A 54,065-nucleotide genomic window follows, 5' to 3' on the forward strand; every position below is an offset into this window, starting at 1 on the left:
GACTCCATCCGTCAGATAACTAAATCCAAATTGAACTCCCATCACGATTATCATCAAAATAACAAAGTCTGTACTGTAGGCTAGAAATCGATAACCTAATAGGCGCTTCGTAGATATTTTTTGTTTTTTCATATGTCTTCAGTATGGCATAGCTATAATGGTCTGCCTAGCATGCACCTCTGCATATTTTGCTAAACATCACTGCTACCCTAGAGAAATATCAGCTTGCTATCAAAAAGTTTCATGAATCGGTTGTTTTTGATGATAAAAAGTTAGATTCAATAAGGCTTTAAGGCTACGAAGCTATCCCGTTGTTTTCGTGAATCTATCAATAACGCTCTGGGCTACTACGTCAGGTTCTGGCTCAGCATCAATACTAACTCCACCAGCCGACAGTCAGTCTGCTTCCACTCTATGTTTCCAGCTCAGTACCCAATTTCTAACATCGTCTGTACCACCAAATTCATGAGCTTGACGAGTAGATAGCCTGGCAAGAGTCGTTTCATCAGAAACCTGCAATACGGCCGTATGATCAAATATTGCCATCATTTCTTCCGTACGGCTTGTGCCTCCACAATAAAATGCTATTTCAGATTGCTGCTTTGCAATAATCGACTTCAGTTTCTCTAGATCGCATACCCACTCACCGTCAGTATTACGGGCAAGATCTCCGATGTCTTTACCCGGAATTGGCTTTCCAGTCTCTTCATCTACTAATGTGAATAGACCTGGAATACTTTCAATATCGTATGCTTCATAGCCAAGGTCAACCAAAGCTTTACATACGGTAGACTTACCAGAGCCAGAAACGGCGGTGATCAATACTGATTTTTTCATTCTCTAATGGTAGCATCTTTTCGTCAGTTGCCTTGAAATGAAAAAAGCCGTCCAAACGAACGGCACTTTTCATGGTCGAGATGATCATCTACTCCTCAAACTATTGGATTATATAATCACCAGCCCGACCGTGGGTAGAGAATTAGTAAAGGAGTTGTGGCTAAATGATTCCAGTCAACAGCCTAAAGCATATAGTGTAATATTTTAAGATAGCAAACACCCCGCCTAGCACCGTGAGGCACTACGCGGGGTGTGCTCTCGAACAGGTAAGACGGGGTTTAACCTAAAACGTCATGGGAAATCACACGGTGGAGATGCGGTCGTGCGACCAAGACTTCCTCAGGAGGCCTTGAGCGTACGCACCACGATACCGTCGGAGTGGCTCTTCTGAACCTGCACACCGCGGGCGACGTCCACCCACTGGTCACTCAGGTGAACTAGGGTGGCCTCCGCCCAGTGCGTGTTGCAGGAGCAGTTCTCGCACCTGACATGCACCAGAATGTGGTTCGAGTTCGCGCAGCAGAAGTCGTAGCCCTCAGGGCGCTTCATCTGCACCTTGGGCACGGCGTTGTAAGCTGTGCCGTCGATGGTGTTCCAGAACTTGGTGGGCAGGAAGAACCGTCCCGAACCCCAGATGGGCTCCGCGAGCAGCGCCTTGGTAGCTTCCGCCACCTTGATCAGCAACTCGGGGTTGTCAAGCAACTTCTTCACGTCATCGCCGGTCAGACCCGCGTTGTTGAGACGGGTGACGAACTGCGTCATCTGTCCCCACGGGAGGTCGGCGATACGGGTGTTGGAGTTACGGAACTGGTTGAACCTGGTCATAATGACTGGGCTCCTCTCGAGGTTTACCGTTGGCTGGCCGGAGCGGCTGGCCTATAGGTGCGGCATTTTATCTCTAAGTTATTAGAAACAAGATGCCGTACCTATGTGTGATTTTCCATTTGTTAAAGAACATATATTATAATATACTAATATGTGAATAATGTCAATAGATAGGTTAGTCAATATATTAAAATAGTATGTAAAATACATACTATAACATAATAAATTCAATTGGTCGGGGTGAAAGGACTCAAACCTTCGACCTCTCGGTCCCAAACCGAGCGCGCTATCAACTGCGCCACACCCCGATAGGTGTTACTTAGGTGATTATAGACTAAACCGTGTAACATTTCCAGTAGTTTTCTACTGGTGGCTTTTTTAGTTCAAAGGCGCTACCATAAATCTATATGATACAAAAGATTCTTGAACGGGTTTTCCATGTCAGGCGTACTAGCTGGGCAGAGCGACATTTTACGGCAATACTTATAGTTGGAGCGGCTGTGGCTATGCTTGTCAGCTTAGCAATTGGTCTGGCGCAGAGTGTGTGGTTTGACGAAGCGTATTCAATTATGGTTGCTAAGCAGCCTATCGAACAGCTATTGCATTTAACAGCGGTAGATACTCATCCGCCACTTTATTATCTGCTGCTAAAAGGTTGGGCTGGACTATTCGGGTGGAGCGAATTTGCGCTTCGAAGCTTAAGCGTCCTTGCGCTTGGCGGGTCACTAGTTATTGGAGGCTTACTTGTGAAGCGAATGTTTGGCGTACGGACAGCGCTTATAACCCTTCCGTTCATTTTGTTTGCGCCATTTCTCCTCCGATACGGATTCGAGATTCGCATGTACGCGCTCGCATCGCTAATCGGTATTGCAGCCACATATGTGCTCGTGTCGGCAGTCGATGCTAAAACGAAAAGGCAGCTCTGGATTCGTTACGGACTATATGCCGTGCTGGTTGCTATCGGAGTCTATACGTTGTACTACACGGCACTGTTGTGGGTGGCTCATCTAGTGTGGCTAGGTTGGATTACGTACCGTGAAAAGAAGCCGGTCCTTAGAGCTCCTTGGTTATTCGCATTCGCTGGCAGTGTGATCTTGTTCTTGCCGTGGTTACCAACGTTCGTAAGGCAAATAAGTAACGGGGCATTAGCACCAATTTCACAGGCAATGACACTTGAAAACTTGCTGGGAATTATATCATTCAACTTTGTGTATCAGCCGGTTTGGCAGTTGAATGCGCTACTATCCCTTCTGGTGGTATTTGTCATTGGAACGCTTGGTTACGTCACCGTACAAGCGTTTAAGGTTGTGTCAAATGATAAAAAGAAGTACCTTTTGCTGCTGGCATTTTACGTTTTGATTCCCATTATTGTGCTGACGCTCGTATCACTTTTCCGACCGATGTATGTTGAGCGCTATCTAGCGCATATTGCAATTGGCGGGATGCTATTTGTGGGTGTCGCTGTAGCACTTGTAACGAAAAAAACGACGACCGTTACCGTTCAGGCCGCTGCGCTTTTGGTCGTAGTTCTTGTGGTTGGTGTTGCTCATTTGATACAAGTTGGAAACTACAACTTCCAGCGTTTGCAAAAACCTGATGTTGCCCGTGCGGCAGCCCTTTTAGAGCTATGCGAAACAGGTGCTACTATTATGGCTGCCGATCCGTATGTTGCTATTGAACTTGCCTACTACGTTCCAAAAGATTGTGATATTCATTTTTACAGTAAGGATGCAAAACTAGGCGGTGGGTATGCGCTACTTTCCGAAAGTCCCCTCCGTATTAGTGATCCAGCCAGCCAACTTGCAGATAAAAAGACCGTTTACTATGCTTACTACGATCAGCCTAGCCTGGAAATTCCACTGCTTCTCAACCAGACAGGCGATGAAAAGTTTGGTTCTCTTACGGTCGCAACCTTTAGCGCGGAATAAGCTTATTTATGTGGGGGATTTTCAAAAGTCCCCAAGTAAATAGTATACAACCGATACCGAGTAGGGTGTTTAGCCATATGTTATTAAACTGCACGAATAGTAGCTGGCATAGTACGAGCGGTATTGTATGAAGAATATATGCAGTCAGTGACCGCTCTCCAAAGGCAATCAACAACCAGCCAAGCCAGCGTTTTAGGAATGGCAATATCAGCTGAAAAAGACTAAGCAGCCCGATAAACCAAATGAATGATGTCAGTATGGTGGCGAGCGTGATGGGATCACGTCCGAATAATGAGCTCTCGTATTCGCCTGGTGACATCGGAAGAACTACTAATGCAGCTGCAAGAACTGTTACGGCCATCAGCCCTATAGTTCCGAAGCGAATGACCTGCTGCTGCTTTTTAGCCAGGCTGTAATATTTGGCAAAGATCGAATCAAGGTAAAATCCGGCGATTGCAGGCAGGAAGAAGAGAAGTTGCCACTGCATCCATTCAATAGAGTTGACGACGCCTAGAATCCACATGGCAGCTGAAATGCAGGCTACTATCCATGCTTTCTTGCGGCGCAAAAGCCAAATCGCAAGGGGCGAAAGAATGAGGAAGATGGCGTAAAGATACAAGAAGTGTGTGAGTGTGTGAACGTAATCGAACCGGAGCGCACTCATGACTAGTTCATTCCAGTGCCCGATAGGAATAGGAATATATGCCATGTCTCCCTTAAAATTAAGTGCCCACGAAGCTGCAACTAACGCAACGGTAGTGATAAGCATCCAAATATAAAGGAGTAGGCCGCGTTTGATGAGCTTCTGGCTGACCTCTAATAGGGGTTTGTTACGGTTCTTGTATCCTCTGACATACCCCACTAATAACCCAGAGATAATGACAAAACCTTCGGCCGCGGATGCCCATAGTTCCCCGCGTCCGCTCACGACTTCAAATAAACTTGGCCAGCGCCATAAATGATCAACGATAATCACTATAATAAAAAAACCGCGGAGGTAGTCGAGAGCCAGTATACGGGAAGGGGCTGTCTTTAACAGGCTGGATTTAGCAATCATTGTATCTAGTATATCAAAGCATTCGTGAAGGTTTCCTGAAAAGGTATACTAAATATATGACGATAAACACCACTCCCTATCCAGCACCAGAATTCTCACTTAAAGATGACGAAGGTGCTATGCATAACCTCACTGATTACAAAGGGAAGTGGTTGGTGCTCTATTTCTATCCTAAGGATGATACTCCTGGCTGTACGGTCGAGGCCTGTAGTCTTCGTGATGCACGCGATGACATTACCGCGCTTGATGCCGAGGTAGTTGGCGTTAGCAGCGACGATGCTACGAGCCACGAAAAGTTTAAAGCTAGACACACATTAAACTTTACGCTTTTAAGTGATCCTGACCGAACGGCAATGAATGCTTACGGCGCATGGGGTAAAAAGATGTTTGGTAAAGAAGGAATTCTTCGCAAGACATTTATTATTGATCCCAAAGGGATGGTTGTAAAAGTCTACGGACGAGTAACACCGCTTGGCCACGGCGAGCAGGTGGTTGAAGCGTTAAAATCTTTGCAAAAATAAATACACTTATCTTTATATAATAAACCTGATAAAATGCTGATATAAACCATATCTTAAGGGGGAACAATGGAAGCAGCAAATCAGCGCGGAGGAAAAAGTTTTCTAGTTACGTGGATTCTTAGCATTTTAGTAGGTGTATTTGGGGTTGATCGTTTCTATCTGGGCAAAGTGGGCACGGGGCTTTTAAAGTTATTTACGTTTGGCGGGCTTGGCATTTGGTGGTTCGTTGACCTGATCATTTTATTATGCGACGGAACACGGGACAAACAAGGTAATAAGTTAGCGGATTATGAAAAGAATAAGGTACTTGCAATCATACTTACTGTCGTCGTCCTTGCACTTAGTGGAGTATACGGCGCAACTCAGCGCGGGACTACTACGGTAATTGACAATACTAATACAAGCACAACTCCAGCTACGGATGAATCTTCAAGTGATGCTCCAAAAAGTGATGCCAAATGGGATGTCGAGGCTTCGTATGCCAAAATTGAAAATGGTATGACTAAAGCTCAAGTTGAAGACGCAACAGGTAAGAAAGCAGAAAATTGTACAGAAAGCCAAATCGAAGGGTACGGCAAGACCGAATCTTGTTCTTACGGTAATGTATTTACGGACAAAGCCTCGATAATGGTAATCTTCACGCAAGACGTCGTTAGTAGCAAAACGAAATCAACCTACTAATATTTTTCTAGATTTAGATAAAATCGCGCCTCGTAATGGGGCGTGTTTTTGTTTAACGGGGACGTTTTAGCGCAGCTTCCCTAGCCAGATCTGCAAAACGATCATCAATAACGGTTGGAATAAATTCACCATACTTTTTGATAATTGCTTTTTCAACGAGGAAATCTGCAAGATGAGGGTTTTTGGGCAAAAGTGACCCATGCAGATAGCTAGCCACGACATTTCGATAGCGTGCGCCCTCGGTGTCATCCTGTCCATTGTTACCCGCGCCTTTTATAACGTGACCAAGTGGCTGGACGCCCTGGCCAAGAAAAGTAAGTCCGCTATGGTTTTCATACCCGATAATTTCACCAAATTCACTACTTTTTGTCGTAATGTTCCCTATGAGCCGCTCTGGTCCGGCGTGCGTCTCAATATCTAAAAGGCCAATTCCTTCAATAGTGTGTCCATCGCTCGCCTTAAAGAATTTACCGAATAACTGGTATAGTCCGCAAATCATAAGCATGGGGACATCGTCGTTTGCTAGATCATGAAGCTTTGTACTGATTGAGAGTAAGTCCGTCTGGATATTATCTTGTCCCGAATCTTGACCGCCACCGCCAATAACTAAGTCGACATTATCAGGGAATTTGTCCCCTTGGTTGTATTCAAGCAGATTCACCGTATACCCATGCCATTCAAGACGTCGTTTTAGTACCAGGACATTTCCCCAGTCGCCATAAATATTCATGTCATGAGGATATAACTGCAAAATCGTAATCTGTTTTTCGTTCATGAAATAACCTCAACTTCTGTCATCTTGCTTAGCTCCCGCCGAAGGGCGAGCATAGAGGTGTAGGTACAGAAAATCCGTTTAGGGCTGTCAGCATTCGACGTAATAAAGTGACGAAGTGCTTCCGTGAGATCCGGCTCGACATGAGATATCAGTACTTCGTCGTATTGCAATCGAAGAGCCATATCGTATGCACGCATTCCGGTCACCTCGGCGACGCCGGCTTCTTTTAGACTGTCAAATTCAACATCCCAGAGCCATGACATGTCCCGTCCGTCGGCATAATTATCGTTAATAGCGATCATTGTGGCGTAGCCTTCGGGCTTGAACGACGAGAGACTTAGACGAAACCCACTCGGGTTTTTAACAAGCACTAATTCTAACGGCTGGCCGCCAATGACGACTGTTTCACCGCGTCCAAAAGCGGGGGTGATTTCTGCGAGCGCTGCAACGAGCTTTTCTTTGTCCATTGTTTCGCCGACAATTACCCCTGCAAGAGCAAGTGCGGCCGCTGCATTGTAAACGTTATAAATACCCTGTAGTTTGAGCGCTGTCGAAACGGAATGCCCGTCCATGGTAAAACTCGCGACGCCTTCTTTTAGCGATTCAAGAACGACGCCAGCCTGGAGCGTTTGACGTTTGCCCGTCTGTGCGGATTTACCACGCATTTCGTCGTCATTTGGAAAAAGATGGGCAAGTTTTGGGGATAGGCCAAAGTAATTAATCTTTTGATACGTAAGAACACCTGCAATTGCCGCTACCCGGGGATCTTCGCGGTTCAGCACCACCGTTTCAGTCGTGCTTTTAGCAATAATGGCGAGCATTTTAGCGGTTGCATCAATTTCGCCAAAACGATCTAGTTGGTCGCGCATAACGTTCAAAAGCAGACTGTAGCGAGGTGGGACATTTTTAACGAATGACACGGCATGTGCTTCGTCTAGTTCCAGAATGGCAATATCGGCGTCAATGACCCCTTTATTATCGACTTCGCCTAGAAGTGCTGCGGCAACACCACGAGTAAAGTTACTACCTGTGCGATTGGTAAAAACCTTTAGGCCCTGGCTTTCCAGTAATTCAACGACCATTTTCGTCGTGGTAGTTTTGCCGTTAGTGCCGCTAATAACCACAACCCCTTGTGGCAACGTGGAAAGCGTACGTTTAATAAAATCAGGATCAATCTTTTCGACAAACAGGCCGGGAAGGGCAGATCCGCCTCCGCGTAGACGAGTAATATAGCGGACAGCTTTGCCGAGCAGCGTCACATATGGTTTTGACATACATCTATTATAGCGTAACCGAAGGGTGTGCGTTACAATAAGATTATGTTTATAGTGGGGATTCTTTCATGGTGGTACGGCCCGGGGTGGCGCGAGCGTATTTCGATTATGCGTGAACATGTCGATTCAACTATGGATTTCTTTTCGATCGGACTTTTACTCAAAACACTATTCTCACCCTTTCGTCAGATTTCTGCTGGTAAAGTGAACGGGCCGCTAGCCGTACAGATGCGAGCGTTCTTTGACGGCCTTATTTCACGTATGATCGGCGGGATGATCCGCTCCTTCATGGTAATCATAGGTATCTGTGCCATTATCCTAACGGGACTTATCGGGTGTATTGGTTTGATTCTCTGGGCGTTCGTGCCGCTTCTGCCGATATTCGGCATCATATTGTGGTTGTCAGGATGGATGCCGTGGATACGGTAACATTTCAATACAGCAGCCCAAGAGCGCAAAAAGCGCGTATCGGCCATGCTCTTAGTGGAATTTGGCAGCAACTTCTACCTGTTTTTGTCGTTCTTTTGCTCATTTCAGGAGTCGCGCTTCTTGCCATTGGGATAGCGATTGGATGGCTGCTGGTCGGACTTGCGGCGCTTCCGTTTATTATTAGGGTTTGGTATACGCATGAATTAAAAGAACTGCCAGTCAAAAGTAAAGATCCAAAAACAATTGACGATCTTTTAGCGGGCGATGTTTTAGGCCAACTTCCGAATAATCCTACTCCTCATGACATTGCGCTTGCCGTCGGTCGAGTATCGGGCGGGCAGTTCTTTGGAGCAAGATTTGGTATTGGGGCTGGACTCTTGCAAAATATTGCGTCGAACGAGGTCAGCCAAACTGCAGCCGTATGGCAAGCTGCAATGCTCGTAAAAGAACAAACGGAAGCAAAGCAAATTTCAGGAAGCGTTCTTGTCGTTGCCCTTGTGCGATCCTTTCCGGATTACGAAGGGCTACTTGCTCGTCTGCAATTGGACGAGGATGATTTACTGCATGGCGTCCACTGGCAGCAGCATATCCATGATTTGTTTGCAAAACACTCAAGTCCTAAACGGACTGGCGGTCTTGCGCGTGACTGGTCATTCGGGTATATCCCCCTCCTGACGCGTTTTGGCCAAAATATTAGCGATCAAATTGCACGAGGCGGGCTTCTTTCGGTTGAGCTAGAGGCGCACACGCAGGCGCTTGACCAGCTTATTAATACATTTGGTAATGCTGGCCGACAAAATGTCGCCCTTGTAGGGCCTGCAGGCGTCGGTAAGACGACGCTTATCCATGCATTTGCCGAACGGCTTTTGGACGCAACAATGAAATTACCTGAAAGCCTTAAATTTCGTCAAGTCTTTATCCTCGATGCGTCCAGCCTGATTTCGGCGGCTCCAGGTCGTGGCGAGCTAGAGAATCTTATTATGCAGGTGCTGGGTGAGGCCTATAACGCTAAAAACATCATTATCTGCCTTGATAACGCGCAGTTGTTTTTCGAAGAAGGAGTTGGCTCGGTCGACCTTAGCAATGTCCTATTGCCTATTCTTGAAGCAGGACGCCTTCGTATGATCTTAACCATGGATGAACAGCGATTCCTGCAAATTGGCCAGCGTAATCCGGCACTCGTAAATGCGCTTAACCGTATCAGTATTAGCGCGGCAAACGAACAAGAAACACTTGCGGTAATGCAAGATCAGCTGATTATGACTGAATTCCAGCGTAAGGTAACCTATATGTATCAGGCGCTTGAAGAGGCCTATCGTTTAAGCGAACGCTACGTACATGACCTCGCAATGCCAGGCAGAGCTATCAAATTAATGGAATCGGCTGCGGGATATAGCGAAGACGGGCTGGTGACGGCCGCATCAGTTCAAAAAACGATCGAACAAACGATGGATATCAAAGTTGGCGTCGCAAGCGGTGAGGATGAACGTGATAAACTCCTTCACCTTGAAGATTTAATCCACAAACGAATGATCAACCAGACCAGGGCTGTGGGCGTGGTGAGTGATGCGCTTCGTAGGGCGAGGGCAGGGGTACGCAATCAAAATCGCCCAATCGGTACGTTCTTATTCTTAGGTCCGACCGGTGTTGGTAAAACAGAGTTAGCCAAAGCGCTAGCTGACGTGTACTTTGGCGGCGAAGCCCGCATGATACGGCTTGATCTTAACGAATATGTACGGCCAGAAGATGTCACGCGCCTTATTGCGGATGGTGCGGATGACCCAACCAGTCTTACCGCCCAGGCAATGAAGCAACCTTTTAGTGTCGTGCTGCTTGATGAAATTGAAAAAGCTCACCCGAATGTGTTAACGACACTTCTACAGCTGTTGGACGAAGGAATTCTGCGCGATATCAAAAACCGCGAGATTAGTTTTCGCGATACGATCGTCATCGCGACATCTAACGCAGGAGCCGATAGAATCCGCGAATATATCGAACGCGGTTACCAGCTGGAACAATTCGAAAGCCAGTTTATTGACGAACTAATCAGTAGTAATCAATTCAGACCTGAATTCTTGAACCGTTTTGACGAAATCGTTACCTTCCGTCCGCTTGGCAAAGAAGAATTATTGCAAGTGATCGATCTGATATTGGCTGGTATCAACAAGACCTTAGCTTTGCAAAAAGTGAAGGTAGCTGTTGCCCAGGACGCAAAACTATTCCTTGTAGATAAAGGATATGACCCTCGCCTGGGCGCTCGCCCAATGCGCCGTGTCGTTCAACGTGCAGTCGAAAACACCGTGGCCAAACAAATGCTTTCTGGGAATGTTGCCCCAGGCAGCACAGTCGAAATTAGCCTTGAGCAAGTTCAGCAAGTATTAGGAAGTGAACTGCAGGCGAATAAGATTGTCGCTGATAGTAGACCGCCAGAATCTCCTATTCCGACGGCGTAGGCCTTCACAATGCATATCTTGATATAATGATGACCATGCATCTCCCTACCTTTCAAGAAATAGAATCTCTTCATGAAAAGTATGCGCCTAGTGAGAAAGTATTTGACCTGATCTTTACTCACTGTAAGATAGTCGCGGATATAGCCGATCAGCTAATTGCGACAAATAACATTGTCATTGATGCAGATTTAGTAAGAGTCGGCTGTTTGCTGCACGACATTGGGGTTCACCCTATTCTTGACGAAGAAGGCAGGAGACGCGACGGCCTACATTTCATTACGCATGGAAATCGCGGCGAAGCAATTTTAAAAGCCGAAGGTTTTCCGGAAGTAATTCGGCGGTTTGCATCCCACCATACGGGTGTTGGGCTAACAAAAGCCGACATTATAGAGCAGAATTTCCCTTTGCCACAGCAAGATTACTTAGCTGAAACCAAAGAAGAGCGGCTTGTTATGTATGCGGACAAATTTCATTCAAAAATGCCCTCACCACCGCATTTTAACTCATACGAACAGTACAAAGAATTTATTAGGCAATTCGGTGAACATAAAACAGTCCAGTTTGAAAAAATGGGGCAAGAGTTCGGCATTCCGAATTTGTTACCCCTTAGTGAAACGTATGGCCATCCAATAGGAGCGTAAATGCTCTTACGCGTCGTGTAGAACAGAAAGAATATTGCCAGACGGGTCTTTGAACCAGGCAATATCTGGTCCCATATTCTGCGAAATACCTCGGGCGATACCCTTTTCGTCGGTCATGCCTTCGTATTTTTCAAAAGTAACACCTTTAGCAACAAGATCATCAACCGCTTTGTCAGTATCCTCGACAGGGAAGTTGAGTACCGTATAGGTTGCTGGTGTGTGGTCCTCCTTGGGGTAAATAAGGACTTCACCACCTGTTGCAAGATGAAGTGTCAACATATCCATTGGCGCCGGCTCTTGCTCGACGTTCAGACCTAGCACGTTACCATAAAATTCTTTTGCAGCAGCTAGATCGTTAACCGAAAAACCGCTGAATGCTGGTGTGTCTTTGAACATATTTCCTCCTTGATTATATCTTTATTGTACTCCTTTCGAGCGCCCTTATCACGCTTACGTTCTATCATAATATTGACAAATAAGCACTAATATGATAATATGAAAGATGAGAGTAATATTTGAGAGGTGTTTATGAACATTGTATTTAAGAGTTTTATCGCGTTAGCCGCTTTAACAGGAGTGCTTACATTTGTAGCTCCATCGGCAAACGCAACCAATACGTCAACATGTGTTGATGGTAGCGTACGAAGTAACCTCGTGGTTACCTGGAAAAGTAATAGTAATGTGACCGTAGCTACGGCAAATAACAAGCCGCTTTGTAACGACGTAACATTGTTCTTTTCGTCATATACGATGCCTGACAACTATAACGGTCAGCCATTCACGCATAACCCAACCGCATCACCACAAACAATTTTTGGTAACGCAACTGCCGTTTTGAAAAAAGGTGAAGCTAAAGCAACTACTATGGCAATTGAACTACCCGAAAGCTGTAAAAACATCCAGGTAGACGTTTATTATGCGCCGAAGATCGAAACCGTTGGTTCAAATGGCCACGGTAACCAATATATTAGTGGCAAGATCATCAAAAAGGCTCAGAACGAATGTACGCCTGTGACCCCACCTGTAACTCCAGAAGTTCCAACTCCTGAAGCTCAGACTCCGGAAACTCCAGCTCCTGTTGTGGTTCTTCCCGAAGAAGTACCAGCAGAATTGCCACACACTGGCTCTAGCCTAGCTGGTACAATGACCATCGGTACTGTTTTGTCTACGGCAACGTATGCTGGACTTTACTTCCGAAACAAACGTCGTTCATAATTAATTAAAACGATATAAAATAAGCCGCGAGATGCGGCTTATTTTATATGAGTTCGTCTTTTTTATTGTTGAGGAATATCGTCCACTGCCTGATAAGTTTTAGAACTGTCTTTAGTGGTAGCTCTACGACGATATCAAGAATTTGGGCAATAATATTCATTCGTGCGAATCGGTATGAGATCCTTTGGCCGACAAAAATAAATGGCGAGTACAAGAAGTCACGTATGAGAGCGATGATACCTTGGTTGGTGTTGACGATTTCTAGCTCCTTAATCTGAACGGTCAAACGATATCCCAAAAAGCTTGCTGTTGAAAGAAAGACAAAGAAAATAACGCCTTGGACGATATTAAACTCAAGTGCTGCAAGCCTTGATGCTACCAGGTAAAATGCGGCCAAAAACATGATGACATACACGGTATTGAAAACATAGTTCCTGCCCTGTGATGAGGCGTATCGGATTGGTGCCTGTACGGTATTTGATTCGTAGACCATCGTTTTAGCGTAGTCGAGGATCGCTGCTTTATTAACGTCGGACGGATGTTTGAATGTTAGTGCAGTAATCGCAATAAAGAGCGGTGGAAAAAGAAGGTTAATGATGAGCGGAAGAATAACAATAGACCCCGTAACAATAATGTCATATGGAATTTCAATAACTAGGCCGATGAGTGCTTTGGTGATCAGTAGGAAAAAGATACTCTTTATAACACCAGCTTTAATAGTTCTTTTGACCTGCTTGTAATCCTCGTCAACTTGAAAGTCAATCATGTTGAGTGTCTTTGACTCATTTTTGATATCAATACTGCTGAGGCTGCTTGGGGTGGTAAAGAATGTAGAACGAAGGATACGAAGTGGCGCGCCATTTTTACTAACTAGCCTTGAAACCCGTGCAGTTGTTTTTAGTTCGGCGAGTGCGTCATACTTCTTATTAAATTCTATGAACTCTGGAATGTTAGACGTTGATATCGAATATAGATCAAGAAGCGCATTACGAATATTCGCATCGTCAGATTTTAACAATGCTTTATGAAGGCTGATATAAAGTAGCATTTGATAGTCGGCTTTTTCAACCGACTCATCATCAACGATATTGTCACCAATATCAATCAATTTTACAAAATGTGCATGCGCTAAATGTGCAAATGATAATATTCGGATCGGATTATTGAATAATTGTTCCGATTTAACCGATAGTAGGTCTAATACCCATTTCTGGGCTGTTTCGTTTGGTATCTTGTATTCATTTTTTAGCGTCCAGTAGGCAGCATATAGTTCTTGAATAAGTTTATCTAGCTCTTCGGCGGTTGACGTAGGTATGCTGTTGTTTTTAAGATATTCGGCTTGGGTTAGTTCAATAACAAGTTCGTGTCCAAGTCGTGTAGGCAATTTATTAACGCCAAAAGGTAGGTTTCGCTTATAAAAACGTAAGATAGCTCGTTGGAACAAAAGGTGATCTTGTATGTTTTCGGATGCATTGCGTAGCTGCTCGTAGGCAAATAATAGCGTATTTCCTACGTTTGGAACATGAATAGTAGGAGTGTGCGCGGCATCCTCCTGATGCTGATCGTATTGCTTGATGTTGCTGGTCGCTTGTTCAAGCATCACCCCTAGATCAGTTAATTTCTGGCTGTTCATAACTAGCTTATTATACACCTATCAGACAAGTTATTCTTAGAGATAAGGCTAATACCCAAGCTCAAGGTATTGTTTGTCGCCTAAAATTGATTCTTCAATGGCATGACGAAAGTCATCAATGATGTCATCCGGTAGATTGTGGATATCAACCCAGACTAATTCGCTGCACTTTTCCGGTTCGGCATTTTGAAAGTCGTATTCTTTATCTTTTATGATAAATTCGCAGGCAAAATATTCATAAGGATCATCGTTACGGGCATAGGCGCATAAAAACTCTAGATCATCTGGCTTTACGTCAACACCTAACTCCTCTTTGATTTCCCGAAGTATAGCGACAGAAGGCGTTTCACCTTTTTCGACATGGCCACCAGGAGCACAAAGCCAGCCGTCTTTCCACCCAGTATTAATTCGTCGTCCTAAAAGGACTTTTGAATCCTTTATGATAAAAACGTTCGTAGATGGTTTTATGAGATGAGTCATAGATCAGAAGGCGAATTAGCAATTGCTACGTAATCAGTCCATCGATGAGCCTCTGTACCCAGACGAGTGTCGTCCATTCCCATGCCAACAAACCATTCTTCCGACTTGACACTAATGCAATAAAAGTCAGCATCAAATCCGCGTGGTTTTTCAAGTTCACGCTGGACTAGGACGGCAAGATACACCTCGCTCGCACCTTTGTTTTCTAGATGTTTTTTGGTAAATAAATATGTGCCACCTTTATCGATCAGGTCGTCCAGAATGATAATAGTACGATCAGTCGTGGTAGATTTATGACTTAGATCCATAACGATTCTTGGTTCAGATGCTATTTGACTATTGCCATAGCGACTGACGGTTATGTAGTCAAGCTCTGGATTAAAGTAAGGATCTTGGCGTGCGATAGCAAACATCAGCTGGGTAGCAAACGGCATGCCTCCTCGGAGTAGGCACACGAAAAGCGGATCTTTATCTTTGAACTCACGAATGATTGTAGTGGCAAGTTCATCAATCTTATCATAGACTTCTTGTGGTGAGGCTACTATCTCTTTATATAAAGCAGGTTGGTCTTGGGTGTGATTTGACATTGGTACTATTGTACACGTTTATGGCAAGAGATATAGAGGGTGCACCTATGATATTATGACATCATGTTAGAACACAGCAAAAACCCAACATTTTTACTTAATAAAATAGCTATGGAATTTCCTGACCTTCCTTGGGGCGCATATAGATATATAGATGAAGGTTGGGATCACGAAGTTATTATTCTGGATGAGAAAATAGTTTTCCGTTTTCCGACTGACAAGGAATATACCGATATGCTGAAAGACGAAATAAAGATTTTAAAAGCTATTTCGCCAAATGTCAGCATCACTATTCCAAAATATACGTATATATCGAAGAATGGTGATTTTGCAGGGTATGATATTGTTCCGGGTGAATCAATCACGAAAACTTACTTTGACCAACTTGAACCAACTGAACGCACAAGTATTATTAAACAACTTGCAGATTTCCTCTCGACGATACACACACTTGATGTAAAGAAAGGGGATCTAAAGTTAGTGAATCCATCATTTCTTCCGGCTGATCAGGCCGAAATAAGGCAGCAAATGCCCCAGTTGCAAAAAATGCTAGATGGTGAAGATTATATAGTAGTGCAAAAGACTCTATCTGAGATCGATACCCTATTACAACAGTCACTCCCTAGTACATTTATTCATAATGACATTTATGACCGTCATTTGTTTTGGGATCAACACGACCAACGGGTAGGGTTAATAGATTTTAGTGATATGTCTATGGGTGATCCAGCGGCCGATTTTGGGCAGCTGTATGAATATGGCATAGATTTTATACATGAACTCTATAGGTACTATACAGGGCCAAAAGACGACACATTTTTAGATAGAGCGTGGTCATACCAAAAATGGACGGGCGTATATATGATGACAGACTACTTTGAAAATCATAAAACGTCGTTTGAGGTGGCACGCGAAACGTTTGACCGCGTTAAGGACAATATACCAAAGTAATTACCAGCCCACTTCAGAGAATCGCTTCCCTGATTTATAGGACATGATCACATCACGCACAAAAGGTATCATATTTTCAGGTAAATTGTCTAGAGAGAACCATTTTACCTCGTCACATTTGTCGGGCTCGTTCACTTTTGGTTCACCCTTCCATTCGCGCGCTACAAAAAAGGAATCAATATATTCATGCATTGTTTCCGGGTGCATACGGTGCATGACATGGACAAATTCTAGATCTTTTGGCCGAACAGTAACGTCAACTTCTTCTTTCGCTTCACGCGCTGCGGCGACGGTCAAAGATTCGTTACCATCAATATGACCCGAAGGTACCGTATAACTTCCGTCTGCCCAGCCGGTGTTAAATCGACGAATCAACAAAATGGAGTCGTCTTTAATAAGAAAAAGGAGTACTGCTGCGTATGGTTTAAATCGATCACTCATGAATTAACTATAACAAAAATTTACTTGTCGTTGTTTGGCATTAGGAGTCGTTTATCAAACCTGCCACGTTTGGCGCGTTTCTCAGCTTGGACAGGAAGATTAGTATCGGTGTGTTGATGTTTCATAATTTTACTCCTTTTTAAACTTTCCAAACTCATAATTAAATTTATTTACGTCAGTAATGACGCCATGTTTAATAGTTTCTACGTACCATTTATGCCATGTGATACCTAGTTTTATTCTGCCTGTTTTGTTAAGTCGTCTGGCGGATCCTCTGACGAGTGTACCAAATAGCATATAGTATCTTGCACCATTTTTATGTGCTCGCAGGCCATATTCTATATCTTCGGCTATGATGGCTTTTTCATTAAAGCCGCCCATATGGTTGTGAACTTGTTTGGTCGTGATGATGCACATACCCGTAAGGATCGGATTCTTATAACGTACAACGACAAAATAAAGAGTAGAAAGTATAAATAGAAATATATCCACAAACTTCCAGTCGTAAGGAAAGAGTGCTGGTATGGCAATGAAATTATCTTTGGTTTGAAAATGTCTTTCTAATTTTAACAATGTCTTTTTAGGAAGCTCCATATCACCATCTAAAAAAATAAGGCTGTCGTATTTGGCTTTTTTAGCGCCGTAGTTCCGCTGTTTGGAAATACCTGTGTCGCATTGATATATAGACAGGGTGGGGAGTATTTTTTGATATTCTTTAACAACTTCTGCGGTTTTGTCAGTAGAATGACCGTCAATCACGAGTACTTCATAGATACCTTTAAAATCCTGATTTACAAACGACCGTAGCAAACGAGGTAGGTAATGTTCTTCGTTGAGCGTTGGAATAATGATAGAAATTGGTTTCATAATTGTGACTAATATAACAATATACTGTCAACGAGTCGAATTAACGAGTAATATACAGACCGTACCCATTACTTTATCGGGTCGACGAATCATTGATGTTAACGCAGAGCACTCTTCAACTGATGGATGCAAACGTGCAAAAAGATCAAGCCATTCTTGGTGGGTGAAGCGAGTAATATGGGTAGGGTCTTGTTCGTAAGGTTTGAAAATAAATTCTCCTGTTTCATCTACGGTAGGGATGATAATGAGCAGCTTTCGTGCGACCCGCAAAAGTTCACGACTCAGGTCTGGAATTTCGGCTATAGGTACATGTTCAAGGACATCTTTTGCAACAGCCAAGTCGAAAGAACTATTTTCTAAATTGCTAAGGGTGTTGCTATTAAGAACTTCGACATACGGTCTTGCTTCTGGCACTGCATTGGCAATTGCCCATTCCGAAGGGTCCAATCCTTTTATCCTAAACCCCAAGTTATTGAAAGCAGCAGTCATGCCTCCTTGCGCACAGGCAAAATCAAGCACCGCAGCACCAGGCGTGATATCGGCAGCTTCGGCCATTGCCTGGGCTCGAGAGGGCGTCTGGTTAGGGTTAAAACTAAACGTTGTTTGCGGTGTTCCATCTGGATTAAGGTAATAGGACTCATTGTAATAAGCTTGGTTGACTATATTCGGTCCAGTAGATAATTTGGTCATAACTAGAAAAACTTCAAAATAAAACTAACACAGTCCAGACGAAAGGCTTTTACTATTGTTGTGATATTAACAAAAGGAAGATGGGTTTACAAGTTTTATTGGATCTGTCGCCATTTTATTAAATCCTCCTGAGCTTTTACCTGCCAATCCCATGCTAGCTCATCGGCTGTCGGTAAATTATCGAATGTACGCCAAACAGGATCTCCGCCGCTCATATCATCACCTGGCGTAATATCGCCACCTCGATACTCTGCAATAAATGTTATACAAAGCACGGGCTTGTGAATATTTGCATAATCTACCGCATACGATCCGAGATGGTCAATAAGGACAACATCGATTCCAAATTCTTCCCGAACTTCTCGAAGTGCAGCATCTTCGGCAGTCTCCCCGATATTAATAAAGCCACCAGCTGTATTTAAACCACCTTTGTTTGGCTCTATACTTCGGTATCCAAATAAGACTTTATTGTCATGAAGAATATATATGACCGCTGCTGGTGCTGGATCAAGGAAATTCTCGTGACCATTCTCGCATATAAAAAGATTATCTCTTTTTTGCATGGTAAGTTTGCCGCATTCTGTGCAATATCGGTCCATTGCTCTAATATACCATGTTGCTATTGACTCGACATGGTAGCAAATTCTTGGACGAGGTATCTTTATTGATGATTACGGTCTTTGAATATTTTCGAAACAGAACCATGGATCGCGATTTCAATAAGTGCCTCAGCAATAAGCGGTGCGCTTGAGAGCACATGTAATTTATCGCCAAGCGCTTCTCGCGCATCATCAAGCGGAACAGTGTCAGTAACGATTATTTCATCAATCGGTGCATCTTTTAGGCGATCTAGTGCGGGGTACGAAAATAAACCATGAGTTGCCGCTACGATAATACGCTTGGCACCCGATTTTTTTAGTGCTTCCGCTGCGGATACGAGTGTTCCTGCGGTATCGATCATATCGTCAACCAGTAGGCTGGTTCGTCCGTCTACACCATCTATACGGCTGGGACGGGTTATCTTGCTTGAATCGTGTCGATCTCTTGATTTTGGCATATGCACGACGTCAACTTCAAGCACCTCAGCATAATCTTCTGCGACTTTTGCCCTGCCTCCGTCTGGCGAGACAATGACGTATTCTTCGTTATTAGTCCCCACCTCTGACTTTAATGCAGCCTGTATGAGACCTTCTGCGGTAAGGTGATCAAACGGTCCGTTAAACGTTGCCTGTGTCTGTGGAGAGTGCATGTCTATGCTCACAAGTCGGTCAGCTCCAGCGCTTTGCAGCATCCTAATGACAGCCGCTGCAGATATAGGTTCACGTCCTCGGGCCTTTCTGTCTTGTCTTGAATAGGCCAGATAGGGCGCAACAACTGTTATGTCGGAAGCTGATGCGCGCTTTGCGGCATCGACCATTAAGACGAGCTCCATTAACGAGTCGTTTACGGAACGTCCGTCCATCGCTGCGAGGGTCTGAATGGCAAAGACATGATCACCTCGGACAGACTCCTCGTATCGTATATATAGTTCTGAATTAGGAAATCGTTTTCCTTCAACGGGCCCCAATTTAAGATTCATAAACTCTGCTATTTCGCTGGCTAATTCAGGGTGGGTGCTACCGCTTGCAATATATATATGGTTGCGTTGGTCGGGGCTTAGTTCGGGGTGTGCCATAAGTGTCTTGGTTTTCCGGAGATTATCTCCCTAGTCCTTAATGTAAGCCCGTCCGCTTGCTATCTAGGACTAACTATACATCCAGGAGACGAGAAACACAAAAACTCAGCTTTTAAAAGTCTGAACAAGTGCTACGAACTCATGTTTTAACGAATTTGTATCATTGCTAATCGAGGCTATGAAACCATTTTCCCGGGGGGCTGCAATGTCACGCACGATCTGAAACAAGAGTATGAATTTAGGCGTCTGAGCCGTTTCGGAAAGTCGCTGTAGTTTATCGACAAATGCTTTGGTTTGCTTTTTTTGAAGATGAGATAGGGATGGTCGAACGGATCTAATAATGAGTTTAACAATAACTAATACTCCAACGACTACCGAAACCACGATAATCAAGATGGCAACAAGCAGCCACCACCAGTCGCTGAATGTCGTAAGCCAGATACTTAGCCCCAAAAGGCCGGCCGAAATGATACCTGCAACTATCGCGACAATAAGATATACTCTATTTGCGAATTCGGCACCGATTGATCGTATTGCGAGTATTGATGGTTTCATAATCCCTACGATTCACTCTCTAGATAATATTTAGTAATAAACTTTGCCAGTGGCGCACCGAGTGTTTCACGCCATGAAGCAGCCTGTTCTTCCGGTGAAAGTTCTGTGATGTATTTACTACTTTGAGGGTCAATCTGTATTGATTCTAGTGGATAGCCAGGAAGTGTATTCGAATCTGGCGTGCCGACAAATTTACGATGAGTCTGCGATACAAAAGCATCTGATGTGCCATCGGGGCGACCTAATGCAAAACTGAATTCCCAATAACCGTCCAGACTACCCCCATGATCATTAATAAGATTTGTGTAATACGTAATCAGTTCATCATCAGTAGCTGAAGTATTACGTGGAATACGACGTACATATAACCCAGGCTGTAATGTTTTATCAAGGTCATTGAAATATAAGGCAGCGTCCATTGAAAGAACTGTCTTTTTGGTGGCCTGGGCATATTCAACGGCTTTTTTGCGTGCGTTCTCTTCTGGTGTCGCACCATCTTCTTCGACATCGACTTGAATGTCGCCCAGTCCTACGACATGGATATTAGTACCACGCAGAGCATCTTGCACTTGTGCAATTTTAGACGGGTTTCGAGTACCATATATTAATTCATGTGACATTACAGTAAGTATAGCAAATTATAACTGCCCAAACTCAACGAGGCTTTTATCGTAGAACTGGTGCTAAGGTATTACTTAACAACTTTGCGTGCTTGCCATAGAAGAATACCCGTAAGGAGTATAGCGAGTGCTATAACTATGCTGCTGAAGATATTTGTTGCTTCCTCCGATGCGTCTATTCGAAACTCCCATAAAACAGAAACAAACGTACTGTAAAGCACCCCTATAAGTGCGGCGAAGAAGAGCCGATCGAATCGTTTCTTTACGTTATTAAGAACTAGGTAAGATATGAATGCTATGACGAGAGGAATAACGAGGTAACTGACAATTATGAGCCATATAGATGTGTTTGGGCTGTATGTCGAAGTTCCTGTAATAAGAAAGTAGACCCCGCTAATGAGTGTATAAACCTCATAGACGACAAACGAGGATATCATTGCTACCTTGGCGAGAGTACTTACACCGGAACTGTTCGATTTGTTCTGTGAAAAGTAGGTGATGATCACGACGATAATAATAGACAGCAAGGGCAAGCCCATAAACAGAATTTTTCCCCACGGATAAGAAGGTTCTCCAAATAGGTTCTGAAGTCCTGAGCGTGCTGGAAAAAGCAGCCAGAATATCGCCATGGCAAGGACAGCGTAGAATACTCCTGCGAACAGTCGGCTGTAGCGTGTAGATTTTTTTCTAGCAAGCATATACCCTACGGCAAACCCACCACCAAGCAGGATGATGTAGCGCAAATAATATATATAATCGACTGGATCGTGAATAAAACGTTGGTTAGTGTACGCACTGTACAGATTAGCTATGCATCCTACTGTGATAACCGCGAGACCTGCTAATGTAACTATTTTTTCCAAGTGAGCACGGGTGTTTTTTTGCTTCATTGCATTCATATCAGTACTTTAGCACTAATATAGTGTAGCAACAATAAACATGAACATTATGGTACGGCACTATGTATGAAATTAGAACTGAGATATTATCTATGCCATAATCAAATAACAATGAAAGTTATTATTGGAACGAAGAATCAAAAAAAGATTGATGTCGTCTCTTCGATATTCAGAAGCGTATTTGATGTTAAAGATATTACCGTAATGGGTTTTCCTGCAGAATCGAAAGTGCCAGAAGCTCCTCATGATCGTGAGACATATGAAGGTGCATTTAATCGAGCAAAAGAGTGTTTTTGTCTAGGTTCGGCAGACTATTATGTTGGTATTGAAAGTGGACTTGTCGAAAGATACGACAATATGTTCGAGGAGGCATGGGCAATTGTTATTTCTAGTGACAAAACGAAGTACATAGGTTATTCAAGTGGATTACTACTTCCTGCCGTAGTAACTGATAGGATGAAAAAAGGCGAAAAGCATAATGAAATAATGGCCTACTTTGACAAAGAGTTTAATCTTCCGGACGACAATCGGGACACTTGGTCGCGCTATACAGACGGCAATATCAGCCGACAGGTCAGCTTAGAAGAAGCACTCAGAAATGCCCTCATACAAATTGGGATATCTGAGAAAAACTTATATAATTACAAATAATTTCTATGCACCACAGAAATGGTACAGCACTATGTATGAAATTAGAACTAAACTATCTTTTTCTGAGTAGTAGAGACTGAAAGTGAAGCTGAAGCCCACTTTCAGTCTCGCCTACGTCTAAAACATCCGCATTAATTATTTCGAACAAAGGCAACACTGCTTGTTGTAGCTTAGCATCGTCAAGAAACGAAAAAAAGCGAGGGAGGTTCATGCGTCTAGAATCAGTAAAAACAGTTTCTTTATTGATTCCACCGTAAACACCGTAGAAGAATATGCCATTTGGCGTAAGAGCCTCATGTATGGTTGCTAAAACTTGTCCCAAGTCTTTCTTTGGAACATGAAGCAATACGTTCATTGAGTATATTGCGTCAAATTGTCGTTGTAGCGTCCCAAGATCGTACAGATCAAGGGTGACTGCGTTCAACGCTTTATATTTACAAGTGTCTACCATTTTAGGTGAGATGTCGGTCGCTAGGATATCGAAGCCTCGATCTTGAAAATAGACTGAATCAAGGCCGGCTCCCGCTCCAATTTCGAGGACAGTTGTTTTATGTTCTGCTTGAATGAAGTCGGCGAAGTTCTTTCGGGTAGCGACTTTCCATGAGTTTCTTGAGTCGGCATTGTCATTACGTCGCTGGGCATCATTATCGTACGCGGCCACAAGCTCTACTTTAAGGTCTTTTTTATTCATCATTTTTTAATTGTAGCAAATAGATATGAATAATTTCTATGCACCATAGAAATAGTACGGCGTATTGTACGAAGTTAGAACTATAATTTGCTTAAGAACCGGATGACTGTCTCGTTAAAAAACTGAAAGTTATCTTGGTTTGCGTTATGGCCGGCGTCAGGGATGACGATCAATTCAGCGTTGGGTTCGTAAACTTTCCATCGCTGATTATTTTTCATAACGGTTCCGGTAGTGTCTTTCTCCCCGTAGGTTATAAGTAGAGGAACGGTAATGTGCATACCGACAATGCCTTTATTTGAAAGAGAATTAGTTACGCTATCCCATATGTTCAGAAAATCTTTCTTTGAGATGTTCTTTACTGTTCGCATAGCGTACACCTGTACATCCTTTTTGATGGCAGTTTTTAAAGCGAGAGCCTTCATGAAACTTTCATATGGCCATAACTTTATAATCTTTGTCGAGAATTTTAATAACCAAATATCAAATTTAGTGTAAGTAAGCATAATAGGGGAAGCACCAACCGTAATAATCGCTCTGACGCGATCTGGCTGTAGTCGGTATACTTCTTGAGCTATCATGCCTCCTTCTGATTGTCCTAGGAGTGTTGCTTGGGATGTTTGTAGGTCGTCCAATATATCGAGGCAATCCTTTGCAAGATCGTTTAAGCTAAAACTTCCTTTCACTGGACGAGATTCGCCATGTCCTCGCGCATCCCACGTGATAATGTGATAATCTTCGTTAAGCGCGGTATATTGACTATCAAACATCATATGATCCATTGCTGCTCCATGCAAGAAAAATATGGCAGGCTTGCCCGTATTCTTATTTGTCCAGTATTGAATTGTCGTACCGTTCGCTATAAGATTTTTTTGTATTAAGGCTGAATTATCCATACGACCATCATACCAAACAAAAAGACTTCTACAATGAAGTCCTTTAAGCATAAAGAACTATGGTACAGCGTTATATATAGAACTAAGTTGAGCAGTTTTGTGTGTCAGCTTACTGGAATATCTTTTAATCCTGCGATTTGAGCTGGCGTTAAGGCAATATTGTACATGCGTACATCATCTATTTGACCATCAAGCACGCCACCACCACCGCCTGCTCCGAGCAGCCAGTTATCGGTTGCATCCAAAGTCAGGATTCCGTCCGCTAGGCGTGATCCGGTCTGAATTCCATCCACATACAATGCCATGGTTACCCCATCATATGTTCCAGCTAAGTGATGCCATCCAGTTGCAAGTACTGTTTGGTTAGGTTGTAGCACGAGGCTGTTTGTGTTGGTCGTTGTGATCACAACCATTGGACCTGCGCTGCTTCCACGGGAAGCGCCTAATATGAAACCCTCATCCACATGACCAGGCGCCCATATGCCGACGGCACGCTTATTGGTCTGTCCCCAGTTTGTACGAAAGACCCATGCCATAACGGTTATCGCCGTTGTCGGCAACCACCCTGCCGAAGGAACAGAAGCACTGGTAGAGAGGGCGACATTGCTCAAACAGTTACCGGTATGCCCACTGGCTGACCATAAGCTGGTGCTCCCGAGTGTCGCCGTATGGCCATTACCCGAGTTATCAATAGTCGTCGTACCACTTCCTTCGGTAAAACTATAGCTTGCAATGGGGTTGGGATAAGTAATAGCAGTACCCTTGACCATTAACGCCGAACGAACAGAACCGAGCATGCATTCTCCTAAATATTAATAATAGCCGTTAGCTTTATAGTAAGCTTTCGCCAGGAGACGAGTCAAGTTTTTAGATGCTCCATGGTCTGTATTATTGGTTATTTTTAACTACATCGTGAACCATATGCATGTACGTATCGTTAGCTCCAAGAGCTTGTTTCAAGAATTCTTCACGGTCTACCCAAGCAAAAGATGCGTGTTCCCAACTAATTGTTACGGTTGGACGTTCTGTCGTGTGAGCTACGTAAAGGCTATACTCTGTCCCATGTGTAGAATATTCGCTGCCGGTATATGTCGGTTTGACATCCGTGGGATTGAGCGATATGTTAGCTTCTTCTATTACCTCACGGAGTGCGGCTTCGAGTGCTTCCTCGCCTTTTTCAATTGTTCCTCCAGGCAAATCCGGGTCATTTAAGAAAGTTGGATGATTAGCCCTTTCCATTAAGAGATAATAGCCGTCATTATCAATAATTAATACTTTTGCAACTTGTTTCATATTGTGACTATAACAGGAAAAAATAATTTCTATATATCAAATAAATAGATGCCGTAATCTCGTCGTAAAGATCATAGGTGAGTATAGTTCTGTTTGTTATAATTATGACCAATGGGTGACGAATTAAATTCTTTACAACCCAAGCGCGGTAGAATACTACTCGTTGCTCTTGTCGTGATTGCAATTGTTGCCGGCCTATCGGTAACGGCTTGGTTTGTCTGGTTTAATCCCCAAAAGCAATCTCCTTCAACCACGCCAATTACCACACTGAATACCCCACTGATCCAGCCAGAACTAATAACAACAGGATTAAAGTCTCCAACGAGTATTTTAGCAACGCCTGATTCGATAGATTCACGATTATTTATAGTCGAACAAGATGGTCTTATACGTATTATTGATAAGTCGAGAAAACTAAACGAAAAACCGTTTCTCGATATATCTTCTAAGATTCTTCAAGGAGGTGAAATGGGACTCCTTGGAATGGCATTTCATCCTCCGTATAAGCAGAACGGATATTTCTATATTAACTATATTGATAAAAACCAAAACACTGTCATTGCTCGGTACGCTGTGACGCCCAACGCGGATACCGCCGATCCTACGAGCGAAAAAATCCTCTTCACACTCAAGCAACCCTACACGAATCATAATGGCGGTGCTCTTGTATTTGGGCCTGATAGCTACTTATATATAGCACTGGGTGATGGCGGCAGCGCGGGAGATCCAGAAAATCGTGCCCAAAACAAGGCCGAGTATTTCGGTAAGATTTTACGAATAGACGTTGATCACGGTGATCCTTATGTAATTCCGCCTAATAATCCATTTGTTAACGAAGCGAATAGTAAGCCGGAAATTTGGGCATACGGCCTACGCAATCCTTGGCGAATCAGTTTTGATAAAGAGACGGGTGATCTCTACATTGCGGATGTTGGACAAGGCGAATTGGAGGAAGTAAACATTCAAAAATCATCCAGTAAAGGCGGCGAGAATTATGGCTGGCGTTGCTACGAAGGTAAACAGGCGTACAAATTAGACGGCTGTGGAGACAGTAGTAAGTATGTCATGCCGGTATTGGAATATGATCACAAAGGAGACCGCTGTTCTATTACCGGAGGGTACGTCTATCGCGGAGAGAGGTATCCAGCATTAAGCGGCAAGTATTTCTATGGTGATTACTGCAACGGTCAGTTATTCTATGCTGGAAATGAAAATAACACTTGGACAAATGTTCTTGCCGCCCAAACTCCTTATTCGATCAGCACCTTTGGGCAAGATAGCAACGGCGAGCTTTACTTTGCCGATTTTAAAACGGGTAGTATTTACCATATACAAGACAGAGCGAATGAGCAGTGATAGCAAACTTTTACGTCTTTGGTTAGCATCAAAAGCAGTTTCTAGCCCCCTATAGTCTGCACATTAGTGAGATTTCTGATGTGTAACTTGCTTAAAAGGATAGGTTTGAATATGGCACAGCTTGTCGTACGAAATTAGAACGACCTTGAATACGGGATGAGAGCGTATTATTTGTGAAATTCTTCTTGATAGAGTAGGCGAGCTTTATCGGAAATTCGTTGTGCACCTTCTCGTTCTCCTGTGGCTTGCTTTCCGAACGCTTCGCCGATACTTCCGAGTAATCTTGTACGTATGATGAGCTTTTGTTCAGGTAACACCATGCCCATGTCACGTGCTGCTAGTGCCGCCATTACTCTTTTTAATGAAAATGTGTCTGGCCGCATAAGAGCCACTTTTACTATGTCGTGGGTGTCGTCCGGCATCTGATTAATTATTTGTCCGAAGCCTTTATACCAAGGTAAGTCCGCGTCTCCGCCTGTCGGAAAGATGGTAACGGAGCCGGTCTGCGCTATTTCAGAAGCATGTGTAAGCGCGGCGCTATTGACGACTCTTAACGTCTCTCTAGGAAGTTTTAAAGCCTGAGGATGACGGTTACGTCGCATGAAATCACGAGGGTGTCGCAGTGACGGTTTATTCTCTGCAGCGTAGCTGCCTGGGATAACAGGTATGACCAATTCTTTTCCAGCATCTCCCGAAGCCTGCATTAATCGCCCGGCAAATGAGGTGGGCATCGCAAGTACATATGAAGCATTGCGGTCTGATAGAGACATGGCGGCCTGTACTAGTAGAGGCTCTATTCTTTGTCGATGATCACTGGCAATTATAAGACCTTCCCCTTCTTCGGGTAAGTCGTCTCCTTCGATCTCTATTTCGATTCCGGCTGAGCTAAATGTATCAATGGTTGCACTTGCAAAACCAGTTTCCACTGCTAATGCGCCCATTCTATGGACAAACCTCGGAACTATGGGTAAGGAGAGGTGTGGAATGTCAAATGATTGCTGCAGCTTACTATGATTTTCAAGTGAACGTGGCATAATTTATGTTATAATAGCATAATATGTTTAAATATGCAAATTTAATGATATGTCAATTACCATAGCAAACAAGTACGAGCTGCTAATTCTAACTTGGCCTATGCGATATCAGGACTAAAATTACCGATCAAACTAATGAGTTCGAGGTTTGGTACTGCGCTTTGTACGAAATTAGAACTAAACTAAATATTATCGTATGATTTACCTAACTAGGTTGCTCTAAAAATATTTCTGCTCTCCAGTTTAGTTTGCTGATTAATACCTTACTCTCAAGATTAGAAAACGAAATAAGAGAAACAGTATAAGTAAAATTGCACCAACTATAACAATAAACCGGTCCAGCTTTTCATTATCAATGTACTTTTTGCTGAAGTCGTATAGTGCCAGCCCAAAAAGACCACCAAGAGTATTCGTGATTATATCCGTTATATCTGTTGTTCCAATCGCGAGTACGAATTGAATTACCTCGGCAGCAAGACTAAAAACAAATACAAACGTGAGCTTTCGCCAAAAATTAGTTTGTTTGAGATTAACGCTTAAAAGCAGGCCAAAAGGAATAAAAACGACAAAGTTGTCAATCAACTCTCTCGAATTGTCTCCTGAAGCAGCTACAAATGGAATCAAGTTAAGACTTCTCGTTTGATGATCTAATAATACCGAGGGTAAATCAAATGAAAATTTGAACAAAACTAACCATAGTAGGGTGAACAGGTATAAGACAAATACTGTTTTGGATAATGATTTCACTTGCGATAGCTCTAGATCTTTTGGCGACTATAGCATGGTTTCGCTGTGAATGGGCTGAAAAGAACAAAAAGCCATTATGCACGAAATTAGAACCGAGCTGGTGAATTTGAGAGTTTAAGTTATCGTAAGTAGGCTGCGCTTAAAATAATAATGAAAAAGCCCCAGTAAAAAATCATCTGATAAAGGAGACTATGTTCTCGGGTGCTACGTACGAAGAAATAAAGGAATATGAATAGCAGTGATAGGCCAAGGTAAACAAGTGCCGAATATTTTAAGACTACAGAGACGGCTGGGGATAGTGCTATAAATACGGTAATCGGTATAATCATAGCCCCGGCAATAAATGCGAGTACGTTATGAATACGGCTCAATTTGCCAGGCCTATCAGGAATCCATCCAATAAGAATTTGGCATATAGCAGCCACACCAATACACCAACCGAATAAAGGAGGTAGTTGTAGCGTGGGCATAAACCACCAAAAAAAGAATGGGTAGATGAATAGTGCCGTAACCGTCGCCCCGATCCCCATAGTGATGTATGCACTGGGATGTGCGGCAGCATGAAGACTTAACGTCATTGATTTATCGCCACGCCACTTATAGAGCATCACGATAACGGCTATCGTGCCAAAAAGTAGACCATATAGCCCAAAGTAGTGCAGATCTTCATTCGGTTGCATGACCTAATCATACCAAACAAAAAAGACTTCCGAAGAAGTCCATCCATAATGTCTATGCTCGGTACGGCTCAAGTCAGCTATACTGAAGTACATGGAAAAGTTTGTAGATGTACTAAGGGTTGGTGGAAAAACAAATTCACTTGGCAGGGCGAATGAGGTAATAAGTGCTGTTTTGGAGGATAAGTCTTTATTGGAAGAGTTGTACGAATCTCTATTTGATGACGACGCTTGGGTGCGAATGCGAGCAGCGGATTGTCTTGAGAAGATTTGTAGGGCTCATCCGGATTGGATTGAATCCTACATAGATAGAATGCTAGATGGCTTGACGACGAGTAGTCAGCCGTCTATCCAATGGCACTTAGCACAGATATTCGCAGAGGTAAATTTAATGGACAACCAAAAGAAGCGGGCTGTTGTCTGGTTGAAAGGGCTACTCTCGACGAAAGATGTCGATTGGATTGTTTCCGCCAATACAATGAAAACCTTAGTCCAATTTCATCATGACGGACTAGTTATGAAAGATGAACTCGTACCATTGTTTGGACTTCAGCAACAGCATAAATCAAATACGGTACGAAAAAAAGCATCACAATTTCTACAGGATTTGTAGATTTTCCAACAAAAGCCAAACAACTACGTCGGAATCAATAAATTGGCCTATAAAGTTCTAACTAAACCATATTTATTATCAAGATTCGGTACGGCGCTATGTATGAAATTAGAACCAATCTTGCGGCATATTACGCTATGTACCCAAGAGCATAATACTCACGATGGATATGTAGATAAAAAATATAAAACGCGCCAAATTACCATTGCGCTTGCGAATAGCACTCACTACTCTCACTTCTTTTGGCCATAACAAAAATAAATTTAGAAACACTGCGGCTATAGAGACGTAAAAAAGAATACCTCTTCCATTGCTAATGTGGATTCCTACTATGATCGCTAGATACGCTAGACAGGTCAATGTAATTATTAATTTATGGGTGATACCCGGGCCGTACTGGACGAGCAATGTTCTTTTATTGTGCAAGGAATCTCCTTTTATATCCTTGAAATCTTTTAGAGATACAATACCTGCTGAGAAAAGAAAGGAAGCTACTAATAATAGGCATCCCTGTGCGCTCAGGGTTTCATTTGCGATAATATATCCTAATAACAAAGGCATGATGCCATAGCAAATACCCAGTGTGATAAGTGCGAGTGCTCCCCGACCCTTAAAATTAGCAGGCCCGGAATAAAGCCAACCCAAGAGAAAATACATGCTTAACCATAATAATGCTAAATTACTAAGTAGTGCTGCCGTGATACACCCTATAATCATTAAGCCGAGTAAAAGATCTCGTAGATCCTTTCGGGAGACCCGACTATCTGCAAGAGGAATATCTTTCCTCCGATTTGCTGTATCGATCTTGTAGTCAGATAGATCATTATAAATTGTTACAAATCCGTAACTGGTCACAATAAGTAGTGAGCATAATATAAATGCCGCTACATTCGTGACATTATATGCGACAAGAATAGAACTGCATAATAGCCAAGGTAATAAAGTGGAAGATATTCTTAGTGACTGAGCGAGAGAATGTGTTCGACTGATCTGCTGCATCTACGCGGCGAACTCTTTTTCTTCTGCCGAGACTGTTAATTGAAAAATGTATGCTGAATAAATGACGCTGAGTGTCAGGAGAACTATGGCTATTGATCTTGCGGAAGCTTTTTTAAGGCCAAGATAGATGCCAATCCAAAGAATGAGTAGTAAGGTAATTGGCCAGTAGAAAGGTATGAGCAGCGCAGGCAGAGTGATTACTATAGAGGGCTCATGTGACGCCCATCCTGAGGGGTTAAATAGACTAGCAACGAACCAGCTTATGAACGGCAAAATAATTGCTGCAATTGCTAGAGTGCCCTCTTTTGGCATTTTATTAGGCTGATCACGAATAGGACTTACTTTTATGTTGGCTGATTTTTTTGTTGTCATGAATATATAATAGCTTATTACAGCTAATGTCGAACAGAATGAAAAGTTGATCTTGTTTGTTTAATCCTGTGCCTAATTTTTATACACCACGGAAATGGTACGGTACTATGTATGAAATTAGAACCGAGTTAGCGAACGCTAATATATCAATTCTCTCAATGCAAATACTCCAAGGGAGGTTGGATCCAACCTGACAGTAGCAAAATAACAATCAAAATAGTATACAGTACCGACCAAACTAGACTCGATTTTAGCTCTTTTTTAAAATTGATGGGCTTCGAGGAACGAATAGCGTGTTTCATTCCATACTGTAGCAACACCAAGCCTAAAATGTTTGTAAGTAAGTATCCGACTACAAAAGCTACATTAAACCATACCGGCTGCATCCAAGTAACTGTCCCTGCAAACAGATAGGCTAGGGGTATATTGATTAAAAGATCATTCCACCAGGATATAGGCGAAAGCAAAAAACCAATTATAGCTAACGCTCCACCGCCGGCTCGCTTAACGATACGACGAGCCCGTTTTTTATCAGGTATCACTGACGGTATTGATTCAATAGGACTTAAAGCATTCTCGGTATCAGTATCTGGCATATCTTAAGTGTACCATCGCGTAGGGGTATCATGTGCAACAGATTTGTTTTGACGTTATGTACGAAATTAGAGCTAAACTGATTGTATGTAACGACTAGTATTGTTGTATTGACTGAGCAAGCTCAACGAGTTTATCGTTCGCACCTGCAGGATAAATACTACATTTACGATTGTTTTGATAGATATAACGTAGGCCGTCTTTGGTAGGTGTAATTTCGCTAATGTATTTTTCAGCCGTGTGCACATCTTTTGAAGTACTTATCTGAACCATTTTGTCACACGAAGGATCGTCATTGCTTTTCTGGTTACCAACAACATCGGTAGTGCTTAAGTATAAGTTCGCTTTGAAGTTGGGTGATGTAGAATATTGTAGCTTACGACTTATATCGGTTAAGGGAATGAAGATGCGGAATTCAGGAATATACACTCTATTCTCGCTTACGCTAATAATTGGTGTCATATATCGTTTGGATTCACTTTCATTTATTAATCGTGCTAAAGATGAAGACGTACTATGCTCATTGTTTGTGTGAAACTTTACGATATAACCTATAGTTATAATCTGTATCGAAAGTAGGACTATAAAAGCAAACCATAACTTATTGATCTTTGGCTTTTTAGTGGACGATTTTTTAACCATGAGTATATAATAACAAAATATCTCCTAAGCGGAAGTATTTGATGTGTGCGGATATAGTACCGTGTTAGAAAATTGGATCGCATCAGCTAGTTAAGGTTACGAGTATGAGACTGGTATACTATGATAATGGATGTTATAACTCTTGTTACGGTGTTTGTTTTTGTCGGTGTTATTCAATTATCTGCACGATTTAAGTTTCATCCTGTTTTGAGTAGTAGCCTGGTGGTTTTTTCACCTTTCTTACTCACACTACTGCTTAGATCGATATTCTTCAGCCAAGATGGATTTTCTTTATACAATCTTTTATCGTGGAGAGATATTGTCGTTGTTATTTTGCAGTTTCTTGCATCATTACTGCTATTTTATAAGATACGATATGAAGAAGACTCACTGGCTGCTTGGTTTGGATGGTCGCTTGCAGGTATGATAATTATCTTTTTGGCAATTCCATTTTTAGTACGAGGTTAGTATGAAAATAATTTCTATGCACCACAGAAATAGTACAGCACTATGTATGAAATTAGAACTGCGCTACGACTTAAATTAACGTACCGGTTCTGCCACACTGAGAGCAGAGGGCATATTTTAAGATAGAATCCTCGTCGGTAATGTAGTCAGTGTATATGTCGCTAAGACGATCATCTTCACGTTCGTTTCGTAAGATACTTTCATATAAAGCCGGGTCAGTATCTCGTAATTTGTCGTAGTCAATTATTTCTCTTCCATGAACCTCAGTAAGGTATTTTTCATAATTTGCTCCGGCATGCCGGCGACCGACAATTTGAAAAGTTGACGAATCGTCGCTTGCCGATTCTGTGTGTGGCTGCGAATTGTGATTGTCGGTTTTATTAAAAAGCTTTTGTGCGGTCTTTTGAATCATTTCATTAGCGGCAAACGAAGCTTTACAATTACTACATACGATTTGACCCGGTTCCCTATTCATCAGGCCCACTCACAACCAACTCGGTGAAGCCGGTTTCCTTGTCCATTTCACGCTTTATCTCTACATCGTTATTAATACCGATAACAATCTCTGCTGTCGGATGGATAATCGTACCTTCTTTAAGATGTCCGCCATGAACGTTACCTTCATTGTCGGAAAATGATATATGCAGGTGAGTGCCATTTGTAGAGACAGTGCCTACAAGTGAAACGATTTCAAAGTCATCTTTGAATGTCCTTATGTCTTGCGCATCCGGCTTAGCTCCGGCCATGCGTACAGTTGCCTGCTCAAGACCTCCTACGCATGTAACGATAAAGCCAGCTTTGATGGTGTTCTGTTTGATTACTTCTTCGATTGAGCTTTTAAGATCAGCGCCAGGCTTTAGCCGGAAGATTATTGTTTTCATATATCCATCATAACAAACAAAGGTTAGAACTGATTAACAGGTAGGGCGATAAAGTGGTCTACAAGTTCGAACTAAATCGTATCTGTATCGAGATTTGGTACAGCACTATGTATGAAATTAGAACTCAATTGGCTTAAGCTCTGCACCAATAGCAAGGTGATCTGATCCATTAAGCTCAACAAACTGATTCTCGGCTTTATAAAATCTTGGCTGATAGAGGATATGATCTAGCTGCTCATCGTATCCGATTACTGTGCTTTGGGCTTGAACAGCCTCGGCAAGTAGATTATCAGTGAAGAGTTCGGGAAATGCTATGTCAAGCTTAATATTTTTATTATTAAAGTCCCCCGTGATGATGGTAGAAGCTGCTTCATTTTTGCCAAGGAGTATTTTAATAAGCTGTTGACGTACGTCACTAAATTCGGGGTCATCTAGACGACGATTGAAGTGATGAAAAGGGAAGTATGAAAAATTTATGATTGATATAATTTTATTATCTATCTGTAGATTAACTCGCTGTCCACCTTTATCTAACATTTTCCAGTGTTCGCCGTTTGGCCGTACAACTTCGATACCTGGGCTAGGGATTATCAATTCTTCCTGATCGATGATAGGATAGCGACTAATAATTGCCATCCCCATCCGCTTGTTTGTATCGAGATGTGAAGAATCGAGGGCAAGTGATGAATGATAAGGCATGTCAAGTTCTTTTGCCATATACTCAACCATCTGACTATTCGTCTTATCTTCAAGATGAACTTCACTCAAGCTAATAATATCGGCGTCTTTTTCGCGAAAATATTCTATATAATTTTCTAGCGAGACTTTACTAAAAAGCATCTCACCATACGTTTGCCCAGCAAATATAAAACCACCACTTATATTAGAATAAATAATCTTCATTGTATAAGTATAGCAGTAGAGAGTCGTCAAATAATCAATGCTTAATTTCTATGCACCACAGAAATGGTACAGCACGATGTATGAAATTAGAACTAAATTAATTCAAACTCGATAGCTTTAATAACGGTCTGGTAGTAAACCTCACCATGAGGCACAAATTCCTCCGTATGATAGTTTGTCTTAAATTCGTCTAAGGGTAGCCATTTTAGAGAAGCCACTTCCTCAGTCTGTAATGCAAATGATACGTCATTAGATAATTTTAATGCGTAGAGCCATTGGAGTTCATTCTCAATTGATCCATTCTCAGCAGTTAAGTGTGCTCTATGAATAGAGAATAATTTCAGTGCAGAGAGTTCTATGTCTAGGTTAATCTCTTCTTTTGTTTCTCGTAGTGCGGCAGTTAGCGGCTCTTCACCAAGATCAATATGCCCAGCAGCTGATATGTCATATCTATTTGGCCATGTTCTTTTAGAGGCGGCTCTTTTCTGAACAAGAATTTCAGGATTATTTTCATTATTACGCCAAATCCATACATGAGAGGCTCCATGTAATAGCCCTTTACTGAAAATATCTGTCTTATTCGCTCCTCTATCCTCAAGAGGCAGACCCTGTTCACTGTATAGCTGACATAATTCTTCCATTCCTTAATCATAGCAAATAAAAGTTAGAACCAGCCAACAGATAAGTAGATAAAATGGTCTAAAGGTTCGAATTAAATCACATCTATTAACGAGATTTGGTACCCCGGGTTGGAATCGAACCAACGACCAAAAGCTTAGAAGTCTCTTGCTCTATCCACTGAGCTACCGGGGCATGGGGGTATTATAGCATAATTTATAGGGGTTACGTACGGCGTTTTTGTTTATGCACCGCAATAAATCGAAGGTAAAACAGGCCAATCATTGCGCTGATAATTGATGCGGAGAATATACTCATTTTGGCTGCGCTAATAAGTGTATCGTTCGTGCCGAATGCTAGCTTGGCAATAAATATAGATAGCGTAAATCCAACTCCGGCAATCATGGCGACGCCAATAATATGATGCATCGTCACATTTTTAGGCAGGCTGGTTAATCGAAGTTTTGTGGCGATCCAAACGGCCACTACAATTCCGATGACTTTTCCAACAACCAGCCCTAGAAATATTCCTAACCCGGCGCGCATGGCATTTTCTTCGTTAAATACATGCCAGTCCAAAACGACCCCGGCATTTGCAAGCGCGAAAAGAGGAATAATAAGAAAGGTAGAGAAGGGAATAAGCGACCTTTCAAGACGCTCGGCAATCGACAATTTATTGGCATAATGTCGGACACTGATTGGTGCGGCGAGCCCTAAGATAACCCCCGCAATACTTGCGTGGACTCCCGATAAAAATACAGTGACCCAAAGTGCAATTCCTAAAGCGACGAATAGGCGCATACGTAAAAAACCAAGCCAATGGAGAACGAGAATAACGGCATATAGTCCACCAGCCCATCCTAGGGCAACAAAATCTACCGAATCGGTATAGAACACGGCAATTGCACCAATCGCTGCTACGTCATCGACAACCATGCTAGTGAGAAGAAATATTTTTAATGATGTAGGAATTCGCCTGCCAAGTAGTGCCAATAGTCCAATAGCAAACGCAGTATCGGTAGTCATCGGAATTCCCCAGCCATGTGCGCCGCTAAATCCATTGTTAATGAAAAAGTAGATAGCAATTGGGGCGGCTATTCCACCTAGTGCAGCGACAATAGGTAGGATGGCGGCGCGAGGTTTACGAAGTTCTCCGCGTACTAGTTCGCGCTTAATTTCGAGGCTGATAACTAAAAAGAATATAGCCATCAGGCCATCGTTAATCCAGTGGCGTAAATCAGTACCTAACGTAAAGTTTGCGATGTTGATAGAAAAATCATGTTCCCAAAACGTATTAAAAGCTGGGGATACTGGGGAATTAACGATAATAATTGCGGCAACAGCGGCTAAAAGAAGGAATTTGCCACTAATAGCTTCGTCTTTTAGCAATAACTGGACGACACGCGAAACATGTCCATGGACTTTTTTGGCCGACTTTTGTAATTTGTGTTTAAACAAATGCCCCCTAATTTTTGTTTTTGTTTGGTAGAATAATTTCAAATGGTGCGGGCGGAGAGAATCGAACTCTCATCGCTTGCTTGGAAGGCAGGCATATTAGCCATTATACGACGCCCGCGCGCTCTCAAATTATAACAGCATTTACGGTATAATAAAAAGCATGGGCATTAATAAATTTGCTAACCAACCAGACGACAGGCCTTTTTTCCATAGTACGGGCTATGCAGACGCTGCACATGGGACGAATCTTGGTTCGACAAGCACTCAATCATTTGCCGATAGACACCATATGGAAAGAAACCGTAGTTCGGTAGGTAGATACCGAGACTCTATGATTGCTGGTGGTCCTGGCCAGCAGGAGAGGGAATCACAAATTACAGATAATCCAATGCCAGGACGTAGTAGACTGAAAGTTCAGTCACGAAATCCTAGATCAAGCATACCCCCAGTCGCAAGATCTACATTTATTGAGCCTCCTGCTCGTAAATATAATCCATACGGCTAGTTAAAACTTTTTTTACTCTGTTAACTATGCTACAATTGCATAGTATTTGGCGAATGTAGCTCATCTGGTTAGAGCGCCGGGTTGTGGTTCCGGAGGTAGTGGGTTCAATCCCCATCATTCGCCCCAAGCATAAGCATAATGAAGCAGACTTTTTCGGAAGTCTGTTTTTTTATTTGCTGCTTTTCTATCACAAGCCTTCAAAGCCAGAAAGCTGATATACTGCTCTTATGGCAATTAATCATGAACCTGATATCCATCACCTTGTTATGTGTGCGAACATCTTTATCCGTAAAGATGACAAGTATCTCGTCCTAAGGCGCTCTACCCTCAAACGCTGGGCGGCGGGCGTCGTTCATCCTGTTGGTGGAAAAATAGACTTGAATGAAGACCCTTTAACAGCAGCCAAACGTGAAGCGTTTGAGGAAACTGGCGTAACCGTCAGAAATCTTAAATTAGAAGCTGTTATTTTCGAAGTTGAGCCAGTTAAGGCCGAGCCTGGCAACTGGATGATCTTCCATTTTAGTGGTGAATATGATTCTGGTGAAGTTATGCAGACAGAAGAAGGTGAATTAGTTTGGTTGACAGAAAATGAAATCAAGCAAGAAAAGCTATTTCCATCAGTCCGCGCTATTGTCGATAGAATCTTTGATCCCAATACGAGTACTATTTTTGCTCGATTCGAGTATAAATCAGATCGCGAACTTGATCCAGAGACTATGGCGATTGAAGCGATGACTCGATAAAATAAGTTCGAACATCCCTCACTATCTCGCCCCAGGGCATAATTAAAAAGATCTCTTCGGGGTCTTTTTGTTATTATAAATACATGCCTAAGTCGAAGCCCCTCGAAGAAATACTAGATAACTGGAAAGAGTTTGCGCGCCCTAGAAACGGTCAGCGTTTTCAACACTACAAAGGCGGGATCTACGAAGTGGTAGCGACGGGATTCATAGAGAACAGTGAATTACCGTGCGTAGTTTATCGTTCGCTGAAGAAGAATATCGTTTGGGTAAGGACAGCAGAAGATTTTCTTGAACTAATAGAGGACAACGGCGTCACGAAACCGCGCTTCAAGCCTTTGGCCTAACGTTATAATCAATAGTAACAGTTCGAACATGAACAATCTTTCACTATCCCAGCCCAAGCATAATGAGAAGGGACTTCTATTTGGAAGTCTCTTTATTTTGATGAAAGAAGCCAGGATGAGCATCAAGTAAATCTCTCACTTCATTATAGTACTTCCCAACCGCAGGATAACTCTGTGCTTTTGCGCGGTGAGTTTCAAGACTCTTGTTGTAATCCTCGAGTGTGACTTTTCGCTCACGGAACAACTTGCCTTCGTCGATATAATCATAAGTAACCGCAATGTACTTATCTAAGGCATACACAAATCTAGCTTCATCTGTGTCTTTACGCTCATACGCTTCAATGGTTCGAATAATCCATGGAAAATGAGCAAATTCTTCAGCGATGGTAAGCATTGCTTGTTCTTCACGCTGATCTTTCGTCGCTAGTTCGGCTTCACTTGCAAAAGCAGACGTGTCATTGGCATAGACCTCCACGACATCGTGGGCAACCGCAAATTGACAAATCTTACCTACATCTAAAGTCGGGTCTATTTCATGAGCTAGACTGCACGCTAACATAGCTACAGACCAAGAATGTTCTGCATCATTTTCCCATCGACGCTCTCCGATAGGTAGGGGCATATCGCGCTTTATATGGTAAAAAGGCAGAACTATATTTTTCAGCAGGTGTTCGATTTGGCTATGGGTAGGCTTGGGCATGTGTATAGTATATAAGCTCAATACTTTTTAATGAAGATTAATGAGAATAGTTCGAACATCTGTTACTATCCCGCCCCATAGAGGTTATGCCTAAAAGACACCGTTTGGTGTCTTTTAGTTTGCTATACTATTACTTATGATTAATGTGCCTGATACTACTACTGTAAATATGTCTGAATTTAAGCCAGATGCACATAGCATCGCGTTCGCTCCTGAGCTTATACAATTCATTAAAGACAATCAAAAACTCACAACGTATCGTTTTGGCAAAAAATACGATCATTTTAAAGTTGGCGATGTAGTAAATTACCAAAATTCCGAAACAGGAGAAATAGTTGGCAAGCTTCGTATCGCTAATAAAAAAGAAGAGACATTTGCAACATTACCACTAGACAACCCTACACACGAAGCGTATCGAGATAAAGAGCATCAGCGCCAAGTCCTTTCTGGTTATTACGCGTACATCGGTCGGGAGGTTACTGATGATGATTCTTTTCTCATTTTCGACTTTACTCTCGCCACTAATTAACGACTTTCTGTGTTAAAACTTGAGTCGATCAGTGTAGTTCGAACATCCCTTACTATCCTATATAGGCAAAGATATTGACCCTACTTCAAAGAGGCGCATAATGGATAGTATATGAGCGAAGATCAATTTACAAAACTATTCAAGTATATGCAGACCGAGTTTGAAAGTACTCGTAGTGATCTTCAAAAGGTGCGTCAAGACGTACAGCGTGTTTATGAGGTTGTTGACGGCGATACCCATCAAAGAGAAAAAGATGATCACGAACGTGCTGCACTTAGTTTACAAATTGATCGACTTGAAAAACGAATTGCTACGCTCGAGAAGAAACTCGCCTAATACTGGTTCGAACATCCCTCACTATCCTGCCTCATAGAGGTTATGCTTAAAAAGACACTGTTACAGTGTCTTTTTAATTTTGGTATGATAGCTACATGAAATGGATCGGAATAACTGGCTCATGGCGAAAATCAAGCCCAGAAATGGAGGCAGATTTAAAACGTGAAGTTACCGCCGTTTTGCAAAACGGTGCGGGTATTGTGGCTGGTGGAGCACTAGGCGTAGACTACCTCGCAACGGAGTTAGCATTAATACACGCTCCTGATGGGTCGCGATTGAAGATATTCTTGCCAACCTCCCTTGACATGTACATAGCTCATTATCGTAAGCGAGCCAAAGAGGGCGTCATAACGGTAGATCAGTCGGAAGCATTAATTCAACAACTTATGACAGTAGACAAACTTGGATCTCTAATTTCTAATCTCGACCAAACTGAACCCAATGAAAAAACATACTTCCTACGAAATACCGAAGTGATAAATGCAAGCGACGAAATACTTGCGTTCCAAATCAACGCCAGTGCAGGCACGCAAGACACAATAGATAAGGCGCGACAACGTGGAATTCCTGTCGAAGTATTCACCTATACAGTAGAGTAGCAGTTCGAACATCCCTCACTATCCGGCTCTAAGGTATCATAAAAAGGAATGCTTTATACATTTCTTTTATTTTTCATAAACCTCAATCGGCAAATCATCCGGATCAAAGAAGAAAATAGTCTTCTTATTCGTGTATGGATCGTTTTGAAGCCTAGTCGTTTTTATATTTTTGCTTTGTAATTCCTTTAGGACTGCTTCAACATCATCAACTTCAAAGGCTATATGGCGAAGACCAGTTGCTTCGGGATAAGTAGGACGCAAGGGCGGATTTGGGAATGAGAAAAGCTCTAATAGGTATTCGCCGTTGATAGCAAGATCAAGCTTATATGAGTCTCGTTCTTTTCTGTAATATTCGTCCAAGATCGTAGCGCCTACAATATCTGTATAGAAGGCTTTTGACTTCTCGTAATCCGATGCAATGATCGCAATATGATGAACTTTATTAATTTTCACCGTTAGATTTCTCGAATAGTTTCGATTTCAGCACCAAGTGCGTTGAGCCGATTTGCAAAATCTTCGTATCCGCGGTTGATCGAATAAACGTCACGCAGGATCGATCGGCCAGGCGCGGCAAGCATGGCAAGCAAAATAACGACCGATGGACGAAGTGCGGGCGGGGCAACCACATCTGCGGGTTTCCATTTTGTTGGGCCGTGAATAAATACACGGTGCGGGTCGACAAGTTCAATATGCGCGTTTAGCTTTGTGAGTTCGGTAAAGTAAATCGCGCGGTTTTCGTATGACCAGTCGTGCACTAGCGTGCGGCCATGAGCTTTGGTTGCGATCAAACCCAGGAAAGGAAGGTTATCCATATTCACACCAGGAAAGGGCATGCTGTGGAGCTTATCTTTTGGAGCATGAAGGACAGAACGTTTGATGCTGATATCAACGAGACGAGACTGTCCGTTTCGGGCTTTGTACTCATCAGTTAATTCAAACTGCAAGCCCATGCCGGAAAGTATTGCCAACTCCAGTTCGATGAATTCGATTGGTGCGCGCTGGATAGTAATTTCAGAATCAGTGACAACGGCTGCAGCTACAAGGCTCATTGCTTCGATAGGGTCTTCGCTTGGGCAGTACTCGACGTCTTTATTGATGCTTTTGACACCCTTAATCTTTAGAATTGTCGTGCCGATTCCTTCAATCTTGACACCGAGTTTTTCTAGGAAGAAACAAACGTCCTGCACCATATAGTTTGGGCTGGCGTTACGGATAGTGGTTATACCATCGTATAGCGCAGCAGCCATAATGACATTTTCGGTAACCGTGTCACCACGTTCGGTAAGGAGGATCGTCTTCTCGATCTTTTTTTCATGAACAGTAGCATGGTAGTAGTCGGTGTTTGGCTTTGCTTCAACACTTAGTCCAAATGGCGCTAAACCGACCATGTGGGGTTCGACCGTACGTGTGCCAAGGTTACATCCGCCGGCAAACGGTAGCTTAAAATCGTCGTATTGATGCAAGAGCGGGCCAAGGAACATGATAACGGTACGAGTTCGCTTCGCGGCTTTGATGTCCATTTTATCTAACTGAAGTCGCTTTGGCGGAATAATTTCTAGATCGTTATTTTTAAGCCAGCGAACTTTTACGCCAATACTTTGAAGTACTTCGATAATGCGGTTAACTTCTTCAATACGTGCAACTCGGCGAAGGGTCGTTTTGCCTTTGTTTAAAAGCGCGGCACATAGTAAACCGACAGCCGCGTTCTTGCTCGTTTTAACTTCAATACTACCCGATAGCTTTTTGCCACCGTGTATGCGAAGGTTAATTTTACCTGACTTATTAAGGCTGACGATCTCACTAGAGAGGACTTCGCTGATTCTGGCTATCATCTCAAGGCTGATATTTTGTCCACCCTTTTCGATACGGTTAATAGCACTTTGGCTGGTGCCAAGCGCTTCGGCCAGCTGGGCTTGGGTGTAACCCCTTGACTGACGTATTTCTTGAATTAAATCACCGATTTTGTCTAGGTAGGTGTCAGTTTGCATGAATTTTAGTATATATCATGTATGATATACGGTCAAGCTGCTATAATAAGACGTAAATAGGAGAGGTACAGCCATGCAGGATACACAAATTGCCGATTTAATTACAGGTGAAGAACAACGAGAACGTGACGGACTAGAGCTTATTCCAAGCGAAAACTATGTAAGCCGTGAAGTACTGAACGCGCTAGGAAGCATATTTACGAATAAGTATTCCGAAGGGTATCCAGGCAGGCGCTACTACGGCGGACAAGAATTTACCGACCAAGTCGAACAGCTAGCTATCGATAGGGCTAAGAAGCTATTTAATGCCGATCATGCCAACGTACAGCCACATTCGGGCGCACCAGCAAACGAAGCGGTATACAGCGCATGGTTAGAACCAGGCGACACAGTGCTTGCAATGGACCTATCTCACGGAGGACATCTAACGCACGGAGCACCCGTGACGCGTAGTGCGCATCTATATAACTTTATTCGTTATAAGATGAAAGATCCTGCGACTGGTGAGATTGACTATGATGAGCTGCGACAGCTAGCACTGACGCATAAGCCAAAAATTATCCTTGCAGGATTTAGTGCGTACCCACGCGAACTGGACTACGCTAAGTTTGCTGCAATTGGTAACGAAGTCGGCGCGCTACTAATGGCTGACATGGCACACATTGCAGGCCTCATCGCCGGCGGCGTTGCCCGTAACCCATTCGATGACGGATTCCATGTTATTACGACTACAACCCACAAAACACTTCGTGGTCCACGTGGCGGTCTGATTCTATCAAAAGGAACTGTCGGTAACCCACTTAAAGCTCCTGAGAAGACTCTTGAAAACATTCCGACACTAATTGACCGTTCGATCTTCCCGGGTATGCAAGGCGGCCCTCACATGCACTCTATCGCAGCAAAAGCTGTCGCCTTTCATGAGGCATTGCAACCAGAATTCAAAATATATGCTGCCCAAATTGTAAAAAACGCGTCTACGCTAGCTGACGCATTACAAGAACGGGGTTTCCAACTAATCACTGGAGGTACAAGCAACCACCTGATCCTTGCTGATGTATACAAAAGTTTTGGAATTGATGGTAAAGTTGCCGAAAAAGCATTAGACAAGATTGGCCTGACTTTGAACGCTAACAGTGTTGCCGACGATCCACTACCACCATTTCGTCCAAGCGGCATTCGCTTAGGTACTCCAGCCCTTACGACACGCGGCTTAAAGGAAGAGCATATGGTGCAGATCGCAGAATGGATGAAACAGGCAATTGACGCTCGTGAAGATGAAGAAACACTTGCAAAACTCCGCGCCGAAGTAAAGAAGTTCGTCGCAAAATTCCCACTGCCTAGCGATAAATAATATCTATAGAGAAAGCTGAGAATGATAATCCACTAGATATCAATTATCTCAGGTTGATTATTCTCACGGAGTAAACGGCAGTCCCGATGACCATGATGATTGGCTTGCGGTTTCGTTAGGAATGAATGATTTTATAACTTCACCATTTGAGTACTATAATACTCAAAACAAATCTTCTAAATCTAAAAATCAAATTGATCGCTCACATATGACTAACGCCATCCAACGGTAAGCGGTAAATAAATAATACCCTGATGATCTCAGGGTATTATTTTAATATCTATATCCTTAAAGGCGGGTAACGTGCTTAAGCTAGCAGCCCGGACCAACTTTAACGGAGGTAACTGTACTTGAAGTATAGTCGTAATAGAATACATTTGCGCCGAGTGCTGCACCACAGAGATAGTAGCCAACAATTTGATTGTTGTTATTGTTGCTCGTTGAATAGCCAGTACCCGCGGCAGCAGATGCGTATACGACATCCGTAGGATCATCCAACTTCGCTTCTGCACCTGCACTAATAGTACCTGTTGCACCACAGGTGCCGGTTGTTTGAGAAGTGTCTGTTTTATTCGTAGTTAACTGACACCAAGTAGGATAGGATGAGTTAATTGTATTGTATGCTTGTGTTTTTTTTACTATTGAAGTTGCAAGGCTTTGACCGGCACTTGTTTTTGCTCGGTTCTGAATTCCGTTATAAGCCACAATCGTAATAGCCGCAAGAATAGCGATCACGACGATCACGATCAAAAGCTCGACGAGAGTGAAGCCACGATCAGACTTTAAAGATTTAACACTACGAAACATGTTATGTTCGCCTCCTAATTATACTTATCTTTAATAAGAATACTCTTAATATGCTTATGCTGCAATATTATCCTAAAAGTTCTTATCCACACCTACCATCATCTTGCACACATTTACTCACAGCCGTTAGGCTGGAAAGGAATGCAAATGAGGTATCGTTCCATGACAGACAAGCAACTCCATGTCTACGAAGCCCGTATCCGTTTGGGCTGGTTTCGGGCCGCCGAAGAACTCGGCAGCGTCACTAAAGCATGTGCTGCGACCTGAAGCGAGCGGATCTGCTTCATACCACCAAGAAGCATGTGTCCATGTCCAGCGCCGTCTCAGTGATCGTCAATACGTCCCTGGTGAGGTTGGCCAGATGGACATCAAGCACTGGAAGAAAACCGTCTAACCAGTACGGCATTGTCGACTGTGCCACCAGGATTAAATACAAGCGGGCATAAGCGTATTATGCAATACCTTTGACTTTTACAAGGTGTGCCCTTGTTTGCATAAAAATAACCTGGATATTCTCCAGGTTATTTTTATTTTGCTAAGAGGTTAGCTACTAACAGCCAGCACCAGCTTTAATAAGAGTCGCAGCTGGGGTTCCTGCTGCATAGTCCCAGTACCAGATACTCGCCCCTCCGGGACATCCCCAAACGGCGACTGCATTGCCATTATTTGCATTACTGGCAGTAAGACCACTTACTGTTCCACTTGTAGCGGTGCCAAGCATAGATCCAATATTGTCAACTACTGCTTCGCCTACGGTTGGTGCAGTATTAGCGTACGAGTTCATGCTTGTGCCCGTTACGGCTCCTGCAGGAGAAAAGTAGGCAGATTTAATAGCGTTAAGTGCTTCGAACTTCTTGACGGTAGCATTTGCCAAGCTCTGTCCTGCACTTGTCTTAGCACGGTTCTGAATTCCGTTATAAGCCACAATCGTAATAGCCGCAAGAATAGCGATCACGACGATCACGATCAAAAGCTCAACAAGCGTAAAGCCGCGGTCCTTTTTCATAGTTTTAATGTTATTAAGAGTCATCTTAATTGCCCCCTAGTTAATTGCTTTTATGTGAGTATAATACTACTCTCGATGGATAAGCGCAAGCATCTTAGTTAAGTTTATCCACACGCAGCACCCCGCTATTTGTGAATTGACGTCCGGCCGTTGTTTTCGCAGCATTTATGGTAACTTCGATAGTTGACGCATTGCCCGCACTGGCGTCTCCCAGATCTGTCGCTGTGGTCGCATCGAGGTAATATTTCACATCAAAGGAGCTTACATCTTGCATGACCTCGACATCATTTGTCTGGCAACGAGCGCTTGCCGTATACGGAGGGACGCAGGTATTGCGTTGCCATGGAACGGCGCACACCGTGTTTGCATCAACCGTTGCGTTGGTATTGTATGTAGGGACGACGGTTCGCCGCCACAAAGACCCGCTTTTTATAAAGTAGATTATCTGAACTGGCAGAATGACATTAAAATTTTGCGTTGCTGAGCCACAGGCTGCTGGCTGGTTTGCGCGGTACACTAGTTGACGAGTGGTATCTGAAGGGGTTTTATCTGTTGCATTTGTTGACAGAATGAGGTTACTCGTATTAGTAAATGCAGCTGTTCCTGCAAAATTACTGTCGCTTCCTTGAGGTGAGGCGAGCGTTCCTGTGGTTGTTAAAAATTGCGTAGCAAGACGGGTATCTTGCTCGATGCGATCAAGAGCCTCTTGGGTTTCAAAAGTGACTGTACTACGATCACGGGTGATTAATACGTCACCGACAATCGCAGTCATAACTGCGATGAAAGCCCCCAAGACAAGAATAACGACAGGGGCAACCACAAGCATTTCTACCAGTGTGAAACCCTTTGAGTGTTGGTTATTATTGTGGCGTAGCGAAAATCGCATGGACAACTTGCTCCTGGGGCGCTGGCCCGTAGGTTACGGTAACTTGCACTTTAGACGTTGTGGTCGTGCCCGTCCCAGTCGGGCAGCTGATGTTGACGCTAATAGTAGGGTTGAGAAGTCCGCTGCCAGCTGGAATCGTCGCTGCGGGGTTTGAAGCCACACACGGCTTCACTACCTGAGGCGAATATTTACGGAGGGCTGCGTAAGCAATATTGCTGGCTTTGGCCTGTGTCCTTGCAGCCCCGCCGTCCTGAAGGATAACCGTATATAGTTGATACCCGGTAGCCAAAAAGGCCACCGCAACAAACAAGGTGACTAATAACTCAACGGCAGTGAATCCAGATTCGGTGTATGTAGGTAATTTCATTGGTGTTTACTCATTATTTTACGAACAACATTGTCTTTCTCGGTACGATAATAGAGGTTAAAACGTATACACCCTCCATTAAAACATACATTATTACTCGAATCGATCGGTTCGTATACGTATTTACTGATTGTCGTCATGCTATTGACGGTTGCTGCTACTTCGGCGGCGCAGGCGCTCGCACACATAAAATCAAGGTTGCTGCCCGTGCCTAATATTTTTTCGGTTCCAGGAAGAAGTTCTTGGAGATAGCCACCACTGACGGATGTGGGTACAAATCCTGCCTTTGTAAATCCTAACGCATGGAACATTTCATTAATTCCAGGATATTCGCTTTTATTGATATAAGCCGAAGTCGCACGAGGGTTGCCATTGGCGTATCGAATTTCTAATCCCCTTGCGATAACTTCCGCATCGGTTGCCCGTTTTTCGTCGCGGGCGTTAACCTGAACGGAACGCAAATTAAATACGACGAGGGTCATTAAGATCACCATAATGGTAATAGTAATGAGGAGCTCGACAAGCGTAAATCCAGCACGACGGTTCATGTTATTAGCATAAGAGGTTTGGTGAATCTAAGCAAGCGTCTTTAAATTTCAAGAGGCTCTTGTTCGATCATAATATGGAACTGATCGCGAACCGCACCTATAATTTCGTCGCGTGCCGCAGCTAGATCAGAATAGCTTTTTGCAGATTCGTTAATAAGGACAAGAGCATTTTTATCGTGTATGTGCATTCCGTGAATGGTTTTGCCCTTTAGTCCGGTTCGCTCAATGAGCCACCCTGTCGGGACTTTAAAACGTCCATCGGACATGTCGTAGGTTGGAATATCGGGATATTCTTTCCGTAGTTCGTTTAACTGCCAATCTTCAACGATCGCGTTCTTAAAAAACGACCCCGTATTTGGAGTAAGCGCTGGGTCGGGGAGTTTATCACTGCGGATAACGGTGACTGCATCGCGGATTGCGTGAGGTGTAAAAATAGTAATGCCGTGAGATTCGAAATAATCTTGGATTGCTTTATAAAATGGCGGTTGGGGTGCGGCTTTGTAAAGTTTAAGGGTAATCGAAGTAATTACGTAACGGCCAGACTCAGTTCCGCGAAAAATACTATGACGGTATGAGAAGCCGCAATCTGCATTGGAAAGAAGCACGAATTGGTTGGTTTGAATGTCGTACGCTTCAACGGATACGAGTGTTTCGGCAATTTCTTGGCCGTACGCGCCCACATTCTGAACAGGGGCGGCGCCTGCGGTTCCTGGAATAGCCGACATCGCCTCTATACCTGAAAGGTTCATGCCGACTGCTCGTTTAACAACTTCGTCCCAGTTTTCACCTGCACCGATTTTTATGGTTGTACCCATTGAATCGTCGGCAATAACTTCAAAACCCGGAATACGATTACGAATAATGATGCCTTGAAATCCTTCATCTCGAACGATAACGTTACTGCCACCGCCAAGTATAAAGATGGGAAGATTTTGCGTATGTGCATTATTGCAAACAACTGCAACATCATCGGCAGTATGGACTTCTGTCATAAACCGAGCGTTGCCGCCTAGTCGCATCGTCGTATAGTTTTTTAGAGGTATATTTGTATGAATATCCATTGGCTTTCATTATAGCCATACATGCGAAAACTTGCTAGGAAGGCACTGCTCTCAGGATTATTACTCTTGTTCAGGGGTGGTTTTTCGTATACGTTCGTAAGCTTTGAGTTCAGTAAGGATGTCATCCATTGTCACTAACGAAGACTCAACCCCTGTAAGCCCTTCGTCGCGTACCTTCTTTTCTAATGTTCGCCGGATAATTTCGGCGATATCTGCGCCACTAAAATCTACTGCATCACTAGATATAGCGCCTATGTCAATATTTTCATCAAAAAGGTTACGTTCTGCAAGGCTGTTAGCTTTTGCTATGTGAATATCAAAAACCTGGTGGCGGCCTTGTTCGTCGGGGAGTTTAACTTCGATGATTCGATCAAGTCGTCCTGGTCGAAGCATAGCCGGGTCAATGCTATCTTTGCGGTTGGTTGATGCGACAATCATAACGTTGCCTTTGGTTTTCATGCCATCCATGTTCTGTAAGATAATGCTAATAACGCGCTGCGAAGCTTCGTGTGATCCGTTGCGGTTTGGAATGATGGCGTCGATTTCGTCAAGATAGATAATTGCGCTGTCGTCTTCGGCTGCTTTATCAAAAATCTTTTGGACGCGTTTTTCAGAGTGGCCGTACCATTTTGATGTAATATCATTTGCTGTAATCGAATAAAATGGCGCGTTTACTTCTGATGCCAATGCTTTTGCTAAGAGCGTTTTGCCAGTTCCAGGTTCGCCGTATAGCAATACGCCTTTCGGTGGCGTTGTACCCCATTTTTTGTAAAGGTCGGGATTTGAGAGGGCAAATGCTAGGCTTTTAATTTCGTTTTTCGCTTCATCCTGACCACCGATGTCGTCAAACGAAACTTCAGGCCGTTCGACGCCAAACTCGTTACTAATACTTTCCGGTGTTTTACCTTTTTCTTCTCCTGCCCCAGGAAAGGCATAACTAGTTTCTTTGCTTTGTGGCGGCGTAACTCTAATCTGTTGTTTGGGAATTGGTTTGCGTGCAGTGTCATACGAGACATAGAGTGCCGTTGTCATAATACCAAGAATATCGCTTACGGCGCTGTCGAATGTTTCTCTGCTGAGTTTAAGTGGAGGTAGGATTTCGACGGAATCATCATAGCCCTCTTTTATTTCACCAGTAGATACGTTAATTTTATTTTCCTGAGAATAACCTCTGCCTCGTCCAACAACGATTTGCGTACCATTATCTCCTTGGACAATAATATTGCCTCCTCGTTCTATGATCTCATCGTTGGCCGCAAGTGCCCTCATAGCAAGGTGTTGAGAGATTTTGTCGAATGTTTGTTCGGCGATCTCTTTCCCGTCCTTGCTGCTAGGATATTCGATGGTCCCAAGAAGTTTGAAATGTTCTTCGTCAGAACTCATATGAAGCGTTACGCCGTCAACAGGTTGTTCGGTAAGCGTGCGTACGATATTGCCTTTTTCGCTGTTTCGCGCGCTTTCGTATAGCTCGTCGGGCTGGCTGTTAACGAATGTTAATGGGCCGTCAGTGAGCGTAGGTCGGTAGACCTCGGCACTATTTTTAGGAGTAGAGTTGTTATTTTCTGGATTTACCGTAAGAGAAAGAGAGGTCTCTTTTGACTGCGAAGTAGGTTTTTTGGGAGAACGAATTCTATCAAACATCATTAGATATTTTAACAGTTTTTTTAAAATATGCAATATATTTCATAATAAGGACTTATACGCCTGGCTACAGGTTGGCGTAGGGATAAAATCTGGTATAATTACAAAGTTACGCACCCGTAGCTCAGCGGATTAGAGCACTGGTCTTCGGAACCAGGTGTCGCAAGTTCGAATCTTGCCGGGTGTACCACGAAAAACAGGTTAGCGAAAGCTAGCCTGTTTTTCGTGGTCTATCCTAAACAGGTTCTTGCTGAAGATAAGATTGAATGACCTGGCTGGCATCAATCGCAAGAGCTCGATGAGCAAGACTATTTTTCAGCACCTCATCCCTTCGTGACGAGTCGGATAAATAACTAAGTCTACTTTCAATATAGTTTTCGCTTTTTCTGCGGTTACTTTCCGTTGAATCGGTTGCGAGGAGATGGGTAGTTGCTAGATGAAGGAGGTCGAGGGGAATTTCACTTTGAAAAATGCCTTTTTCAAGATCTGGCTTTCTGGCCATCAGGAGTTCCTCGCGAAGGTTAAAAACTTGACTTGACGAGAGAGACTCTACCCCCTCATAGATATGATGAGGATCTGGATGGTTCTGGTTAATATTCATGACATCGCCTAAAGCTGACCAGAGCCAGGTTACCACTTCATGATCTATCTTTAAGGCGTCTAGTTGATCGTGCGGATTAACTATTGGTTCAATTCCAGATATGATTGCAGGGCCGTAAGGGAAGCCTTCTCTTGATTTCATACGTATATTTTAACATATATTACATATTTACGCAATAAGATATATTTATGCTTGATCATAGTGATCTGCGAGAAGGGTTTGAACTTCTCCGACTAATGTGTACCAAGAAAAACAGGTTAGCGAAAGCTAGCCTGTTTTTCTTGGGTCGATTCCTGACGAAGAAAACTAGTTAGCGATCCAGGAATTCCAAACGCCATTGGTCGTAAATGCCAAGTAGGTTGAGGTCGACACACCACTATCCGTACAAAGCTGAGGCGCGGTTTGCGATCCTGAATAAGCTGAGATTTGACCAGTGATTGAGCTATACTGCACGACCATTTGCGACTTTACCCGCGTTACGATGCTAAACTCTGATTCGTCAGTTTTGACACAATAAAATCCTGTGGCACCTGTCGGATTAACGCCATACGCAGCCTTGTTGACCTTGATGTTTAGGGTGTCCATCTCTGCAATTGTCGGATATCGGCCAAGGCTTGTTTTGAAGTACTCTACTTGTTTAGCAATGTTACTTACATCAACTTTAACGGATGCCTCATTAGCGCGATCCTGCACGCCGTCATACGCAATGACTGTGATAGCTGCAAGAATAGCAATCACGGCAATCACGATCAATAGTTCGACGAGTGTAAATCCTTTTTGGAGCGGTCGTATAATAAGCATTAACGCTATTATATCAGTTCGAGCATTTCTGTATTATTTTATTTTGACAATAATTTTGCCAGTCGTTGTTCCTGACTCTCGGGTTTCAAATGCCTCCTTGACCTGATCAAGAGGGAATACGTTACTTACTTGAGGTTTTACCGTGCCATTCTCAACGAGGTCACGGAGCGTATCAAGAACTTCGGTCGTTACTTTTGTAGATTGGTGTATTGCCGAAATTTCAAGTTCTTTGGCTTTTGCCTCGTTAGCAGTCGCAGCCATAGAAACGGCTATACCACCTTTTTTTAAGATGGCTAAAGACTTAGTAAAGTCGTCTCCTCCGACTGTATCGAATACTGCGTCGTAGCCGCTAAGCATTTCAGTGAAATCGTTTGTTTTATAGTCAATTACCTCGTCAGCACCGAGTTGCTTAACGGTTTCAATCGCGTTACCCGTAGCGGTCGTGGCGACATATGCTCCAATATGCTTTGCAATTTGAACGGCGATTGTTCCGATTCCACCAGCACCACCGTGAATAAAGATCTTTTGACCGGGTTGCAGCGCGATATGCTGGTTAATCGCTTGAATTGCCGACGAACCGACGAGTGCAAGAGAAGCCGCTTCGATAAAATCTAATCCGCTCGGGCTTTTGGCGATATTTTTTGCGAAAACCGCTGTGAACTCACCGAGCGCTCCGCTATTGCCGGCTGTTCCACCTGCTTGTCCGTATACTTTGTCACCAACGGTAAAACTGGTCACATCATCGCTTACTTCGGTTACGATTCCGGCGATGTCACCACCTAGCGTGAAGGGAAATTGAAGGGGGATATGCTCTTTCATGTATCCTTCGCGAAGCTTGGAGTCGAACGGGTTAAGGCTGGCGGCGTGAACCTCAACCAAAACCTGATTTTCTTTGAGCGTTGGTTTGTCGGTTTCGTTAATTTCGATAACAGACGGATCGCCGTATGTGCTAATTTGTGCTGCTTTCATATTCCCCCTACGATGTATTATTTCCAGTGTATCACGACACTATACTTATTATAGCAAGCATGTGCGAACCTTTAAATTTAAGTAGCGATCTTGTAATATAAAATCATCTAATAGGAGGGTGGCGTAGTGGCAACAAAAAAACAACAAGCGAATGATCAGGCAAATTCAGCGGGCGGGACAGTACTTGCTGGATGTGTTGTTATTGGAGCCGGACTTGGATTTTTAGCTGACGAACTTGTCGTAGGTGCGGTTCTTGGAACGGGTGTAGGTCTACTCGTTATGGGGCTTATGATGGTGGGTGCTAAAAAATAGCCTGGCGTGGCTGTATATGGTAAAATTTTATTATGGAAAATGAAGTCAAAACGGATGTAGTTCAACAGCAGAATACCACTAAAAAAAGCACAGAAGAGCGTAAAGCGCTTCTCGCCCAAACCCTTCAAACACAAGTTGTCGGGGGCGGTCGCATTGAGTCACAAAGTGACTTTCAAGCGGTTGTTATTAAAGGCCACAAGGTAAACCATGTCCTCCACTTTATTATTGGATTCTTTACTCTTTTCCTTTGGTGGATTGTGTGGGCGATTATTGCAATTACCGGTGGTGAAAAACGTTCGTTGCTGAGCGTTGACGAATTTGGTAACGTCCTTGTCCAGAAGATTTCCAAGTCTTAAATCCAATACCAGCCCATATTTACAGATTAACCTCTATCTGCTATAGTTTTTAGAGTTAAATATGGGCCAGTAGCTCAGCTGGTTAGAGCACCTGCCTCTTAAGCAGGGTGTCCGGGGTTCAAGTCCCCGCTGGCCCTCCAAACAAAGAACGTCGACATTTTCGCTACCGGTCGGCGTTTTTTGTTTGGGCTTATATCTTCTGGTTACTGTTGATTAGAGTAAAGTTTTAATATTGAAGTAATAACAAAAACAGCTACACCGAGTGTTGCGAGGAGGAGAAACCAAAGGCTGACTATATTGAAGGCGCGCCTTTTGTTGCTATATGTATGATTGAGCTGGCTACCGGTCATTCTGATAAAGACGACAATAAAAAGTACAAACGCTTCTAGAAAACAGAAAGCTGTAAGACCCAAGACTATACCACTTTCAGTCTGATGTGTGAGGAAGTGCTCCTGAGATGATTTACCATAAATGAACAAAACTCCTGCTAAACACAGCAGCAGATTACTGAGGATTTTAAAAACTTTACCCATTCTGTCGTCATTGCTTGGTCGAGCGAAGCTTAAAATATTTTGATACTGTCTATTTTTAGGATCTGTAAGCATGAAGTACATTATATATTAACTTTATGCAGATGCGTTTTTATGATATAGCTTTCAGACAAGGATCGTCGATCTTCTCGCTATACCGT

The 54,065-nt window shown here is 43.1% G+C and carries 70 protein-coding genes and 6 tRNA genes; 25 read left to right on the plus strand and 51 right to left on the minus strand.

Features of this window, described 5'->3' with window-relative positions:
* Positions 1 to 396: 396 nt before the first annotated feature.
* The 4 genes from VK497_01775 to VK497_01790 all read right to left on the minus strand — a co-directional run bounded on the left by VK497_01775 (position 397) and on the right by VK497_01790 (position 1,970).
* Positions 397 to 837 (minus strand): AAA family ATPase, encoded by a 441-nt coding sequence (locus VK497_01775; GenBank protein ID HMI09108.1) that lies wholly within the window; start codon positions 835 to 837, stop codon positions 397 to 399.
* Entirely contained in the window at positions 794 to 925 is a 132-nt protein-coding gene (locus tag VK497_01780) for a hypothetical protein (protein HMI09109.1), read from the minus strand. The genes VK497_01775 and VK497_01780 overlap by 44 nt, the downstream gene beginning before the upstream one ends.
* Positions 926 to 1,176: 251 nt before the next feature.
* Complete coding sequence (locus VK497_01785) at positions 1,177 to 1,662, minus strand: hypothetical protein (protein HMI09110.1); 486 nt, start codon at positions 1,660 to 1,662, stop codon at positions 1,177 to 1,179.
* Between the two features lie 232 nt (positions 1,663 to 1,894).
* Positions 1,895 to 1,970: transfer RNA gene (locus VK497_01790), tRNA-Pro, on the minus strand.
* A 99-nt stretch (positions 1,971 to 2,069) separates the two neighbouring features.
* On the opposite strand from VK497_01790, the gene VK497_01795 reads away from it, so the two are divergent.
* Positions 2,070 to 3,590 carry a glycosyltransferase family 39 protein gene (locus VK497_01795; GenBank protein HMI09111.1) on the plus strand — a complete coding sequence of 507 codons (1,521 nt, stop codon included), beginning with the start codon at positions 2,070 to 2,072 and terminating at the stop codon, positions 3,588 to 3,590.
* Here the strand turns inward: VK497_01795 and opgC are convergent.
* Positions 3,577 to 4,647 (minus strand): OpgC domain-containing protein, encoded by a 1,071-nt coding sequence (gene opgC, locus VK497_01800; protein HMI09112.1) that lies wholly within the window; start codon positions 4,645 to 4,647, stop codon positions 3,577 to 3,579. The genes VK497_01795 and opgC overlap by 14 nt on opposite strands.
* Before the next feature lie 56 nt (positions 4,648 to 4,703).
* Between opgC and VK497_01805 the strand changes: the two genes are divergently transcribed.
* Together VK497_01805 and VK497_01810 are read left to right on the plus strand one after the other, a co-directional pair.
* The gene (locus VK497_01805) at positions 4,704 to 5,168 is read left to right on the plus strand and encodes a peroxiredoxin (protein ID HMI09113.1); all 465 of its coding nucleotides are present in this window, start codon (positions 4,704 to 4,706) and stop codon (positions 5,166 to 5,168) included.
* 66 nt (positions 5,169 to 5,234) lie between these two features.
* Entirely contained in the window at positions 5,235 to 5,849 is a 615-nt protein-coding gene (locus tag VK497_01810) for a TM2 domain-containing protein (GenBank protein ID HMI09114.1), read from the plus strand.
* 52 nt (positions 5,850 to 5,901) lie between these two features.
* Here VK497_01810 and VK497_01815 read toward each other — a convergent pair whose 3' ends face one another.
* On the minus strand, positions 5,902 to 6,624 hold the full coding sequence (locus VK497_01815) for a glutamine amidotransferase (protein ID HMI09115.1): 723 nt from the start codon (positions 6,622 to 6,624) through the stop codon (positions 5,902 to 5,904).
* Positions 6,621 to 7,898 carry a MurT ligase domain-containing protein gene (locus VK497_01820; GenBank protein ID HMI09116.1) on the minus strand — a complete coding sequence of 426 codons (1,278 nt, stop codon included), beginning with the start codon at positions 7,896 to 7,898 and terminating at the stop codon, positions 6,621 to 6,623. The genes VK497_01815 and VK497_01820 overlap by 4 nt, the downstream gene beginning before the upstream one ends.
* Before the next feature lie 45 nt (positions 7,899 to 7,943).
* Here VK497_01820 and VK497_01825 point away from each other — a divergent pair, with 45 nt between their 5' ends.
* From VK497_01825 to VK497_01835, 3 genes are read left to right on the plus strand one after another with little or no spacing between them, the layout of a single operon-like run.
* Entirely contained in the window at positions 7,944 to 8,327 is a 384-nt protein-coding gene (locus VK497_01825; GenBank protein ID HMI09117.1) for a hypothetical protein, read from the plus strand.
* Positions 8,306 to 10,780 (plus strand): AAA family ATPase, encoded by a 2,475-nt coding sequence (locus tag VK497_01830; protein ID HMI09118.1) that lies wholly within the window; start codon positions 8,306 to 8,308, stop codon positions 10,778 to 10,780. Before VK497_01825 ends, VK497_01830 begins: the two co-directional genes overlap by 22 nt.
* A gap of 35 nt (positions 10,781 to 10,815) precedes the next feature.
* The gene (locus VK497_01835; protein ID HMI09119.1) at positions 10,816 to 11,421 is read left to right on the plus strand and encodes an HD domain-containing protein; all 606 of its coding nucleotides are present in this window, start codon (positions 10,816 to 10,818) and stop codon (positions 11,419 to 11,421) included.
* Positions 11,422 to 11,427: 6 nt separating this feature from the next.
* On the opposite strand, the gene VK497_01840 is transcribed toward VK497_01835, so the two are convergent.
* Positions 11,428 to 11,817: a VOC family protein gene (locus tag VK497_01840; GenBank protein ID HMI09120.1), complete on the minus strand. Its 390-nt coding sequence runs from the start codon at positions 11,815 to 11,817 to the stop codon at positions 11,428 to 11,430.
* Positions 11,818 to 11,949: 132 nt separating this feature from the next.
* On the opposite strand from VK497_01840, the gene VK497_01845 reads away from it, so the two are divergent.
* On the plus strand, positions 11,950 to 12,636 hold the full coding sequence (locus VK497_01845; protein HMI09121.1) for an LPXTG cell wall anchor domain-containing protein: 687 nt from the start codon (positions 11,950 to 11,952) through the stop codon (positions 12,634 to 12,636).
* Between the two features lie 43 nt (positions 12,637 to 12,679).
* On the opposite strand, the gene VK497_01850 is transcribed toward VK497_01845, so the two are convergent.
* From VK497_01850 to VK497_01860, 3 genes are read right to left on the minus strand one after another with little or no spacing between them, the layout of a single operon-like run.
* Complete coding sequence (locus VK497_01850; GenBank protein HMI09122.1) at positions 12,680 to 14,269, minus strand: hypothetical protein; 1,590 nt, start codon at positions 14,267 to 14,269, stop codon at positions 12,680 to 12,682.
* A gap of 48 nt (positions 14,270 to 14,317) precedes the next feature.
* The gene (locus tag VK497_01855; GenBank protein HMI09123.1) at positions 14,318 to 14,749 is read right to left on the minus strand and encodes an NUDIX domain-containing protein; all 432 of its coding nucleotides are present in this window, start codon (positions 14,747 to 14,749) and stop codon (positions 14,318 to 14,320) included.
* Positions 14,746 to 15,336 carry a phosphoribosyltransferase family protein gene (locus VK497_01860; protein HMI09124.1) on the minus strand — a complete coding sequence of 197 codons (591 nt, stop codon included), beginning with the start codon at positions 15,334 to 15,336 and terminating at the stop codon, positions 14,746 to 14,748. The genes VK497_01855 and VK497_01860 overlap by 4 nt, the downstream gene beginning before the upstream one ends.
* A gap of 63 nt (positions 15,337 to 15,399) precedes the next feature.
* Between VK497_01860 and VK497_01865 the strand changes: the two genes are divergently transcribed.
* A complete protein-coding gene (locus tag VK497_01865; protein ID HMI09125.1) occupies positions 15,400 to 16,287 on the plus strand; it encodes an aminoglycoside phosphotransferase family protein in 888 nt (295 codons plus the stop codon).
* Here the strand turns inward: VK497_01865 and VK497_01870 are convergent, their stop codons facing one another.
* From VK497_01870 to VK497_01905, 8 genes are all read right to left on the minus strand, one after another.
* Positions 16,288 to 16,728, minus strand: coding sequence for an NUDIX domain-containing protein (locus VK497_01870; GenBank protein HMI09126.1), 441 nt, complete (start codon positions 16,726 to 16,728; stop codon positions 16,288 to 16,290).
* A gap of 129 nt (positions 16,729 to 16,857) precedes the next feature.
* Complete coding sequence (locus tag VK497_01875) at positions 16,858 to 17,595, minus strand: glycosyltransferase (protein ID HMI09127.1); 738 nt, start codon at positions 17,593 to 17,595, stop codon at positions 16,858 to 16,860.
* Between the two features lie 27 nt (positions 17,596 to 17,622).
* Positions 17,623 to 18,285, minus strand: a complete 663-nt coding sequence (locus tag VK497_01880) for a class I SAM-dependent methyltransferase (protein ID HMI09128.1) — start codon at positions 18,283 to 18,285, stop codon at positions 17,623 to 17,625.
* A 95-nt stretch (positions 18,286 to 18,380) separates the two neighbouring features.
* Positions 18,381 to 18,884, minus strand: coding sequence for an NUDIX hydrolase (locus VK497_01885; protein ID HMI09129.1), 504 nt, complete (start codon positions 18,882 to 18,884; stop codon positions 18,381 to 18,383).
* 62 nt (positions 18,885 to 18,946) lie between these two features.
* Positions 18,947 to 19,960, minus strand: a complete 1,014-nt coding sequence (locus VK497_01890) for a ribose-phosphate pyrophosphokinase (protein ID HMI09130.1) — start codon at positions 19,958 to 19,960, stop codon at positions 18,947 to 18,949.
* Between the two features lie 105 nt (positions 19,961 to 20,065).
* Positions 20,066 to 20,515, minus strand: a complete 450-nt coding sequence (locus tag VK497_01895) for a hypothetical protein (protein ID HMI09131.1) — start codon at positions 20,513 to 20,515, stop codon at positions 20,066 to 20,068.
* Between the two features lie 5 nt (positions 20,516 to 20,520).
* The gene (locus VK497_01900) at positions 20,521 to 21,135 is read right to left on the minus strand and encodes a non-canonical purine NTP pyrophosphatase (GenBank protein HMI09132.1); all 615 of its coding nucleotides are present in this window, start codon (positions 21,133 to 21,135) and stop codon (positions 20,521 to 20,523) included.
* Between the two features lie 71 nt (positions 21,136 to 21,206).
* Positions 21,207 to 22,034: a hypothetical protein gene (locus VK497_01905; GenBank protein ID HMI09133.1), complete on the minus strand. Its 828-nt coding sequence runs from the start codon at positions 22,032 to 22,034 to the stop codon at positions 21,207 to 21,209.
* 111 nt (positions 22,035 to 22,145) lie between these two features.
* On the opposite strand from VK497_01905, the gene VK497_01910 reads away from it, so the two are divergent.
* Positions 22,146 to 22,685, plus strand: coding sequence for an inosine/xanthosine triphosphatase (locus VK497_01910; GenBank protein HMI09134.1), 540 nt, complete (start codon positions 22,146 to 22,148; stop codon positions 22,683 to 22,685).
* 52 nt (positions 22,686 to 22,737) lie between these two features.
* Here VK497_01910 and VK497_01915 read toward each other — a convergent pair whose 3' ends face one another.
* The 4 genes from VK497_01915 to VK497_01930 form a co-directional block, all read right to left on the minus strand.
* The gene (locus VK497_01915) at positions 22,738 to 23,379 is read right to left on the minus strand and encodes a class I SAM-dependent methyltransferase (GenBank protein HMI09135.1); all 642 of its coding nucleotides are present in this window, start codon (positions 23,377 to 23,379) and stop codon (positions 22,738 to 22,740) included.
* A 77-nt stretch (positions 23,380 to 23,456) separates the two neighbouring features.
* The gene (locus VK497_01920) at positions 23,457 to 24,269 is read right to left on the minus strand and encodes an alpha/beta hydrolase (GenBank protein ID HMI09136.1); all 813 of its coding nucleotides are present in this window, start codon (positions 24,267 to 24,269) and stop codon (positions 23,457 to 23,459) included.
* A 104-nt stretch (positions 24,270 to 24,373) separates the two neighbouring features.
* The gene (locus VK497_01925; GenBank protein HMI09137.1) at positions 24,374 to 25,066 is read right to left on the minus strand and encodes a LamG domain-containing protein; all 693 of its coding nucleotides are present in this window, start codon (positions 25,064 to 25,066) and stop codon (positions 24,374 to 24,376) included.
* 91 nt (positions 25,067 to 25,157) lie between these two features.
* Entirely contained in the window at positions 25,158 to 25,562 is a 405-nt protein-coding gene (locus VK497_01930; protein HMI09138.1) for an NUDIX hydrolase, read from the minus strand.
* 111 nt (positions 25,563 to 25,673) lie between these two features.
* On the opposite strand from VK497_01930, the gene VK497_01935 reads away from it, so the two are divergent.
* Entirely contained in the window at positions 25,674 to 26,918 is a 1,245-nt protein-coding gene (locus VK497_01935; protein HMI09139.1) for a PQQ-dependent sugar dehydrogenase, read from the plus strand.
* Between the two features lie 167 nt (positions 26,919 to 27,085).
* Here VK497_01935 and VK497_01940 read toward each other — a convergent pair whose 3' ends face one another.
* The 3 genes from VK497_01940 to VK497_01950 form a co-directional block, all read right to left on the minus strand.
* Complete coding sequence (locus tag VK497_01940; protein HMI09140.1) at positions 27,086 to 27,952, minus strand: hypothetical protein; 867 nt, start codon at positions 27,950 to 27,952, stop codon at positions 27,086 to 27,088.
* A 255-nt stretch (positions 27,953 to 28,207) separates the two neighbouring features.
* A complete protein-coding gene (locus VK497_01945) occupies positions 28,208 to 28,699 on the minus strand; it encodes a VanZ family protein (protein HMI09141.1) in 492 nt (163 codons plus the stop codon).
* Between the two features lie 119 nt (positions 28,700 to 28,818).
* Entirely contained in the window at positions 28,819 to 29,379 is a 561-nt protein-coding gene (locus tag VK497_01950; GenBank protein ID HMI09142.1) for a hypothetical protein, read from the minus strand.
* Positions 29,380 to 29,470: 91 nt separating this feature from the next.
* Between VK497_01950 and VK497_01955 the strand changes: the two genes are divergently transcribed.
* Complete coding sequence (locus tag VK497_01955) at positions 29,471 to 29,989, plus strand: hypothetical protein (GenBank protein ID HMI09143.1); 519 nt, start codon at positions 29,471 to 29,473, stop codon at positions 29,987 to 29,989.
* Positions 29,990 to 30,124: 135 nt separating this feature from the next.
* Here the strand turns inward: VK497_01955 and VK497_01960 are convergent, their stop codons facing one another.
* The 4 genes from VK497_01960 to VK497_01975 all read right to left on the minus strand — a co-directional run bounded on the left by VK497_01960 (position 30,125) and on the right by VK497_01975 (position 32,416).
* The gene (locus tag VK497_01960) at positions 30,125 to 30,988 is read right to left on the minus strand and encodes a UbiA family prenyltransferase (GenBank protein HMI09144.1); all 864 of its coding nucleotides are present in this window, start codon (positions 30,986 to 30,988) and stop codon (positions 30,125 to 30,127) included.
* Positions 30,989 to 31,360 carry a hypothetical protein gene (locus VK497_01965; GenBank protein ID HMI09145.1) on the minus strand — a complete coding sequence of 124 codons (372 nt, stop codon included), beginning with the start codon at positions 31,358 to 31,360 and terminating at the stop codon, positions 30,989 to 30,991.
* A gap of 155 nt (positions 31,361 to 31,515) precedes the next feature.
* Positions 31,516 to 31,956 (minus strand): hypothetical protein, encoded by a 441-nt coding sequence (locus tag VK497_01970; GenBank protein ID HMI09146.1) that lies wholly within the window; start codon positions 31,954 to 31,956, stop codon positions 31,516 to 31,518.
* A gap of 94 nt (positions 31,957 to 32,050) precedes the next feature.
* On the minus strand, positions 32,051 to 32,416 hold the full coding sequence (locus VK497_01975) for a hypothetical protein (GenBank protein ID HMI09147.1): 366 nt from the start codon (positions 32,414 to 32,416) through the stop codon (positions 32,051 to 32,053).
* A gap of 306 nt (positions 32,417 to 32,722) precedes the next feature.
* Here VK497_01975 and VK497_01980 point away from each other — a divergent pair, with 306 nt between their 5' ends.
* Complete coding sequence (locus tag VK497_01980; GenBank protein HMI09148.1) at positions 32,723 to 33,064, plus strand: hypothetical protein; 342 nt, start codon at positions 32,723 to 32,725, stop codon at positions 33,062 to 33,064.
* A 70-nt stretch (positions 33,065 to 33,134) separates the two neighbouring features.
* Here VK497_01980 and VK497_01985 read toward each other — a convergent pair whose 3' ends face one another.
* The 7 genes from VK497_01985 to VK497_02015 form a co-directional block, all read right to left on the minus strand.
* Positions 33,135 to 33,539: a hypothetical protein gene (locus VK497_01985; GenBank protein ID HMI09149.1), complete on the minus strand. Its 405-nt coding sequence runs from the start codon at positions 33,537 to 33,539 to the stop codon at positions 33,135 to 33,137.
* A complete protein-coding gene (locus VK497_01990; protein HMI09150.1) occupies positions 33,532 to 33,945 on the minus strand; it encodes a PPC domain-containing DNA-binding protein in 414 nt (137 codons plus the stop codon). The genes VK497_01985 and VK497_01990 overlap by 8 nt, the downstream gene beginning before the upstream one ends.
* Before the next feature lie 117 nt (positions 33,946 to 34,062).
* Positions 34,063 to 34,848: an endonuclease/exonuclease/phosphatase family protein gene (locus VK497_01995; GenBank protein ID HMI09151.1), complete on the minus strand. Its 786-nt coding sequence runs from the start codon at positions 34,846 to 34,848 to the stop codon at positions 34,063 to 34,065.
* A 92-nt stretch (positions 34,849 to 34,940) separates the two neighbouring features.
* Entirely contained in the window at positions 34,941 to 35,489 is a 549-nt protein-coding gene (locus VK497_02000; protein ID HMI09152.1) for an NUDIX domain-containing protein, read from the minus strand.
* 96 nt (positions 35,490 to 35,585) lie between these two features.
* A tRNA-Arg gene (locus VK497_02005) sits at positions 35,586 to 35,661 on the minus strand.
* Between the two features lie 30 nt (positions 35,662 to 35,691).
* A complete protein-coding gene (gene nhaA / locus VK497_02010; GenBank protein ID HMI09153.1) occupies positions 35,692 to 36,924 on the minus strand; it encodes a Na+/H+ antiporter NhaA in 1,233 nt (410 codons plus the stop codon).
* Positions 36,925 to 36,967: 43 nt separating this feature from the next.
* A tRNA-Gly gene (locus VK497_02015) sits at positions 36,968 to 37,042 on the minus strand.
* 42 nt (positions 37,043 to 37,084) lie between these two features.
* Between VK497_02015 and VK497_02020 the strand changes: the two genes are divergently transcribed.
* The 4 genes from VK497_02020 (at position 37,085) to VK497_02035 (ending at position 38,516) form a co-directional block, all read left to right on the plus strand.
* Positions 37,085 to 37,429, plus strand: coding sequence for a hypothetical protein (locus tag VK497_02020; GenBank protein HMI09154.1), 345 nt, complete (start codon positions 37,085 to 37,087; stop codon positions 37,427 to 37,429).
* A 49-nt stretch (positions 37,430 to 37,478) separates the two neighbouring features.
* Positions 37,479 to 37,555 (plus strand) — tRNA-His (locus tag VK497_02025).
* Positions 37,556 to 37,656: 101 nt separating this feature from the next.
* Complete coding sequence (locus VK497_02030) at positions 37,657 to 38,172, plus strand: NUDIX domain-containing protein (GenBank protein HMI09155.1); 516 nt, start codon at positions 37,657 to 37,659, stop codon at positions 38,170 to 38,172.
* An 83-nt stretch (positions 38,173 to 38,255) separates the two neighbouring features.
* Positions 38,256 to 38,516, plus strand: coding sequence for a DUF1653 domain-containing protein (locus VK497_02035; GenBank protein ID HMI09156.1), 261 nt, complete (start codon positions 38,256 to 38,258; stop codon positions 38,514 to 38,516).
* Positions 38,517 to 38,592: 76 nt separating this feature from the next.
* Here the strand turns inward: VK497_02035 and VK497_02040 are convergent, their stop codons facing one another.
* The gene (locus VK497_02040; protein HMI09157.1) at positions 38,593 to 39,216 is read right to left on the minus strand and encodes an HD domain-containing protein; all 624 of its coding nucleotides are present in this window, start codon (positions 39,214 to 39,216) and stop codon (positions 38,593 to 38,595) included.
* A 169-nt stretch (positions 39,217 to 39,385) separates the two neighbouring features.
* On the opposite strand from VK497_02040, the gene VK497_02045 reads away from it, so the two are divergent.
* The 3 genes from VK497_02045 to VK497_02055 all read left to right on the plus strand — a co-directional run bounded on the left by VK497_02045 (position 39,386) and on the right by VK497_02055 (position 40,680).
* On the plus strand, positions 39,386 to 39,745 hold the full coding sequence (locus VK497_02045; protein ID HMI09158.1) for a hypothetical protein: 360 nt from the start codon (positions 39,386 to 39,388) through the stop codon (positions 39,743 to 39,745).
* Between the two features lie 111 nt (positions 39,746 to 39,856).
* Positions 39,857 to 40,081 carry a hypothetical protein gene (locus VK497_02050; GenBank protein ID HMI09159.1) on the plus strand — a complete coding sequence of 75 codons (225 nt, stop codon included), beginning with the start codon at positions 39,857 to 39,859 and terminating at the stop codon, positions 40,079 to 40,081.
* A 95-nt stretch (positions 40,082 to 40,176) separates the two neighbouring features.
* Positions 40,177 to 40,680 carry a hypothetical protein gene (locus tag VK497_02055; GenBank protein HMI09160.1) on the plus strand — a complete coding sequence of 168 codons (504 nt, stop codon included), beginning with the start codon at positions 40,177 to 40,179 and terminating at the stop codon, positions 40,678 to 40,680.
* Positions 40,681 to 40,746: 66 nt separating this feature from the next.
* On the opposite strand, the gene VK497_02060 is transcribed toward VK497_02055, so the two are convergent.
* Positions 40,747 to 41,133: a VOC family protein gene (locus tag VK497_02060; GenBank protein HMI09161.1), complete on the minus strand. Its 387-nt coding sequence runs from the start codon at positions 41,131 to 41,133 to the stop codon at positions 40,747 to 40,749.
* A 2-nt stretch (positions 41,134 to 41,135) separates the two neighbouring features.
* Positions 41,136 to 42,668: a UDP-N-acetylglucosamine 1-carboxyvinyltransferase gene (locus tag VK497_02065; GenBank protein HMI09162.1), complete on the minus strand. Its 1,533-nt coding sequence runs from the start codon at positions 42,666 to 42,668 to the stop codon at positions 41,136 to 41,138.
* A gap of 73 nt (positions 42,669 to 42,741) precedes the next feature.
* Here VK497_02065 and glyA point away from each other — a divergent pair, with 73 nt between their 5' ends.
* Entirely contained in the window at positions 42,742 to 44,019 is a 1,278-nt protein-coding gene (gene glyA / locus VK497_02070) for a serine hydroxymethyltransferase (protein HMI09163.1), read from the plus strand.
* A 312-nt stretch (positions 44,020 to 44,331) separates the two neighbouring features.
* On the opposite strand, the gene VK497_02075 is transcribed toward glyA, so the two are convergent.
* On the minus strand, positions 44,332 to 44,826 hold the full coding sequence (locus VK497_02075) for a prepilin-type N-terminal cleavage/methylation domain-containing protein (protein ID HMI09164.1): 495 nt from the start codon (positions 44,824 to 44,826) through the stop codon (positions 44,332 to 44,334).
* 181 nt (positions 44,827 to 45,007) lie between these two features.
* Here VK497_02075 and VK497_02080 point away from each other — a divergent pair, with 181 nt between their 5' ends.
* Positions 45,008 to 45,220, plus strand: a complete 213-nt coding sequence (locus VK497_02080; GenBank protein ID HMI09165.1) for a hypothetical protein — start codon at positions 45,008 to 45,010, stop codon at positions 45,218 to 45,220.
* Positions 45,221 to 45,376: 156 nt separating this feature from the next.
* On the opposite strand, the gene VK497_02085 is transcribed toward VK497_02080, so the two are convergent.
* From VK497_02085 to VK497_02110, 6 genes are all read right to left on the minus strand, one after another.
* Positions 45,377 to 45,832 carry a prepilin-type N-terminal cleavage/methylation domain-containing protein gene (locus tag VK497_02085; GenBank protein HMI09166.1) on the minus strand — a complete coding sequence of 152 codons (456 nt, stop codon included), beginning with the start codon at positions 45,830 to 45,832 and terminating at the stop codon, positions 45,377 to 45,379.
* A 94-nt stretch (positions 45,833 to 45,926) separates the two neighbouring features.
* Positions 45,927 to 46,718 carry a prepilin-type N-terminal cleavage/methylation domain-containing protein gene (locus VK497_02090; GenBank protein ID HMI09167.1) on the minus strand — a complete coding sequence of 264 codons (792 nt, stop codon included), beginning with the start codon at positions 46,716 to 46,718 and terminating at the stop codon, positions 45,927 to 45,929.
* The gene (locus VK497_02095; GenBank protein ID HMI09168.1) at positions 46,693 to 47,085 is read right to left on the minus strand and encodes a hypothetical protein; all 393 of its coding nucleotides are present in this window, start codon (positions 47,083 to 47,085) and stop codon (positions 46,693 to 46,695) included. The genes VK497_02090 and VK497_02095 overlap by 26 nt, the downstream gene beginning before the upstream one ends.
* Positions 47,082 to 47,633, minus strand: a complete 552-nt coding sequence (locus tag VK497_02100) for a type II secretion system protein (protein ID HMI09169.1) — start codon at positions 47,631 to 47,633, stop codon at positions 47,082 to 47,084. Before VK497_02100 ends, VK497_02095 begins: the two co-directional genes overlap by 4 nt.
* Positions 47,634 to 47,674: 41 nt before the next feature.
* Positions 47,675 to 48,694: a UDP-N-acetylmuramate dehydrogenase gene (murB, locus tag VK497_02105; GenBank protein ID HMI09170.1), complete on the minus strand. Its 1,020-nt coding sequence runs from the start codon at positions 48,692 to 48,694 to the stop codon at positions 47,675 to 47,677.
* A gap of 60 nt (positions 48,695 to 48,754) precedes the next feature.
* Positions 48,755 to 50,338, minus strand: a complete 1,584-nt coding sequence (locus tag VK497_02110; protein HMI09171.1) for an AAA family ATPase — start codon at positions 50,336 to 50,338, stop codon at positions 48,755 to 48,757.
* 110 nt (positions 50,339 to 50,448) lie between these two features.
* On the opposite strand from VK497_02110, the gene VK497_02115 reads away from it, so the two are divergent.
* Positions 50,449 to 50,525 (plus strand) — tRNA-Arg (locus tag VK497_02115).
* Between the two features lie 45 nt (positions 50,526 to 50,570).
* Here VK497_02115 and VK497_02120 read toward each other — a convergent pair.
* The 3 genes from VK497_02120 to VK497_02130 all read right to left on the minus strand — a co-directional run bounded on the left by VK497_02120 (position 50,571) and on the right by VK497_02130 (position 52,706).
* Entirely contained in the window at positions 50,571 to 51,077 is a 507-nt protein-coding gene (locus tag VK497_02120) for a hypothetical protein (protein HMI09172.1), read from the minus strand.
* 165 nt (positions 51,078 to 51,242) lie between these two features.
* Positions 51,243 to 51,737 (minus strand): prepilin-type N-terminal cleavage/methylation domain-containing protein, encoded by a 495-nt coding sequence (locus VK497_02125; GenBank protein HMI09173.1) that lies wholly within the window; start codon positions 51,735 to 51,737, stop codon positions 51,243 to 51,245.
* 33 nt (positions 51,738 to 51,770) lie between these two features.
* Positions 51,771 to 52,706, minus strand: coding sequence for an NADP-dependent oxidoreductase (locus VK497_02130; protein ID HMI09174.1), 936 nt, complete (start codon positions 52,704 to 52,706; stop codon positions 51,771 to 51,773).
* Positions 52,707 to 52,832: 126 nt separating this feature from the next.
* On the opposite strand from VK497_02130, the gene VK497_02135 reads away from it, so the two are divergent.
* The 3 genes from VK497_02135 to VK497_02145 all read left to right on the plus strand — a co-directional run bounded on the left by VK497_02135 (position 52,833) and on the right by VK497_02145 (position 53,514).
* Positions 52,833 to 53,018, plus strand: a complete 186-nt coding sequence (locus VK497_02135; protein HMI09175.1) for a hypothetical protein — start codon at positions 52,833 to 52,835, stop codon at positions 53,016 to 53,018.
* Positions 53,019 to 53,050: 32 nt separating this feature from the next.
* On the plus strand, positions 53,051 to 53,374 hold the full coding sequence (locus VK497_02140; GenBank protein HMI09176.1) for a hypothetical protein: 324 nt from the start codon (positions 53,051 to 53,053) through the stop codon (positions 53,372 to 53,374).
* A 63-nt stretch (positions 53,375 to 53,437) separates the two neighbouring features.
* Positions 53,438 to 53,514: transfer RNA gene (locus VK497_02145), tRNA-Lys, on the plus strand.
* Between the two features lie 63 nt (positions 53,515 to 53,577).
* Here the strand turns inward: VK497_02145 and VK497_02150 are convergent.
* Positions 53,578 to 53,979 carry a hypothetical protein gene (locus tag VK497_02150; protein ID HMI09177.1) on the minus strand — a complete coding sequence of 134 codons (402 nt, stop codon included), beginning with the start codon at positions 53,977 to 53,979 and terminating at the stop codon, positions 53,578 to 53,580.
* Positions 53,980 to 54,065 lie beyond the last annotated feature (86 nt).

Source organism: Candidatus Saccharimonadales bacterium (genome assembly GCA_035317825.1).
Lineage (GTDB): Bacteria > Patescibacteriota > Saccharimonadia > Saccharimonadales > Saccharimonadaceae > DATHGB01.

Coding starts and splice junctions, on each gene's coding strand:
- VK497_01795 (HMI09111.1), top strand. CDS start 2,070: ATGATACAAAAGATTCTTGAACGGGTTTTCCATGTCAGGCGTACTAGC.
- glyA (HMI09163.1), top strand. CDS start 42,742: ATGCAGGATACACAAATTGCCGATTTAATTACAGGTGAAGAACAACGA.
- VK497_01845 (HMI09121.1), top strand. CDS start 11,950: ATGAACATTGTATTTAAGAGTTTTATCGCGTTAGCCGCTTTAACAGGA.
- VK497_02080 (HMI09165.1), top strand. CDS start 45,008: ATGTCTACGAAGCCCGTATCCGTTTGGGCTGGTTTCGGGCCGCCGAAG.
- VK497_01860 (HMI09124.1), bottom strand. CDS start 15,336: ATGTCAAATCACACCCAAGACCAACCTGCTTTATATAAAGAGATAGTA.
- VK497_01965 (HMI09145.1), bottom strand. CDS start 31,360: ATGACAACAAAAAAATCAGCCAACATAAAAGTAAGTCCTATTCGTGAT.
- VK497_01815 (HMI09115.1), bottom strand. CDS start 6,624: ATGAACGAAAAACAGATTACGATTTTGCAGTTATATCCTCATGACATG.
- VK497_01970 (HMI09146.1), bottom strand. CDS start 31,956: ATGCCAGATACTGATACCGAGAATGCTTTAAGTCCTATTGAATCAATA.
- VK497_01910 (HMI09134.1), top strand. CDS start 22,146: ATGAAAGTTATTATTGGAACGAAGAATCAAAAAAAGATTGATGTCGTC.
- VK497_01900 (HMI09132.1), bottom strand. CDS start 21,135: ATGTCACATGAATTAATATATGGTACTCGAAACCCGTCTAAAATTGCA.
- VK497_02120 (HMI09172.1), bottom strand. CDS start 51,077: ATGAAATCAAGAGAAGGCTTCCCTTACGGCCCTGCAATCATATCTGGA.
- VK497_02030 (HMI09155.1), top strand. CDS start 37,657: ATGGCAATTAATCATGAACCTGATATCCATCACCTTGTTATGTGTGCG.
- VK497_02055 (HMI09160.1), top strand. CDS start 40,177: ATGAAATGGATCGGAATAACTGGCTCATGGCGAAAATCAAGCCCAGAA.
- VK497_01885 (HMI09129.1), bottom strand. CDS start 18,884: ATGGACCGATATTGCACAGAATGCGGCAAACTTACCATGCAAAAAAGA.
- opgC (HMI09112.1), bottom strand. CDS start 4,647: ATGATTGCTAAATCCAGCCTGTTAAAGACAGCCCCTTCCCGTATACTG.
- VK497_01960 (HMI09144.1), bottom strand. CDS start 30,988: ATGCAGCAGATCAGTCGAACACATTCTCTCGCTCAGTCACTAAGAATA.
- VK497_01810 (HMI09114.1), top strand. CDS start 5,235: ATGGAAGCAGCAAATCAGCGCGGAGGAAAAAGTTTTCTAGTTACGTGG.
- VK497_01840 (HMI09120.1), bottom strand. CDS start 11,817: ATGTTCAAAGACACACCAGCATTCAGCGGTTTTTCGGTTAACGATCTA.
- VK497_01850 (HMI09122.1), bottom strand. CDS start 14,269: ATGAACAGCCAGAAATTAACTGATCTAGGGGTGATGCTTGAACAAGCG.
- VK497_02130 (HMI09174.1), bottom strand. CDS start 52,706: ATGAAAGCAGCACAAATTAGCACATACGGCGATCCGTCTGTTATCGAA.
- VK497_02050 (HMI09159.1), top strand. CDS start 39,857: ATGAGCGAAGATCAATTTACAAAACTATTCAAGTATATGCAGACCGAG.
- VK497_01830 (HMI09118.1), top strand. CDS start 8,306: ATGGATGCCGTGGATACGGTAACATTTCAATACAGCAGCCCAAGAGCG.
- VK497_01940 (HMI09140.1), bottom strand. CDS start 27,952: ATGCCACGTTCACTTGAAAATCATAGTAAGCTGCAGCAATCATTTGAC.
- VK497_01865 (HMI09125.1), top strand. CDS start 15,400: ATGTTAGAACACAGCAAAAACCCAACATTTTTACTTAATAAAATAGCT.
- VK497_01990 (HMI09150.1), bottom strand. CDS start 33,945: ATGAAAACAATAATCTTCCGGCTAAAGCCTGGCGCTGATCTTAAAAGC.
- VK497_01980 (HMI09148.1), top strand. CDS start 32,723: ATGGATGTTATAACTCTTGTTACGGTGTTTGTTTTTGTCGGTGTTATT.
- VK497_01895 (HMI09131.1), bottom strand. CDS start 20,515: ATGAAACCATCAATACTCGCAATACGATCAATCGGTGCCGAATTCGCA.
- VK497_02075 (HMI09164.1), bottom strand. CDS start 44,826: ATGTTTCGTAGTGTTAAATCTTTAAAGTCTGATCGTGGCTTCACTCTC.
- VK497_01880 (HMI09128.1), bottom strand. CDS start 18,285: ATGACCAAATTATCTACTGGACCGAATATAGTCAACCAAGCTTATTAC.
- VK497_02090 (HMI09167.1), bottom strand. CDS start 46,718: ATGCGATTTTCGCTACGCCACAATAATAACCAACACTCAAAGGGTTTC.
- VK497_01930 (HMI09138.1), bottom strand. CDS start 25,562: ATGAAACAAGTTGCAAAAGTATTAATTATTGATAATGACGGCTATTAT.
- VK497_01835 (HMI09119.1), top strand. CDS start 10,816: ATGCATCTCCCTACCTTTCAAGAAATAGAATCTCTTCATGAAAAGTAT.
- VK497_02125 (HMI09173.1), bottom strand. CDS start 51,737: ATGCTTATTATACGACCGCTCCAAAAAGGATTTACACTCGTCGAACTA.
- VK497_02065 (HMI09162.1), bottom strand. CDS start 42,668: ATGCAAACTGACACCTACCTAGACAAAATCGGTGATTTAATTCAAGAA.
- VK497_01920 (HMI09136.1), bottom strand. CDS start 24,269: ATGGATAATTCAGCCTTAATACAAAAAAATCTTATAGCGAACGGTACG.
- VK497_02040 (HMI09157.1), bottom strand. CDS start 39,216: ATGCCCAAGCCTACCCATAGCCAAATCGAACACCTGCTGAAAAATATA.
- VK497_02100 (HMI09169.1), bottom strand. CDS start 47,633: ATGAACCGTCGTGCTGGATTTACGCTTGTCGAGCTCCTCATTACTATT.
- VK497_01825 (HMI09117.1), top strand. CDS start 7,944: ATGTTTATAGTGGGGATTCTTTCATGGTGGTACGGCCCGGGGTGGCGC.
- VK497_01820 (HMI09116.1), bottom strand. CDS start 7,898: ATGTCAAAACCATATGTGACGCTGCTCGGCAAAGCTGTCCGCTATATT.
- VK497_01950 (HMI09142.1), bottom strand. CDS start 29,379: ATGCAACCGAATGAAGATCTGCACTACTTTGGGCTATATGGTCTACTT.
- VK497_01855 (HMI09123.1), bottom strand. CDS start 14,749: ATGACTCATCTCATAAAACCATCTACGAACGTTTTTATCATAAAGGAT.
- VK497_02035 (HMI09156.1), top strand. CDS start 38,256: ATGCCTAAGTCGAAGCCCCTCGAAGAAATACTAGATAACTGGAAAGAG.
- VK497_01785 (HMI09110.1), bottom strand. CDS start 1,662: ATGACCAGGTTCAACCAGTTCCGTAACTCCAACACCCGTATCGCCGAC.
- VK497_01975 (HMI09147.1), bottom strand. CDS start 32,416: ATGACACCAATTATTAGCGTAAGCGAGAATAGAGTGTATATTCCTGAA.
- VK497_01955 (HMI09143.1), top strand. CDS start 29,471: ATGGAAAAGTTTGTAGATGTACTAAGGGTTGGTGGAAAAACAAATTCA.
- VK497_01935 (HMI09139.1), top strand. CDS start 25,674: ATGGGTGACGAATTAAATTCTTTACAACCCAAGCGCGGTAGAATACTA.
- VK497_02110 (HMI09171.1), bottom strand. CDS start 50,338: ATGATGTTTGATAGAATTCGTTCTCCCAAAAAACCTACTTCGCAGTCA.
- VK497_02150 (HMI09177.1), bottom strand. CDS start 53,979: ATGCTTACAGATCCTAAAAATAGACAGTATCAAAATATTTTAAGCTTC.
- VK497_01905 (HMI09133.1), bottom strand. CDS start 22,034: ATGAATGCAATGAAGCAAAAAAACACCCGTGCTCACTTGGAAAAAATA.
- VK497_02095 (HMI09168.1), bottom strand. CDS start 47,085: ATGAAATTACCTACATACACCGAATCTGGATTCACTGCCGTTGAGTTA.
- VK497_02140 (HMI09176.1), top strand. CDS start 53,051: ATGGAAAATGAAGTCAAAACGGATGTAGTTCAACAGCAGAATACCACT.
- VK497_01875 (HMI09127.1), bottom strand. CDS start 17,595: ATGAAACCAATTTCTATCATTATTCCAACGCTCAACGAAGAACATTAC.
- VK497_01890 (HMI09130.1), bottom strand. CDS start 19,960: ATGGCACACCCCGAACTAAGCCCCGACCAACGCAACCATATATATATT.
- VK497_02085 (HMI09166.1), bottom strand. CDS start 45,832: ATGAAAAAGGACCGCGGCTTTACGCTTGTTGAGCTTTTGATCGTGATC.
- VK497_02000 (HMI09152.1), bottom strand. CDS start 35,489: ATGGAAGAATTATGTCAGCTATACAGTGAACAGGGTCTGCCTCTTGAG.
- VK497_02020 (HMI09154.1), top strand. CDS start 37,085: ATGGGCATTAATAAATTTGCTAACCAACCAGACGACAGGCCTTTTTTC.
- VK497_01775 (HMI09108.1), bottom strand. CDS start 837: ATGAAAAAATCAGTATTGATCACCGCCGTTTCTGGCTCTGGTAAGTCT.
- VK497_01915 (HMI09135.1), bottom strand. CDS start 23,379: ATGATGAATAAAAAAGACCTTAAAGTAGAGCTTGTGGCCGCGTACGAT.
- VK497_01985 (HMI09149.1), bottom strand. CDS start 33,539: ATGAATAGGGAACCGGGTCAAATCGTATGTAGTAATTGTAAAGCTTCG.
- VK497_01870 (HMI09126.1), bottom strand. CDS start 16,728: ATGAGTGATCGATTTAAACCATACGCAGCAGTACTCCTTTTTCTTATT.
- VK497_01780 (HMI09109.1), bottom strand. CDS start 925: ATGATCATCTCGACCATGAAAAGTGCCGTTCGTTTGGACGGCTTTTTT.
- VK497_01805 (HMI09113.1), top strand. CDS start 4,704: ATGACGATAAACACCACTCCCTATCCAGCACCAGAATTCTCACTTAAA.
- murB (HMI09170.1), bottom strand. CDS start 48,694: ATGGATATTCATACAAATATACCTCTAAAAAACTATACGACGATGCGA.
- VK497_01995 (HMI09151.1), bottom strand. CDS start 34,848: ATGAAGATTATTTATTCTAATATAAGTGGTGGTTTTATATTTGCTGGG.
- VK497_01925 (HMI09137.1), bottom strand. CDS start 25,066: ATGCTCGGTTCTGTTCGTTCGGCGTTAATGGTCAAGGGTACTGCTATT.
- VK497_02045 (HMI09158.1), top strand. CDS start 39,386: ATGTCTGAATTTAAGCCAGATGCACATAGCATCGCGTTCGCTCCTGAG.